At 37.9% G+C, this 57,671-nt stretch carries 59 protein-coding genes, 1 pseudogene, 1 riboswitch and 1 other annotated feature (1 of these 62 running past the window's edge); of the genes and pseudogenes, 17 read left to right on the top strand and 43 right to left on the bottom strand.

Features of this window, described 5'->3' with window-relative positions:
* Window positions 1-180: pseudogene (locus M2139_RS09265) on the bottom strand (TMEM175 family protein) (its annotated part extends 393 nt beyond the left edge of the window); the annotation flags it as partial.
* Window positions 181-474: 294 nt separating this feature from the next.
* Here M2139_RS09265 and M2139_RS09260 point away from each other — a divergent pair.
* The 3 genes from M2139_RS09260 (at window position 475) to thiT (ending at window position 2,521) form a co-directional block, all read left to right on the top strand.
* A complete protein-coding gene (locus M2139_RS09260; protein WP_280738492.1) occupies window positions 475-678 on the top strand; it encodes a hypothetical protein in 204 nt (67 codons plus the stop codon).
* A gap of 287 nt (window positions 679-965) precedes the next feature.
* Window positions 966-1,748, top strand: coding sequence for a hypothetical protein (locus tag M2139_RS09255; RefSeq protein WP_280738493.1), 783 nt, complete (start codon window positions 966-968; stop codon window positions 1,746-1,748).
* Between the two features lie 40 nt (window positions 1,749-1,788).
* A riboswitch (TPP riboswitch) is annotated at window positions 1,789-1,888 on the top strand.
* A 48-nt stretch (window positions 1,889-1,936) separates the two neighbouring features.
* Window positions 1,937-2,521, top strand: a complete 585-nt coding sequence (gene thiT, locus M2139_RS09250; protein ID WP_280738494.1) for an energy-coupled thiamine transporter ThiT — start codon at window positions 1,937-1,939, stop codon at window positions 2,519-2,521.
* A 27-nt stretch (window positions 2,522-2,548) separates the two neighbouring features.
* Here the strand turns inward: thiT and M2139_RS09245 are convergent, their stop codons facing one another.
* From M2139_RS09245 to purR, 4 genes are all read right to left on the bottom strand, one after another.
* Entirely contained in the window at window positions 2,549-3,187 is a 639-nt protein-coding gene (locus M2139_RS09245) for an N-acetyltransferase (protein WP_280738495.1), read from the bottom strand.
* A gap of 143 nt (window positions 3,188-3,330) precedes the next feature.
* Complete coding sequence (locus tag M2139_RS09240; protein WP_280738496.1) at window positions 3,331-4,299, bottom strand: ribose-phosphate diphosphokinase; 969 nt, start codon at window positions 4,297-4,299, stop codon at window positions 3,331-3,333.
* 260 nt (window positions 4,300-4,559) lie between these two features.
* Entirely contained in the window at window positions 4,560-5,936 is a 1,377-nt protein-coding gene (gene glmU, locus M2139_RS09235) for a bifunctional UDP-N-acetylglucosamine diphosphorylase/glucosamine-1-phosphate N-acetyltransferase GlmU (protein ID WP_280738497.1), read from the bottom strand.
* 188 nt (window positions 5,937-6,124) lie between these two features.
* Entirely contained in the window at window positions 6,125-6,946 is an 822-nt protein-coding gene (gene purR / locus M2139_RS09230) for a pur operon repressor (protein WP_280738498.1), read from the bottom strand.
* 270 nt (window positions 6,947-7,216) lie between these two features.
* Between purR and M2139_RS09225 the strand changes: the two genes are divergently transcribed.
* Window positions 7,217-9,067 carry a GHKL domain-containing protein gene (locus tag M2139_RS09225; protein ID WP_280738499.1) on the top strand — a complete coding sequence of 617 codons (1,851 nt, stop codon included), beginning with the start codon at window positions 7,217-7,219 and terminating at the stop codon, window positions 9,065-9,067.
* A 130-nt stretch (window positions 9,068-9,197) separates the two neighbouring features.
* Window positions 9,198-10,106: a type II CAAX endopeptidase family protein gene (locus tag M2139_RS09220; protein WP_280738500.1), complete on the top strand. Its 909-nt coding sequence runs from the start codon at window positions 9,198-9,200 to the stop codon at window positions 10,104-10,106.
* A 68-nt stretch (window positions 10,107-10,174) separates the two neighbouring features.
* Here M2139_RS09220 and M2139_RS09215 read toward each other — a convergent pair whose 3' ends face one another.
* The 8 genes from M2139_RS09215 to M2139_RS09180 all read right to left on the bottom strand — a co-directional run bounded on the left by M2139_RS09215 (window position 10,175) and on the right by M2139_RS09180 (window position 16,880).
* A complete protein-coding gene (locus M2139_RS09215) occupies window positions 10,175-10,570 on the bottom strand; it encodes a DUF4809 family protein (RefSeq protein ID WP_280738501.1) in 396 nt (131 codons plus the stop codon).
* A 209-nt stretch (window positions 10,571-10,779) separates the two neighbouring features.
* Window positions 10,780-11,358, bottom strand: coding sequence for a CDP-diacylglycerol--glycerol-3-phosphate 3-phosphatidyltransferase (gene pgsA, locus M2139_RS09210; protein ID WP_280738502.1), 579 nt, complete (start codon window positions 11,356-11,358; stop codon window positions 10,780-10,782).
* 49 nt (window positions 11,359-11,407) lie between these two features.
* On the bottom strand, window positions 11,408-12,310 hold the full coding sequence (locus tag M2139_RS09205) for a helix-turn-helix domain-containing protein (protein WP_280738503.1): 903 nt from the start codon (window positions 12,308-12,310) through the stop codon (window positions 11,408-11,410).
* A gap of 619 nt (window positions 12,311-12,929) precedes the next feature.
* A complete protein-coding gene (locus M2139_RS09200; protein ID WP_280738504.1) occupies window positions 12,930-13,172 on the bottom strand; it encodes a hypothetical protein in 243 nt (80 codons plus the stop codon).
* Window positions 13,173-13,200: 28 nt separating this feature from the next.
* Window positions 13,201-13,431 carry a hypothetical protein gene (locus M2139_RS09195; protein ID WP_280738505.1) on the bottom strand — a complete coding sequence of 77 codons (231 nt, stop codon included), beginning with the start codon at window positions 13,429-13,431 and terminating at the stop codon, window positions 13,201-13,203.
* A complete protein-coding gene (locus M2139_RS09190) occupies window positions 13,432-14,028 on the bottom strand; it encodes a TetR/AcrR family transcriptional regulator (RefSeq protein ID WP_280738506.1) in 597 nt (198 codons plus the stop codon).
* Window positions 14,029-14,326: 298 nt separating this feature from the next.
* Window positions 14,327-15,619: a pitrilysin family protein gene (locus M2139_RS09185; protein ID WP_280738507.1), complete on the bottom strand. Its 1,293-nt coding sequence runs from the start codon at window positions 15,617-15,619 to the stop codon at window positions 14,327-14,329.
* Window positions 15,612-16,880 carry a pitrilysin family protein gene (locus tag M2139_RS09180; protein ID WP_280738508.1) on the bottom strand — a complete coding sequence of 423 codons (1,269 nt, stop codon included), beginning with the start codon at window positions 16,878-16,880 and terminating at the stop codon, window positions 15,612-15,614. The genes M2139_RS09185 and M2139_RS09180 overlap by 8 nt, the downstream gene beginning before the upstream one ends.
* 280 nt (window positions 16,881-17,160) lie before the next feature.
* Here M2139_RS09180 and mscL point away from each other — a divergent pair, with 280 nt between their 5' ends.
* Window positions 17,161-17,559: a large conductance mechanosensitive channel protein MscL gene (gene mscL / locus M2139_RS09175; RefSeq protein ID WP_280738509.1), complete on the top strand. Its 399-nt coding sequence runs from the start codon at window positions 17,161-17,163 to the stop codon at window positions 17,557-17,559.
* Between the two features lie 39 nt (window positions 17,560-17,598).
* Here the strand turns inward: mscL and M2139_RS09170 are convergent, their stop codons facing one another.
* The 11 genes from M2139_RS09170 to M2139_RS09120 form a co-directional block, all read right to left on the bottom strand.
* Window positions 17,599-18,051 carry a GNAT family N-acetyltransferase gene (locus tag M2139_RS09170; protein WP_280738510.1) on the bottom strand — a complete coding sequence of 151 codons (453 nt, stop codon included), beginning with the start codon at window positions 18,049-18,051 and terminating at the stop codon, window positions 17,599-17,601.
* A gap of 53 nt (window positions 18,052-18,104) precedes the next feature.
* Complete coding sequence (locus tag M2139_RS09165; RefSeq protein WP_280738511.1) at window positions 18,105-18,350, bottom strand: Veg family protein; 246 nt, start codon at window positions 18,348-18,350, stop codon at window positions 18,105-18,107.
* Between the two features lie 186 nt (window positions 18,351-18,536).
* Window positions 18,537-19,067 carry an NYN domain-containing protein gene (locus M2139_RS09160; protein ID WP_280738512.1) on the bottom strand — a complete coding sequence of 177 codons (531 nt, stop codon included), beginning with the start codon at window positions 19,065-19,067 and terminating at the stop codon, window positions 18,537-18,539.
* Window positions 19,064-19,933, bottom strand: coding sequence for a 23S rRNA (guanosine(2251)-2'-O)-methyltransferase RlmB (rlmB, locus tag M2139_RS09155; protein WP_280738513.1), 870 nt, complete (start codon window positions 19,931-19,933; stop codon window positions 19,064-19,066). Before rlmB ends, M2139_RS09160 begins: the two co-directional genes overlap by 4 nt.
* On the bottom strand, window positions 19,920-20,321 hold the full coding sequence (locus tag M2139_RS09150) for a Mini-ribonuclease 3 (protein ID WP_280738514.1): 402 nt from the start codon (window positions 20,319-20,321) through the stop codon (window positions 19,920-19,922). The genes rlmB and M2139_RS09150 overlap by 14 nt, the downstream gene beginning before the upstream one ends.
* Window positions 20,318-21,730, bottom strand: a complete 1,413-nt coding sequence (gene cysS, locus M2139_RS09145) for a cysteine--tRNA ligase (protein ID WP_280738515.1) — start codon at window positions 21,728-21,730, stop codon at window positions 20,318-20,320. The genes M2139_RS09150 and cysS overlap by 4 nt, the downstream gene beginning before the upstream one ends.
* 24 nt (window positions 21,731-21,754) lie before the next feature.
* A complete protein-coding gene (gene epsC, locus M2139_RS09140; protein WP_280738516.1) occupies window positions 21,755-22,267 on the bottom strand; it encodes a serine O-acetyltransferase EpsC in 513 nt (170 codons plus the stop codon).
* Window positions 22,268-22,338: 71 nt separating this feature from the next.
* Window positions 22,339-22,563, bottom strand: a binding site (T-box leader).
* Window positions 22,564-22,571: 8 nt separating this feature from the next.
* Window positions 22,572-24,032 carry a glutamate--tRNA ligase gene (gene gltX, locus M2139_RS09135; RefSeq protein ID WP_280738517.1) on the bottom strand — a complete coding sequence of 487 codons (1,461 nt, stop codon included), beginning with the start codon at window positions 24,030-24,032 and terminating at the stop codon, window positions 22,572-22,574.
* Between the two features lie 174 nt (window positions 24,033-24,206).
* Window positions 24,207-25,343, bottom strand: a complete 1,137-nt coding sequence (locus M2139_RS09130) for a PIN/TRAM domain-containing protein (RefSeq protein WP_280738518.1) — start codon at window positions 25,341-25,343, stop codon at window positions 24,207-24,209.
* A gap of 42 nt (window positions 25,344-25,385) precedes the next feature.
* Window positions 25,386-26,756: a DNA repair protein RadA gene (radA, locus tag M2139_RS09125; RefSeq protein ID WP_280738519.1), complete on the bottom strand. Its 1,371-nt coding sequence runs from the start codon at window positions 26,754-26,756 to the stop codon at window positions 25,386-25,388.
* A 173-nt stretch (window positions 26,757-26,929) separates the two neighbouring features.
* Window positions 26,930-27,463, bottom strand: a complete 534-nt coding sequence (locus tag M2139_RS09120) for a dUTP diphosphatase (RefSeq protein WP_280738520.1) — start codon at window positions 27,461-27,463, stop codon at window positions 26,930-26,932.
* 292 nt (window positions 27,464-27,755) lie between these two features.
* On the opposite strand from M2139_RS09120, the gene M2139_RS09115 reads away from it, so the two are divergent.
* Window positions 27,756-28,211 (top strand): hypothetical protein, encoded by a 456-nt coding sequence (locus M2139_RS09115; protein ID WP_280738521.1) that lies wholly within the window; start codon window positions 27,756-27,758, stop codon window positions 28,209-28,211.
* Window positions 28,212-28,261: 50 nt separating this feature from the next.
* On the opposite strand, the gene M2139_RS09110 is transcribed toward M2139_RS09115, so the two are convergent.
* The 6 genes from M2139_RS09110 to M2139_RS09085 form a co-directional block, all read right to left on the bottom strand.
* Entirely contained in the window at window positions 28,262-29,089 is an 828-nt protein-coding gene (locus M2139_RS09110) for an SDR family NAD(P)-dependent oxidoreductase (protein WP_280738522.1), read from the bottom strand.
* A 727-nt stretch (window positions 29,090-29,816) separates the two neighbouring features.
* A complete protein-coding gene (locus tag M2139_RS09105) occupies window positions 29,817-30,566 on the bottom strand; it encodes a class II aldolase/adducin family protein (protein ID WP_280738523.1) in 750 nt (249 codons plus the stop codon).
* Between the two features lie 14 nt (window positions 30,567-30,580).
* Window positions 30,581-30,835: a hypothetical protein gene (locus M2139_RS09100; RefSeq protein WP_280738524.1), complete on the bottom strand. Its 255-nt coding sequence runs from the start codon at window positions 30,833-30,835 to the stop codon at window positions 30,581-30,583.
* A gap of 64 nt (window positions 30,836-30,899) precedes the next feature.
* Complete coding sequence (locus M2139_RS09095) at window positions 30,900-32,261, bottom strand: PTS transporter subunit IIC (RefSeq protein ID WP_280738525.1); 1,362 nt, start codon at window positions 32,259-32,261, stop codon at window positions 30,900-30,902.
* 101 nt (window positions 32,262-32,362) lie between these two features.
* Window positions 32,363-32,662, bottom strand: coding sequence for a PTS sugar transporter subunit IIB (locus tag M2139_RS09090; protein WP_280738527.1), 300 nt, complete (start codon window positions 32,660-32,662; stop codon window positions 32,363-32,365).
* Between the two features lie 119 nt (window positions 32,663-32,781).
* Window positions 32,782-33,240 carry a PTS sugar transporter subunit IIA gene (locus M2139_RS09085; protein WP_280738528.1) on the bottom strand — a complete coding sequence of 153 codons (459 nt, stop codon included), beginning with the start codon at window positions 33,238-33,240 and terminating at the stop codon, window positions 32,782-32,784.
* A 241-nt stretch (window positions 33,241-33,481) separates the two neighbouring features.
* Between M2139_RS09085 and M2139_RS09080 the strand changes: the two genes are divergently transcribed.
* On the top strand, window positions 33,482-34,243 hold the full coding sequence (locus M2139_RS09080) for a DeoR/GlpR family DNA-binding transcription regulator (protein ID WP_280738529.1): 762 nt from the start codon (window positions 33,482-33,484) through the stop codon (window positions 34,241-34,243).
* Complete coding sequence (locus M2139_RS09075) at window positions 34,240-35,193, top strand: 1-phosphofructokinase family hexose kinase (protein ID WP_280738530.1); 954 nt, start codon at window positions 34,240-34,242, stop codon at window positions 35,191-35,193. The genes M2139_RS09080 and M2139_RS09075 overlap by 4 nt, the downstream gene beginning before the upstream one ends.
* 297 nt (window positions 35,194-35,490) lie before the next feature.
* On the opposite strand, the gene M2139_RS09070 is transcribed toward M2139_RS09075, so the two are convergent.
* From M2139_RS09070 to M2139_RS09055, 4 genes are all read right to left on the bottom strand, one after another.
* On the bottom strand, window positions 35,491-36,279 hold the full coding sequence (locus tag M2139_RS09070; protein WP_280738531.1) for a TraX family protein: 789 nt from the start codon (window positions 36,277-36,279) through the stop codon (window positions 35,491-35,493).
* A 179-nt stretch (window positions 36,280-36,458) separates the two neighbouring features.
* On the bottom strand, window positions 36,459-36,806 hold the full coding sequence (locus M2139_RS09065) for a DUF1801 domain-containing protein (RefSeq protein WP_280738532.1): 348 nt from the start codon (window positions 36,804-36,806) through the stop codon (window positions 36,459-36,461).
* A 38-nt stretch (window positions 36,807-36,844) separates the two neighbouring features.
* Window positions 36,845-37,141 carry a hypothetical protein gene (locus tag M2139_RS09060; RefSeq protein WP_280738533.1) on the bottom strand — a complete coding sequence of 99 codons (297 nt, stop codon included), beginning with the start codon at window positions 37,139-37,141 and terminating at the stop codon, window positions 36,845-36,847.
* A 69-nt stretch (window positions 37,142-37,210) separates the two neighbouring features.
* A complete protein-coding gene (locus M2139_RS09055; protein WP_280738534.1) occupies window positions 37,211-39,298 on the bottom strand; it encodes a UvrD-helicase domain-containing protein in 2,088 nt (695 codons plus the stop codon).
* Window positions 39,299-40,055: 757 nt separating this feature from the next.
* Here M2139_RS09055 and serC point away from each other — a divergent pair.
* The 5 genes from serC (at window position 40,056) to M2139_RS09030 (ending at window position 46,418) form a co-directional block, all read left to right on the top strand.
* Window positions 40,056-41,144: a 3-phosphoserine/phosphohydroxythreonine transaminase gene (gene serC / locus M2139_RS09050; RefSeq protein WP_280738536.1), complete on the top strand. Its 1,089-nt coding sequence runs from the start codon at window positions 40,056-40,058 to the stop codon at window positions 41,142-41,144.
* On the top strand, window positions 41,145-42,329 hold the full coding sequence (locus M2139_RS09045; RefSeq protein WP_280738537.1) for a phosphoglycerate dehydrogenase: 1,185 nt from the start codon (window positions 41,145-41,147) through the stop codon (window positions 42,327-42,329).
* Entirely contained in the window at window positions 42,329-43,561 is a 1,233-nt protein-coding gene (locus tag M2139_RS09040; RefSeq protein WP_280738539.1) for a DUF1015 family protein, read from the top strand. The genes M2139_RS09045 and M2139_RS09040 overlap by 1 nt, the downstream gene beginning before the upstream one ends.
* A 571-nt stretch (window positions 43,562-44,132) precedes the next feature.
* Window positions 44,133-44,942, top strand: a complete 810-nt coding sequence (gene proB, locus M2139_RS09035) for a glutamate 5-kinase (RefSeq protein ID WP_280738541.1) — start codon at window positions 44,133-44,135, stop codon at window positions 44,940-44,942.
* Window positions 44,943-45,167: 225 nt separating this feature from the next.
* Window positions 45,168-46,418, top strand: a complete 1,251-nt coding sequence (locus M2139_RS09030; protein WP_280738542.1) for a glutamate-5-semialdehyde dehydrogenase — start codon at window positions 45,168-45,170, stop codon at window positions 46,416-46,418.
* 257 nt (window positions 46,419-46,675) lie between these two features.
* Here the strand turns inward: M2139_RS09030 and M2139_RS09025 are convergent, their stop codons facing one another.
* The 3 genes from M2139_RS09025 to M2139_RS09015 form a co-directional block, all read right to left on the bottom strand.
* Window positions 46,676-47,464: an alpha/beta hydrolase family protein gene (locus M2139_RS09025; RefSeq protein WP_280738543.1), complete on the bottom strand. Its 789-nt coding sequence runs from the start codon at window positions 47,462-47,464 to the stop codon at window positions 46,676-46,678.
* 386 nt (window positions 47,465-47,850) lie between these two features.
* Complete coding sequence (locus M2139_RS09020) at window positions 47,851-50,595, bottom strand: ABC transporter permease (protein WP_280738544.1); 2,745 nt, start codon at window positions 50,593-50,595, stop codon at window positions 47,851-47,853.
* 8 nt (window positions 50,596-50,603) lie between these two features.
* Window positions 50,604-51,305, bottom strand: coding sequence for an ABC transporter ATP-binding protein (locus tag M2139_RS09015; RefSeq protein WP_280738545.1), 702 nt, complete (start codon window positions 51,303-51,305; stop codon window positions 50,604-50,606).
* A gap of 308 nt (window positions 51,306-51,613) precedes the next feature.
* Here M2139_RS09015 and M2139_RS09010 point away from each other — a divergent pair, with 308 nt between their 5' ends.
* Window positions 51,614-52,204 (top strand): TetR/AcrR family transcriptional regulator, encoded by a 591-nt coding sequence (locus tag M2139_RS09010; RefSeq protein ID WP_280738547.1) that lies wholly within the window; start codon window positions 51,614-51,616, stop codon window positions 52,202-52,204.
* A gap of 203 nt (window positions 52,205-52,407) precedes the next feature.
* Here M2139_RS09010 and M2139_RS09005 read toward each other — a convergent pair whose 3' ends face one another.
* The gene (locus M2139_RS09005) at window positions 52,408-52,932 is read right to left on the bottom strand and encodes a TMEM175 family protein (protein ID WP_280738548.1); all 525 of its coding nucleotides are present in this window, start codon (window positions 52,930-52,932) and stop codon (window positions 52,408-52,410) included.
* Between the two features lie 179 nt (window positions 52,933-53,111).
* Here M2139_RS09005 and M2139_RS09000 point away from each other — a divergent pair, with 179 nt between their 5' ends.
* Entirely contained in the window at window positions 53,112-54,884 is a 1,773-nt protein-coding gene (locus M2139_RS09000) for an oleate hydratase (RefSeq protein ID WP_280738549.1), read from the top strand.
* A gap of 57 nt (window positions 54,885-54,941) precedes the next feature.
* Here M2139_RS09000 and M2139_RS08995 read toward each other — a convergent pair whose 3' ends face one another.
* From M2139_RS08995 to M2139_RS08975, 5 genes are all read right to left on the bottom strand, one after another.
* Entirely contained in the window at window positions 54,942-55,124 is a 183-nt protein-coding gene (locus tag M2139_RS08995; protein WP_280738551.1) for a hypothetical protein, read from the bottom strand.
* Window positions 55,125-55,133: 9 nt separating this feature from the next.
* On the bottom strand, window positions 55,134-55,262 hold the full coding sequence (locus M2139_RS08990) for a hypothetical protein (protein WP_280738552.1): 129 nt from the start codon (window positions 55,260-55,262) through the stop codon (window positions 55,134-55,136).
* Window positions 55,263-55,397: 135 nt separating this feature from the next.
* Window positions 55,398-55,604 (bottom strand): helix-turn-helix transcriptional regulator, encoded by a 207-nt coding sequence (locus M2139_RS08985; RefSeq protein WP_280737954.1) that lies wholly within the window; start codon window positions 55,602-55,604, stop codon window positions 55,398-55,400.
* A gap of 33 nt (window positions 55,605-55,637) precedes the next feature.
* Window positions 55,638-56,159 carry a DUF2975 domain-containing protein gene (locus M2139_RS08980; RefSeq protein WP_280738553.1) on the bottom strand — a complete coding sequence of 174 codons (522 nt, stop codon included), beginning with the start codon at window positions 56,157-56,159 and terminating at the stop codon, window positions 55,638-55,640.
* A 367-nt stretch (window positions 56,160-56,526) separates the two neighbouring features.
* Complete coding sequence (locus M2139_RS08975) at window positions 56,527-56,829, bottom strand: bacteriocin immunity protein (RefSeq protein WP_280738554.1); 303 nt, start codon at window positions 56,827-56,829, stop codon at window positions 56,527-56,529.
* A gap of 150 nt (window positions 56,830-56,979) precedes the next feature.
* Here M2139_RS08975 and M2139_RS08970 point away from each other — a divergent pair, with 150 nt between their 5' ends.
* A complete protein-coding gene (locus tag M2139_RS08970; protein ID WP_280738555.1) occupies window positions 56,980-57,570 on the top strand; it encodes a YcxB family protein in 591 nt (196 codons plus the stop codon).
* Window positions 57,571-57,671: the final 101 nt, after the last annotated feature.

Here is a 57,671-nt window from a genome sequence, read left to right as displayed (position 1 = left end):
ATGATTGTTCCAATAAATCGCCAGAGAAACAAAACTCACTACATAGATTAACAACTTATGTTCCATGCCTAAAAAAGCTTGCCATGTCGGCTTCTGCGGACTCCTTAACTCTAACACTAACAACGTCATCACAATCGCAATAATCGCATCCGTAAAAGCTTCCATTCGATTTTTGGTCATCATTTATCACCTCACAACTTAAGTCTACGTTCTTTTTATAAAAAACTCGAATCATTTGCACTAAAAAAATTATTTTCAAACACTCAACCATAAGTCGAAGAGATAAATCAGCCTTAAGTCTGAAGTCAGTCGTTACTTTTATTGTTATAGTAGTAACATAGAAAACAAGAGATGAACTGGATGTCAGTTCGACTTACTAAGGAAGCAAGCTAGTCGAATGATATACGTAGAGAAAATCAAACTAATTTTTCCCAGAAAAATAAATACCTTAATATGAACGAGGAGGATATAAAAATGAATACAAAATTTACTTTAGGAAATATTTTCAAAATTGCTTTACTGTTAATTGTCGGTGGAATTGTTTTAAGCACGGTGCTAGGAGTCGTTAGCGGTTTGTTATGGCTGGTGATTCGTTTAGCTTTACCACTGGCTATCTTGATTTGGATTGTGCGGATGTTTACAGAACCTCGCAACCGCCGCAATCGTCGTCACTATTAATTCGTTTTTCCAATATTTCCACTCCTAAATATAAAGAAACAGCCAGGACGCCCCCCTATAAGCTTCTGGCTGTTTTGCCGCCGCCAAAAGAAAGCGTTTTATCTAATTTTCTCTAAAAAAGCCACTTGCCCTTGTATTAATAACATCACAGAAATATAACAATTTGTAATCTAATTTTAAAAGAAAAGAAACGAGTCTTTTTCGTCATAAAGGAGTACAATAATTACTAAGAGTAATATTCTAAAAGCAAAAGTTTGCGTTGGAATAATTTTAAGGGGGAAGCATTTTTGGCAGACAAGATTTTTGTCCATATTGACACGACTAGTAATACCGTTTTATCACGCGGTTTATTAATGAATGATTTTGCGAATATGCTACCACAACCCCCTGAAAATTTACTGTTTCTTGACCCTAATTCACCTTATGGGGAACATAATCACCATACTGGGTTGAAATTTTTACGGGGAACCGAAGCGGTGGAAAATTATTTCTTGCAAGCCCCTCGCAGAAAACTATCCCAAGAGATTAAATGGTTAGACTTTGCGGATGCCCACATGTTGAAAGAATTAACGCCGATTGAAATTTCTGAGTTATTATATTTCGGCCATATGCGGACCCATTTGCACTCACCATTTTTCTATAAATTACAAAATAAATTTGTTTACTTTGAATTTAAAGAAGATTACGCACGAGTTTATTATCGCTATTTAGATGCTTTTTACCAATTACTGGCGAAAAAAGTTTCCTCACTCGTTGAAGATAAATTTAACGAAAAACGAACTTTCTTCCAACGTAGTCGTAGTGTTGCTGAAATGGATTTCACAATTTTACGAGCGTTACGGCCACTCTTCCAAGAAGGAATTTATTTACATCAAGCGCAAGCGGTGCTTTCTAACAACGAATATCGCCTGCCGGTTTATGTAGTAGATGACCGCTTTTGGCATCGAGAAGAAACTCATTTAACTGAAGAATTTCATGTAGCTGACATTATTTATCATAATCGTATGAAAACTTGGCGGATTGAATTTAACGATGACGAACTTTTTTTATCCAATAATCAAGCCAATTAATCAGAAATATGTTATACTTTTTCTATAAAAACTTAATATCAATGTTGCAAAGGGGAGCCATTTAGGCTGAGATTGAGTTTACTCTAAACCCTCGTACCTGTTTCGGTTATTCGAGCGTAGGAATTGTATGACATCACACGGCTAATTCTGCCCTCTTCTTTGCACGCAATCAAAGGAGAGGTTTTTTTATGTCTAAAAAAATGGATTTGCACGTTTGGGTTGAAGGTACACTGGTGGCAGCGTTAGCGATGGCTTTATCGTTTATCCCGCTACAGTCGGTAAATGCTAGCTTAGACCTTTCACTAGGGTTAGTTCCTTTAATATTATATTCTTATCGTCGGGGCTTATTACCTGGCTTAACAGCTGGCTTTATTTGGGGCTTGTTAAATATTGTCAGTGGTAGTGCCCTAAAAAATTTCATATCCGTTCCGCAAATTATTTTTGAATATCCTTTCGCTTTTGCTTTTGGTGGCGCGGGCGGTGCTTTTGCTAGCAAAGTTCAGCAAGCTATCACTAAGCAAAATCAGAAAAAATCACTGTTTTATGTAACGCTTGGTTGCATTATCGCAGTCATCGCTCGCTGGTTTTGGCATTATTGGGCCGGGGTTTTTGTTTGGGGTATGTATGCGCCAGCCGGGATGAGCCCTTATTGGTATTCTTTCGTGTTTAACGGCGGTAGTGCTTTAATGAATATTATTTACACAGTGATTGTTTTAGGAATTTTAACCCAGATTGCCCCTCGCTTATTTGTAGTCAATCAAAAAATAAACTAGCGAAGTTACCTTCGCTAGTTTTTCTTTTTATAAAAATTTAGTAACTGTTTCTGCAAATTTTTGTTGCGAAGTGGTAACTTTTCGTTCTTTTTCAGGGAATTGTTGATCAAAAGCTGCTACCGCCGCTTCATCCACTTGGAAAACTTGACTTTCAAAGGCTTTACCACTAATGCCTTTTAACGCTTCAGGATAGACTTCCAACGCCAAATGAGCATAAGGATAATTTCCTTCCGGGTCGCTAATTCCAAATTCTTTTCCGGGGCGGAAACCAAATTGTTGATAATATTCGGGATAACCATAAATGATAATTCCCCGATAGCCTAATTCTCGCGCGGTTGCTTGGGCTTTTTTAATTAAAGCACCACCGATACCTTGCCCTTGATATTCTGGCAAAACCCCCAGCGGACCAAAAGTCAGCATTTCATGGCGTTCACCATTCTCCGCTAACACAAATGATTTACTAAAAAAGATACTCCCTACAATTTTGCCCGCAATTTCTGCCACAAAAGTCAACTCTGGCACAAAATCTGGTGATTCCCGCAACACATGGGCCAAATAATGTTCGTCGCTTCCTTGTTGAAAAACATTCCAAAAAGCCTCGCGGGTCATTTCTTCCACAGCAAAATAATCGGCTGCCACTTCATTTCTGATGGTTAAAGATTCCATAGTTTTCTCCTTCTCTTAATTTTCATAGCTAATAAATTTTAGGTTACAATCTCCAGCTGATTGTAGCCTGAAAGTTTGCAAATAGCAAATATAAAAGCTGCTGTTACTGATGTTTTCACCAGTAATAGCAGCTTTAGTGTCATTTATTTTTGTGTTTCAAAAAGTGGGCTGACTGGTTTGTTTTCGTGAATTCGTTTAATGGCATCGCCGATTAATTCCCCAACACTCACTTCGTCAATTTTTTCGATTTTGCGATCTTCAGGTAAGTTGATTGAATCAGTTACCACTAAGCGTTCAATCGCTGAATCTTCAATTCTTTCCAATGCAGGTCCTGAAAGAACAGGATGCGTACAAGAAGCGTAAACACTCTTCGCACCAGCTTCTTTTAAAGCGTTAGCGGCAAGGGTAATGGTTCCAGCCGTATCAATCATATCGTCAATTAACACACAAATTTTACCTTCAACTTGACCGATAATATTCATAACTTCAGCCACGTTGGCTTTCGGACGACGTTTGTCAATAATCGCAATTGGCGCTTTTAAGTATTCAGCCAATTTACGGGCACGGGTTACACCGCCGTGGTCTGGTGAAACGACAACAACATCATCACCGATAATGCCTTTATCAATAAAATAATTAGCAATTAGTGGAGCACCCATTAAATGATCAACTGGAATATCAAAGAAGCCTTGAATTTGGGCAGCATGTAAATCTAATGTTAACATTCTTGTTGCCCCAGCTTTTTCAATCATGTTAGCGACTAATTTAGCTGTGATTGGCTCGCGCGCACGAGCTTTACGATCTTGTCGGGCATAACCGTAATAAGGCATCACGACATTGATTGTTTTTGCACTGGCACGTTTTAAAGCATCAATCATGATTAACAATTCCATCAAGTTGTCGTTGACAGGGCTGCTTGTTGATTGAACCACATAAACATGAGCACCACGAATACTTTCTTCAATATTAACTTGGATTTCACCATCGCTAAATTGCGCAACTGATGATTTACCTAATTCCACACCTACTGCTGCTGCGATTTTTTCAGCTAGCGGGCGATTAGAATTCAAGGCGAAAATTTTCAACCTTGGATCAAAATAATGTTTCGACATGGGGACCTCCACTTTCTGTTCATAAGGCTTAATTTTTTTGTACATCTAAATACTAGTCATTTTTATACAAGAAATCAAGGGGCTAACCGGAATTAATTCGGATAAATGGGAAAAAATTTAGAATAACGCTTTCTGAAAAAAGGAATTGTTCGGAATTTCGGAAGTTTTGCAGAAAACCGCCCTTCTTCTTCAACGGAAAAAGACTACAAAAAGCAATCAAAGAACTAGTCAAACTAGCCGCTTCGATTGCTTCTTAATGATTAATCTTCAAAATAAGGAATTTTTTTATTGTAGCCCTCTTTATTTACTTGGCGCGCTCGTCCAATTGCCATGGCGTTATCAGGAACGTCTTCGGTAATTGTTGAACCGGCGGCCGTAACGGCTTTTTCACCAATGGTAACTGGTGCAATTAGATTGGTGCCTGAGCCGATAAAGCTGTGGTCGCCAATGACGGTTTGATGTTTATTTTTACCATCATAATTAACAAAAATAGTGCCGCAACCGACATTAATGTCAGTGCCTAAAGTTGCATCGCCAACATAGCTTAAATGCCCCACCTTAGTATTTTCGCCAATCGTTGCTTTTTTAATTTCAACAAAATTGCCAATATGAGCGCCTTCACCAATCGCCGCTTCTGGTCGCAAATGAGTAAAAGGTCCGATATCAGCGCCCTTGCTGATTTTAGCTTCTTCAATAACGGAATGATAAATTTTTACTTGGTCGCCAATTTGGCTGTCGCTAATTTCAGAATGGGTGCCAATTAAGCAGTCTTCGCCAATGACCGTCTGACCTTTTATGTTTACCCCAGCTTCAATAATTGTGTCTGAACCGATTACGACGCCAGCATCAATATAAGTCGTTTGCGGGTCAATCAAAGTTACCCCGTTTAGCATATGGTTTTGGTTGATACGTTGGCGCATAAGTTCGTTGGCTTCGGCTAAAGCGATTCTGTCATTAACCCCTAATGATTCCTGAAAATCAGCCGTTTGATAAGCCGCAATTGCATCGCCCGCATTTTTCAAAATTTCAATAATATCGGTTAAATAATATTCCCCTTGGGCATTATTAGTGCCGATTTTTTCTAAAGCTTCAAAAAGTTTTTGGTTATCAAAGCAATAAGTCCCCGTGTTAATTTCTTGAACGCGGGCTTCTTGTTCCGTCGCATCTTTTTGTTCAACAATCCGTTCAACAATTCCTACTCGGTCACGAATAATTCGGCCGTAACCCGCGGGATTTTCTGCATGCGCCGTTAAAATTGTCGCACTAGCATTTTTTCCTTGATGATATTCAAATAAATTATCTAAGGTTTGCGCGGTTAATAAAGGCGTATCGCCACTAATCACCAACGTCGTCCCTGGTTTTCCTTGTAAAAACTCCGCCGCTTGCATCACAGCATGACCAGTTCCTAATTGTTCCGCCTGCAAAGCGTATTGACTGCGTTCGCCTAATTGCGATTGCACAGCTTCCGCGCCGTGACCGACGATTGTCACGATTTCTGTCGGTTGAATTTCAATCACGCGATTAATAATATGTTCCACCATCGGCTTACCTGCCACTTGATGTAAAACTTTATATAACTTGGACTTCATGCGCGTCCCTTTACCAGCGGCTAAAATAATAGCATAGCGATTTTCCAAAATAGTTCACGCCCCTCTTTAAACTTTTCTCTGTCTGCTTTAGTTTAGCTTAGGGCAAGTAGAATTTCAACCTTTTCATTTATGAAATGGTATAGTTGAAAATTTGCTGATACTTCTTCTGCTAAATATCTAGCTGCGGTGGCTTAGTCTGTACAAAAAAAGCCCCGCTTGCGCGAGGCTTCTGCCAATTATTCTTTATCAAAATAGTTGCCGGGGACAACGGTAATATTTTTGGTAGCGGTATCGACATCTTCTACGAATAATAAAGAAGTATAGTCATCGACAGCCCGCACCCCGTGGAATTTTGATTCAGCGAAAACAGTAATGCCAACTAAAGTTGCTTCAAATTCTTCAATCAAGCTCTTCATACCGTTAACCGTGCCGCCGCCTTTCATGAAGTCATCCACTACTAACACTCGTGACCCCCGCTTCAAGCTACGTTTTGATAGTTCCATCTTTTCAATACGTTCAGAGGAACCGGAAACATAGTTAACGCTAACGGTTGAACCTTCAGTAATTTTTGAATCTCGTCGCACAATTACAAAGGGAACATTTAAATAGTAAGAAACCGCTTGAGCGATTGGTACACCTTTAGTGGCAACAGTCATCACTGCATCGACTTTATCCCCTAAATATTTCGTGGCGATAATGCGACCCACTTGCCGTAACATTTGTGGCTCTCCTAATAAATCTGATAAATAGACATAGCCTCCTGGAAGTAAGCGATCTTGCTCTGACAAACGATCCGCCAAAGAGGTAATATATGCTTTTGCTTCTTCAGCTGAAATTGCTGGGACAAAACAAACCCCACCAGCTGCACCAGGAAAAGTTTCTAAAGTGCCCGTTCCTCGCTTTGCAAAAGTTTTTTTAATAATCGCCAAATCCTCACTAATTGAAGATTTTGCAGATTCATAGCGCTTTGAGAAAAAAGTTAAAGAAATCAATTCATGGGGATGATCCAATAAGTAATGGGTCATATCAATTAAACGTTCACTACGTCTTACTTTCACTACACACTGCTCCTTTTAATTTTATTTAGTACCTATTATAAAGTTTTAAGGAAAAAATATCGAGTATTTTCTGCATTTTTTCGAAAATAGTTCGGCATTTATTTCTGATGTTGCTTAAAATCAGCAAAATTTTTCGTTTTTCTAAGATTTCATTTCAAGTTGAATGTCAAAAAAAGGGAAATTAATGCAATTTAAGCGAAAAATTTTGGGGAAAGCTATGCTACAATGTAGTGGAAGACAATTATTTTGTTGTTGGAGAGGGGGAATTTTATGGCTAATTTATTTGCAAATCCATATTTCTCAACGGCTTTTAATTCATTTGTGATTTCATTGTTTTTTGGTATTTCTTTGATAGGAATTACCGTCAATCTGATTGACAGGAAGATTCATTGGAAACATCTCACGCCAGGTTTTATGCTCTATTTAGTTTTACAAGTAGGCTCTAATTTCTTATATTTTATTCCTAAATTTTATGAGTTTGTCCTGGCTTATCCTTTTTTGTGGGAATGTATTAATTGGCAATTCCAACTTATAATTTTTAGTTTTATTTATTCCTTAGGTAATCATCAATTTTGGAAAACCTTAGCCGCAGCAGGAATTAGCTTGTTTCTTACTACCAATACTTATGCGATTTTAAAAGGGCTTGTTGATACGTTTTTTAATTTTAATGCTGATCCACTTTTTTATTTATTTACTATGTATGCTTGGGTTTTATTTGTTGGATTATTATTAATGAAAATGCTTCGGCTCTTTAATTTTTCTGAGGCCTTTACTATCTTTTTTACAACAAAACGCAGAACTATTATTACTGCGACTATCAGTTTTTTCTTTTGGTTTATTTACAAATGCCTTTTTATATATTTTCCAATTTTCAATATTGACATACTTGCCAGTATCCTAATCGGTTATTTGCTCTCTTTAATTTTGATGATTATCGCCGTAGCAGCCACATTTGCTGAAAATAACCGGCAGCAAATGGAGTTGCAAAACACCTTAGCTAAACAACAAGATTTGCACTTACAAACGATTGATCATTTTCAAAAAGAAGTGCGGATGATTCGTCACGACTTTAAAAATTTAGTCACTAGCTTTTTCTTGAATGCGGAAGATGCGGAAACTGATTCTCTAACCAGCTATTTTGAAAGCTCAGTTGATAAATTAAATCATGTAACTATCGTTGAAAATGCCGTTGCACTCCAAGAAAAATATCACTATCAATCTTTTTTCAGAAATATTTTTAAAAAGGAAAATCGTAAACAGACGTTTTCGCATTTTGCTAAAAACAAGCTGGAACTTTTTATGGCGATTGTAGTGATTGGTCTGTTAGGCGGGGTTGCTTTACTTTACAGCACAGCTGCTGGTGCGGGTTTAAACTTAGTGATTGCGGCTTTCAATCTGCTGTTGCTAATCCTATTTTTATTCACTACCTATATCGTTTTAGCTAGCTCTTATCAAAAAACGCAGATGCAAGAAAACCTGAATTTTTCACAAACTCATTATTTGCAAATGGTAGGAGAAGCCACGACCGCCATTGAAGATTTAAAAGCCAACCAGCTAACTTTATTGAAGGAATTAACCAATAAAGCTCACAACAAGCAACCTGAAGAAATGCAAGATTTTCTGACTGAATTTGAAGCATCTTTCCAATTTAAAATCAATGATAATATGAAAACTTTAACGGACTTACATCAGTTGCAAATACCAGCTGTCAAAAATTTACTGCTAACCAAGTGTAGTCAAATGATGACAGAAGGAATTCAATTTAAGTTGGAGATTCTCAATCCTTTCACCACTTGCGGGATTTCTAGGATTGATTTTGTGCGGGCATTGGGGATTTTAATTGATAATGCTATGGAGGAAGTCAGAAATAAAGCTGATGGCAAAGTAACGATTATCTTATTAGAAGAAAGTAAAGCCATTTATGTTAATATTTGCAATACCTTACATTCCGACACTGTTAATTTAGATGAAATTCAAAAATACGGCGTTTCTAGCAAGGGGGATAATCGCGGCATCGGCCTAGCCAGTTACCGCAAAACCTTAGCGCCTTACAAAAATGTTTTAATGAACACCAAAATTGAAGCAGGTTTATTTACCCAAGAAATTATTATTGAAAAATAAATTTGAAAAGCTCAGGCACATTGCCTTGAGCTTTTCCTTTTTCGCTAAATCATCAAAAAAATTGATAATTCACTATATTTTCGCTACTATAAGAAAAGAAATAACCTATCAAAATAGAGGAGTTGAAAAAATGAACAAAAACAAAGAAGCACATAAAGCCTATAACTTACTAGGTTGGATGTTTGTAGCTTTTACCGTATTAGCCCTTTTATTATTACCACAAATTTTTTATTTAATCTTGAATCAAATTGCGCCAAAAATCGCTAATGATGCATCTTTCGCAATGCTGCTGACCTATGTCAGAATGTATATTTTTGCACTGCCCTTATCCCTATTAATTATCAGAAAACTGCCGGATAAAACATCGTCAGCTAAAGAAACCAGTTTCAGCATCAAACAACTGGTACCACTATATTTAATTGCCGCTGGTATCACTACTTTCTTAAATCTGTTAGCCGTAATCTTTGAAGCCATAATTGGTAAAAATGCTTCAGCAACTACCGCTAGTTTAGCAGAATCAAATGTTCCACAGTGGATTTTTTTCCTTTGCGGTGTCATTATTGCTCCGATTATGGAGGAAGTTCTGTTTCGTTGGATTCCTTATAAAAAGTTATCCGGTTATGGTGAAAAAACTTATATTGTTTGGAGCAGTATCTTTTTCGGCTTATTCCACATGAATCTGGCGCAAAGTTTATATGCAACTGCCCTAGGTTTCATTTTTGCTACCATCACTTGTAGAACTGGCACGATTAAATATAATGTCATTTTGCATATGACGATTAATTTCCTAGGTGGCGTGGGCATTGGCTCCATTATCGTACGCTCAAACAGTCAAATCGCCTTAATCATCTACGGTCTTTTCAATTGGGGTATTGCCATTGCCGGCATTGTTGTATTGATTCTTTTCTTGCGACGCAAAAAAGAAGTTTTTCTAACTAAAGATAGCGGCAACTTTGACCACAAGGCGCTATTTAATATCCCTAGCATTCTTTTTTATGCTTTTACAATCATCATGATTATTTGGAGCTATTTCATCTAAACGACAACTATCAAAAAAGACGATTCCAACTTCATCGCTGGAATCGTCTTTTATTTTTCAAATTAAGCTTACATCTCAAATTCCACCGCTGCAATATCAAACATCGCCGGTAAAATTTGATTGGTGAAAGCAAAAACTTCGGCTTCACTTAAAATTTGTGGAGGTACTACAATTTTTTGACCATTTTTTTCATAAGTGGTTCCTTGAAATTCTTCTTTAACAGTCACTTCGGCACCATCTTTTTGGAAAATCAGATAATCGCCACCTAATAAATCCATTTCCATTTCTTGGCGCCAGCCGTGTTTCAAAGCAATGCCTTGAACAAAAGCGGCAACCGTCATTTCATCAATTAGTAGTTGATAATCGGCAAAATGCAAAGTATAAACGGTGCATTTTGAAATACCGCAAGAATTACAGCCACCTTCTGTTAAATCAACCGTTGTTGAAATCAATACTTTTTCCATCAAATGACACCTCATTTTAAAATTGCGGAGAAACCCGCAGAAATTGCTTTTGTTTTAGCTTGAACGAGCTCGTTCAGCTTTTTCTATGATCTAGCTGCGAGAGTTTGCACCGCTCGGCAAAGTGAAAATAAAATTCGTGGTATAAATCACCGCTATAATTTGATTTTGCACTTTGCTCGGGTGCAGTACAACTCTCTCCGCTTTTCTGTTTACATAGATCCTTTAAAGACATCGCGGTTTTTTATGAAGTAGTCTACGCCTGAATAAATAGTGCAAGCTAGGCAAATGTATAGCATAATTAAATCTAATGGTACGCCGATAGCGCTGAAAGGTACGTTGTTAATGAATAGCAAGATAATCGCTATCATTTGTGTGGCGGTTTTAACTTTACCTGGCCACGCAGCCGCCATGACTTCGCCGCCTTCCACTAACAATAAGCGTAAACCTGTTACGGCTAACTCGCGACAAACGATAATTGCCACTACCCAACCGGGAACTTTTCCTTGTTCTACTAATAAAATAAAAGCGGTCATCACTAACATTTTATCAGCTAACGGATCAGCGAATTTGCCGAAATTAGTTACTAAATTGTTGGCGCGAGCGATTTTTCCATCTAACCAGTCAGTAATGCTGGCTACTGCAAAAACAATTGCTGCGACTAACTGAGTTACGGGTACAGCGGTTCCAGCGATTTCTAGGTTACCCCAACTCCAATTGCCAATCACAATGATAATAAAAAGTGGGATCATACAAATCCGTAAAACCGTTAATTTATTTGGTAAATTCATTCATTTATTCCTGCTTTCTTTATGCTTGCTCTTTTAACTGCAAAATAGCTTATTGATAATTCAATTTCAACACAATTGTCCGTTGAATATCATCAGTTTGATTAGGATTCAAATCTAACTGCGTACCGTTTAACACCAAAGTGCTATTGTTGGAAGCCCCTAAAGTAACGACCACTTCCGCCGTGCCGGCTGGGATTTCAAAATCTTCTTTTTCCCCAGTTGCTAAAGTATGTTGGTAAACATAGGCGTTGTCAATTTGAACGCCTACCCAAGCTTGCGCATTGGTACCCTCAAAAGTTAAAACTGCTGGTTGCGTAACCGTATTTGCCGTCATATTAATCATGCCATCTGTTTCTCCGTCAAAAGAAAGGACCATCTCAGTAGGTGCCGATGATTCTTCGGTAGTAGAAGATTCCACGATTTCCGAGCTGACTGGCTCGCTGCTACTTTCAGCCGTGCTAGAACTTTCAATTAAGCTACTAGAGCTTTCTTTACTAACTAAGGCGGCTGGTGGATCAATAATCGGCTCCGCCCGCCATTCCTCATACATCATAATCCCGACAATAGTTAAAATTCCTAAAGCACCGACACCTAACAAAATAATCGGCAAGCTACGCCAAAAAAATTGTAACGGCGTCTCTTCCTCGGGTTCTTCATGAACTTCTTTTCTAGTAATCGGGTTTAAAGTTGGTGGTGGATCAAATTTAACCGGTTCAGCGTGGCGGCTGTTGAATAAATCAACTAGCTCATCGCCGTCTTCCCCCACCACTTCGGCAATCTGCCGAATAAACGCCCGCACATAAAAAGTGCCCGGCAGCTCATCAAATTTATCCATTTCAATGGCTTCTAAATATCTTTTTTGAATCTTAGTTTGTTGTTGCAAATCATCTATGGTTAATTTTCTATTTAAACGTGCTTGTCGCAGTCGATTTCCTACATTCGTTTTCGCCACAATAATCTTCCTCCGCGTTCATTTTACGGTATTGAATTTTTGCAGAAATTCAGTTTTGTCCTCTCTTATCTGCCCGCTGGCTTACAGGACTGATTTTCTTACAAAAAGTCAGTCTTTTCTTTTGCGATTTTATCTATTTAGTAATTCTTTTTTCTCAAATTAACAGAGAAAAAAATCATCAACGTTTTATTTGTAATTTTCAAGTTTAGATAGTTATTTTCATTCTAATCGATTTTGCTAGTTTAAGCCAACAAAAACCACCCTTCCACAGTTGGGAAAGGCGTGTTTTTGTACTGCAGCTCAACATATTAATTTTTTAGAAGTTACAAATTCTTTCGACCTCTTTAGCATACCACAAAAGCAAGCAACTGGGGATAGCAAATAGCAATCTCTTAAGAGGAATTTTATATTTTTTTACAGATTTTTGGAAAAATGCTAAAAAAGCCAGCCCTCTTGCGTAAAATTTGTGAAAAATACGCAAAAAAAGAAAGCAAACAATTAAGTTTAGATTATCCCTCTCTTAACCTGCTTAGCAAAGACTAGCAGACTCGATTTGCGATAATAAAAGCTGATATTGCTTACTTTCTTGTATTTAATTTGGGTAGCCACCGAAATAATTTCAGTGCCAATCGTCCCCATCTAAATAAGCTTGCATTGCGACAGAGCTCGCTAAGCCAACCACACCTAAAAAGACAAGGGTTTTGCTTGAGATAATAATTCCACCAGCAGTCAAGCCAGCCCCCACAAGACAATTCGTGGCTGCACTAATTTGTAAATCCCGCTTAGTTGGTCGGGGAATCCGAATTTTCACACCCAAATCCTCAGCCAAAGCTTCAACTAACGTTGCAGATTGATTAATCATAAGTTTCCCTCCGATTCATTTTATTTTGTTAAATAAAGCTTAAAATTAATTGAGCACCTGAACTGACAACCATCAGGACACCGAAAACGCCTAAAACCCACTGAAAAGTTTGACGATTAACATTTTTCTCCGCAATAAAACCGATAAAAATGAAAACTAAGCCGACGATTAGCGCCGCTGTCCAGCCGACACGTAAAAAAGGTGCAAAATCTCTTGTTAAACCAGCAATAATGCTGATAATTTCTTGAAAAATATTCATTTAATTTTCCTCCTCAAAAACTGCTTCAATTGTATTTTCTAGTAAAAAATCAAAAATCTCAAAATGATCGTAAACCATATTTTCTGCAAAACTAACCGTATAAAGTAAGCTTCCAAATGCAGCAAAAGCTTTTTCTTTTGAAACCAACAGCTTCATTTGCACGGTCGCTACCGTATATTCTAAAAACTCTAAGGCGCTGTCTTTAAATTCTTCCTGTTTACCTTCAGACACGCGATTCATCAAAGCAATAAAGTCTGGATTAGCAAAATCATAGAGAAATGGCCGCTCGTAATATTCCCGATACAACCAATTCATGGCGTTTTTGAAACCAGCTTTATTTCGCTGACTATCAATCATTTCTTTCCAGCGTTGCCGCAACCGCTCTTGGACTTGAATAAAGGTTTGATAAAACAACTCTTCCTTCGAATCAAAAAGCAAATAAAATGAACCTGTTGCAATCCCAATGTTTTTAGTTAATTCCCCAATTGTCGTTTTGCGATAACCAACTTTTCCCCAGCTTTTTTCACAAGCAACACAAAGCTTTTTCCTTAAACGTTCAATTTCTTCTTCACTAAACCCCTTCGGACCTCTAACCATTTAATCACCTTCTTTTTTATTATGAACAAAGATATCTTTTTGTTCATAATAAAGTTTATATACTTCTTTGTCAAGCCCTTCACAAAAAAAGCCAGCTGCTTAAGCTGACTTTTGTGATTATCTAGTAAGATTTTTGCATTTTGCTCGAGAGTTGAACGAGCTCAACTTCGCTTTTTTGTAATCTAGCTGCGTGACTTTGCACCACTCGGTAAAGTGAAGAAGAAATTCGTGGCAAAAAACGCCACTATAATTTATTCTTGCACTTTACTCGGGTGCAGAACAAGTCACTCCGCTTTTTTTAATCATTAGGTAAAATCGTAAAGCGGCTGAAAACGCCTTGGTCGATAAAGGTTTCAGCGACTTTAAGGATATCGCTAAATTCGATTTCTTGAATAATTGTTGGCATATCAAACAAAGTGATACTGTCAAATAAGTTTTGGGTAAACTGATTGGCGATATACTCTAAAGAATTTAAGGCTTGGAAATATTTCCCTAACATTTTTTTCTTCAATAAATCAAGATTTTCGACGGTTAAACCAGCATCTGTTTGATAGTTTTTGATAATTTTTTCAAGAGCGCTTAGTAATTCTGCGGGTTTATCGGTATCGCTACTGAAATCAGCGAAGTGGAAGCCGCGGTCTAAATTGAACTCAAAACCAAAACTGTCATCAATCAAGCCTTGATTATACAATTCCAAATAATTACTAGAAGTATTTCCTATTAGTAATTGCAATAACAAACTAACAGCTGTTCTATATTTCAATAAAGCTTTTCCTTCTTGCGGTAAAGTATCCAGACCTTTTAAACCAAGAACGGCTTTTGGACGGGTAACAGCTAGCTGCAATTGACTTTCGGCAATCACATCAGCCGCCGTTTCAGTTGGAAATTGGCGCTGAATCGCTGGTGCTTCCGCAAATTCCTTGCTGGCTTGGTTTTCTTTGATTAATGCCATTAGTGCTTCTGGCTCAAAATTACCAACGACAAACAAAGTCATGTTGCTCGGATGATAAAAAGTCCGATAGCAAGTATATAAATCTTCGGCGGTAATTTCGGCAATGCTGTCAATCGTGCCAGCAATATCAATATGCAAAGGATGTTTCGGATACATATTTTGCAAAATCCCGAAAAATAAACGCCAACTAGGATCATCTTCATACATTTGAATTTCTTGACCGATAATGCCTTTTTCTTTTTCCACGGTTTCTTCGGTAAAATACGGACTTTGTACAAAATCCAAAAGCGTGGTTAAATTTTCGGCTAAAAGATCAGTGGTTGAAAATAAATAACTGGTCTTGGTGAAACTAGTAAAGGCATTAGCTGACGCCCCTTGTTGCCCGAACTTTTGAAAAACATCGCCGTCTTCTTTTTCAAACATCTTATGCTCTAAAAAGTGGGCAATTCCGTCTGGCACTTTCACAAAATCTTTTTCCCCTAAAGGCACAAATTGATTGTCGATTGAACCGTAATCGGTACTAAACAAGCCATAAATTTTATGATAGTCATTTTTTGGTAATAAAAAGACTTTTAAGCCATTAGCTAAGGTTTCTTCATATAAAACTTCATTGATTTGTTGATAATATTGTTTACGCATGTCCACCCATCCCATCTAAAAAGAAAATTCCTTGCAAATGAATATTTTTGGCGATTTTTTGAACATCTGCCACGGTCACTTTCTCTAATTCTGCCAACCATTTTTCATCGCTCATGACGGTTTTGGGTAACCAAGCATTGAGATAGGCGGTTTCAATCGCTGATTGGGCATTATCTAAAGAGAGCAAATATTGGTTTCTTAACATCGCTTTGGTTTGCGCCAACTCTAATTCGCTAATTTCCCCATGACGCAGACTTTCTAATTGTTCATCAATTAGTTTCAACACCCGTTGGCGATTTTTACTTTCAATCCCCGTCTGCACGCTTAAATATCCTCTAAAAGTATCGACGCTGCTAGAAGCATAATAGGCTAAACTGGCTTTTTCCCGCACATTCATAAATAATTTTGAATGAGGAAAGCCACCAAATAAACCATTAAAAACCATCAAGGCAAAACGCTGCGCTTCACCATAATAAACCTCGGTACTATAGGCCAAGTTTAATTTCCCTTGCATGACTGGCTCTTGGACTTGCCGTTCTTTTACGATATTGGTAGTTGCTTGATGATAAAAAACTTCTGGTCGTAAAATTTCCCGATTGCTAAAAGGTAAAGTTGCCATTAACTCAGCGATTTCAGCAGTATTTACGTCCCCTACCACAAAAATATCCACTTGATCTTCCGCCAACATTTTTTGATAGTAAGCCGCTAAATCAGCCGCGGTTAAATCAACTAAGTCTTCAATCCGTCCGACGCTAGGAATTTTTTGATTTTCATCTTCTGAAAAATAAAGTTCTTGCAACGCCAAAGAAGCATAGGTTTGTTTATCTTCTTTTAAGCTTTCCAAATAACTCTTTAAATTTTCTTTTTCCAAATCAAAAGTTTGCTGCTCCCAACTGCCGGCTTGCAAATTAGGATAAAAAAGAATTTCTTTCAAAAAAGCAACAGCTTCTGGTAAAAGCTGGGGATCGTTGACATATTTACTGTTAACTAAGTGTAAATTAGCATTGACCCAATGCCAATTGCCTTTGCGACCCACACCTAAGCCGAAATTAGCTCCATATAATTCTGCTAACTGACTGCTTAATTTTTTTTGATCGGGATAGTGTAAACTGTTGGTTTCCATCAAGCTGGTTAGCAACGCTCGTTTGGTAATTGTCGCCTTATCTAAGCGATTCGTAAAGCGGATAAAAAAACGAATCGTTTTATATTTTTGCGTTTCGATAACATGGAGGTTCACTCCCTGTGCCAATTGTATACTCATTAAAATCTGCCTCACATTCTCAGTGTTTTAGATAACCGTTCTTTTTTTCTCCAAGTTCATTCAGCCACTACAACTGGCTTTTCTCCTTAAAATAGAACATCTTTGATTAATTATAGCACAGGCTTCAGGATTTGCGACGACTCTTGCTACGAAAACTATTTTTCTGAAAAAATTAGTGATTTTTACAGAAATATCAACATTTAAAAGGAACAAATCACTTCATTTTTTTGATTATCTCCGTTATACTAGGTATTTAGATAACAAGTTGGAGGGATTTATTATGATGAAAGAATTTAAAGAGTTTATTATGAAAGGCGACGTTCTTGATTTAGCCGTTGGGGTTGTCATTGGTGGTGCCTTTACAGCAATTGTTGGGAAAATTGTAGATGGTTTGATTACACCGTTAATCGGTTTGATTGTTTCGCTAATTACTGGGGCAAAAGATTTAGAAAGTAGTTTAGGCGTTTTGGATTTCACTACGAATGGCGTTACTTTTAAATTTGGTGATGTGATTGGTGCGATTATTACCTTTATCATTACTGGTTTTGTCTTATTTATCGTTGTTAAAGCTGCTAACAAAGCCCGTAACACAAACAAAAAGCCGGTTGAAGAAGTCGTTGCTGAACCAACTGCTGAAGAATATTTAAAAGAAATTCGCGATTTATTAAAAGAAAAATAAACTTTACTACAAAAAAATCCTACCAAAGACTATCCATAACTAGTCTTTGATAGGATTTTTTACCAACTGCATTTTAATATGGGGAATATCATCTTCTAAAAAAACTTCTGAAATTGCCACAAAACCTAATTTTTCATAAAAAGCTTGCAAATAAACTTGGCCGTTTAACAATACCGCTTCATCAGGAAATTTCGCGGCGGCGATTGCTAGCGTTTCTTCCATTAGCTGTTCCGCTAAACCTTGGCGGCGATATTTTTCGGCAACTAACACTCGCCCGATATAAATGCCATCAGCGCCTTGATACAGGCGATTATAAGCCATGATTTCACCATTTTCGTCTTGATAATAATGATGGTACGCACGCAAATCAATTTCATCCACTTCTTGATAAGGACAATTTTGCTCCACCACAAAAACTGCGATTCGCTCTTTAACAATCTGATACCATTCCACCGTGGTCATCTCTAAAAAACTTTTGAGAACTTTTTCCATTTGGCACCTCCTAATTTATTTTACAAAAAAAGAACAGGTTTCCCTGTTCTTGCTTATACTGCTTCAGTTAGAAACTCAATCTCTACTGTGCGAGTTAGAATATCAGAATAACTGTAAGAAACTCTTTCGAAAGAATTTTCTTCAGGATCTAAATCTACTACAAAAACAGAAGGATAAGTTTCTGTTAAAATACCTTTACGTTCTGTTTGACGTTTTCTACCGGTCTGCGCCACTAACATAATTTGGCTGCCGATACGAGACTCTAAATCTTCTTTAATTGTAGCTAAAGTTGTTGGCATTTACTTCACCTCATTCAACATTATAGCACATTTTTAGAAAAAATTATACATTCTATCATAAAGTTTTCCAAAAAACAATTTATTTTCATTGGAAATAATCAAAAAGTTTTCAAGCATTAACCTTTTTATTGATTTAGCAATGCTGATAACTCAAAAAAGTGAGTTATCTCTATCAAATCAACCCCACTATTCCTTCTCATCCATCATCGCTTGCAATTTATCAGCTAATTTACTTAACTGTTGTTCATCCCAAGGGGAATTGCGGCGATAATTGTCAAAGTGGCGGTCTGTTACATCTTTTTGAATATAATCTTCAGTCTTTAAAATCGCTTTGTATAGCTCATTAGCAGAAGTCCGCAAAGCGCCTTTAGAGAAAACCACCCACTGTTCCGCTAAATCGCTAGTGGCAACGGTAACTTGCGTGGTTAAGCTGTTGTATTCCCCGGTAATTCGCTCAATATAACTATCGGCCGTTTCATCTTCTTTGGTAAAAACCACTGACAGCTGATATTTCCGATAGTTTTGCTGAATCCCTGGGACTAATTGAGCGTCAAAAACTACGATAATTTCCAGCCCTTCGTATTTGGCATAATTGGATAAACGATGCAATAAGGCATCACGGGCATCTTCTAACAGCTCTTTTTTCTTTAACTGCACCAGCTCTGGCCAAGCGCCAATCATATTATAGCCGTCCACAATCAGCAGTTGCTTTTTCATGAAGAATCGCCACCTCGTTGATAAAAGGCTTCATACATTAACAAACTAGCCGCCACGCTGGCGTTTAAACTTTGCACATGGCCAGTCATGGGAATTGTTAGCATTTCATCAACTTCTTTTTTCAGACCTTGGCTCATGCCTTTGCCTTCATTACCGATAATTAAAGCAATCGGCCCTTGTGCGTTCCATTTACGATAATCGGTACCTTGCATATCGGTGCCAAAAATCCAAAAACCGGCACTTTTCAATTCCGTTACCGCTTGATTTAAATTCGTAACGCGGGCAATCGGCACGTATTCCACCGCCCCGGTTGAAGCTTTCGTAACTACCGGCGTAATGCCCACCGCCCGATGTTTCGGAATAATTACCCCCGCCACGCCACTGGCATCGGCGGTTCGTAAAATCGAACCAAAGTTATGGGGGTCTTCTAAACTGTCTAAAATCAAGAAGAACGGTGGTTTTTCAGCATTTTGGGTTTGCTCTAACAGCTCCGCTAATTCTAAATAGCGATAAGGTGTCGTGGCTAAAACTACTCCTTGGTGAACCCCTTGATTGCTCCACTGCTCTAATTTAGCTTTAGGCACCCATTTTACCGGCACCGCTTGTTCTTTCGCTAATTGTTTTAAAAGCTCAACTTTATCCCCGTGCAAATCTTCTTGAATAAACAGTTTGTTACCTTTACCTTGTTTTAAAGCTTCAATTGTTGCGTGATGACCAAAAGCAAAATTTTCCGCTAAGAAAGCTTCTTCTTCCGGTGTTACCACTTTACTTTTTTCTTTTCTGGCAAATTTTTGATTGGTTGGCTTATCATTTTTTTGATAAGGGCGTTTCTTTTTTTGTTGAAACTGCTTTTTATTGTCTGCCATTGGCATTCCCTACTTTCTCAATACACCATTCAACTAACTCTTCTAAACGCTGGTCTTGCTTGGTTAAGTGTAAAAATCCCATTAAAGCTTCAAAGCCAGTTGCAATCCGATAAGTCGTTACGTCGGCATTTTTAGCAGTCGTATGGCTTTTGGCATTGCGGCCCCGTTTATAAAACAAGGCTTCTTCTTCGGTTAACAGTTCTTCGGCTAATAAGTCCTGCATCAAAGCCGCTTGCGCTTTGGCGGAAACATAGTGAGTGGCTTGTTTGTGCAAGCGATTCGGCTGAGTATAACCTTCTGACACCAAATAATCACGAATATAAATTTCGTAAATGGCATCTCCTACATAGGCTAATGCTAAGCCATTTAATTGTCGATAATCTCTCATGCTTCTCTTCTCCACCGCACCCCTTGAGGTGTATCTTCTAAAATAATCCCTTGCGCTTTCAATTCATCACGAATTTCATCACTGCGGGCAAAATTTTTGTCTTTACGGGCTTGATTACGTTCTTCAATCAAGCCTTCGATATCTGCATCTAACAATTCGGCTTCTTTAAAATAAATACCGAATACTTCTAACAACGTCGCTAACAACTCTCTACCAGCGGTTAAAACTGCCACTGACGCTTCCGCGGTTTCTCCGTAAGTATTCAACCATTTCGCTAACTCATAAACTACAGTGATACCGTTAGCAGTATTAAAATCATCATCCATTTCTTTTTCAAAACGGGCTTTTAAGGCAGCTAAAGTTTGCAAATGCTCTTGGTCGCCAGGATTTTCTGCTACCGCACTAGTCATGCGGAAATTGGCATTTTCATAAGCCGTTTGCAGTTTTTGTAAATTAACAACCGCTTCTTGCAAAGTTGTTTCGCTATAACGAATTGGCCGACGATATTGGGTAGTCGCCATAAAGAAACGCAAAACTTGCGGGTTCACTTTTTGAATCATTTCATGAGCGGTTACGAAATTCCCTAGAGATTTACTCATTTTTTCATCTTGTTCCCCAATCGTTACATAACCGTTGTGCATCCAATAATTGGCAAAAGGATGCCCGGTTTTCGCTTCGCTTTGGGCGATTTCATTTTCATGGTGGGGAAACTCTAAATCTTGCCCACCCCCATGAATATCAATGGTATCGCCTAATAATTTCGTCGCCATTACTGAACACTCAATATGCCAACCTGGACGTCCGGCGCCCCACGGTGAATCCCATGAAATTTCATCGCCTTTAGCCGCTTTCCACAAAGCAAAATCTAAAGGGTCTTTCTTTAATTGTTGCTCCTCACCAGTTCGTTGACTGGCGCCCACTTCCAATTCATCAATGGATTGGTCGCTTAATTTACCATAATCCTTAAACTTGCGGGTTTGATAATAAACGTCGCCACCGGAAGCATAGGCAAAACCTTTTTCAATTAAAACTTGAATGAACGCAATGATATCGGGAATATGCTCCATTACACGGGGATTAGCCGTCGCTGGTTTTACCGCCAGCGCTTGCGTATCTTCTTTAAAAGCCGCGATAAAACGCTCCGCTACTTCTGGTGCGGTCATTCCTAGCTCTTTGGCAGCCCGAATAATTTTATCATCCACATCAGTGAAATTGGAAACATAATCCACTTGATAGCCGCGATACTCAAAATAGCGACGAATCGTATCAAAAGCCACGGTACTTCTGGCGTTACCGATATGAATATAATTGTAAACGGTGGGACCACAAACATAGATTTTCACTTTGCCGGCTTCAAGGGGTTGAAAAACTTCTTTACTGCGGGTTAAGGTATTATAAATTTGAATCATACTTGCTTGCTCCTTTTCCTTCTCTTAAATATGATTAACAATTTTTGCGGGGATGCCGACTACGGTTACGCCAGGGGGAACGTCTTTTAAAACGACGGCGCTGGCACCAACTTTTGCCCGTTCACCAATTGTAATTGGCCCTAAAATTTGAGCGTGGGCTGAAATTAAAGCCCCTCTTTTTACTGTCGGGTGGCGTTTCCCGCAATCTTTTCCTGTGCCTCCAAGGGTAACACCGTGAAAAATCACAACGCCGGTTTCAATTTCGGCGGTTTCTCCAATCACAATGCCACTGCCATGATCAATAAAAACTCCCGGATCAATTTTTGCACCTGGATGAATTTCGATGCCCGTTAAAAAACGCCAAAACTGAGCGTGAATTTTTGCTAATAAAAATAAATGATGGCGATATAAAAAATGTGAAATCCGGTGAAAAAATAAAGCATGCAAACCTGGATAAGTTAAAATAATCTCCAGTGAACTGCGGGCAGCAGGATCATTTTTTTTCGTAACTTCGATGCTCTGCTTTAACCACCCCATAATGCTTCCTCCCTTTTTATTACTCTTACTTTACTAAAAACCACAAAAAACACGTCCTTTAGAGCATTTCTCTAAAAGACGTGTCAAGAACGTGGTTCCACTTTTATTTATAGCTTATCTAAAAAAGATAAACTACCTTAACTGGATAACGGCCATGTTCCGTTTTCGACTACCAAATAAACTTTCGTCGAAACCATTCAGGGATGCATTTCATCAAAGCTACGTTATCTGTTTACAGCAACCACAGACTCTCTAAAAACGGCGCTTCAATTACTTCTTCCCGTCGAAATGTTTAGTTATTTTGTTAAGCAAGCGCACTTTCTAGGTGTGCAACCACTTTTTCTTTGCCTAATAATTCAATTGTGTCAGCTAATTCTGGGCCGTGCATTTGGCCAGAAACGGCTACGCGGATTGGCATGAATAGGTTTTTGCCTTTTACGCCAGTTTCTTTTTGAACAGCTTTGATAGCGGCTTTGATTTCAACCCCTTCTAAAACTGCCATGTTTTCAATTTGGGCTTTAAAGGCTGCTAAAACAGTTGGGACAGTTTCGCCAGCTAAAACTTCTTTAGACGCTTCATCTAACGTTAAGCTATCGTTGAAGAATAACTCTGAAACTTCCGTAATTTCGGCAGCGTAGCTCATTTGTGGTTGATATAAGCTGACCACTTTTTGCAACCAAGCCATTTTTTCAGTAGAAATTGGTTCGCTAACTTTACCAGCGGCCACTAAATAAGGCACGCACATTTTAGTTAACGCATCTAAGTCCATTTCTTTCATATAATGGTTGTTCACCCACTCTAGCTTTTTGCTATCAAAAGCAGCTGGTGATTTGCTTAAACGATTTGGGTCGAAAATCTTAACTAACTCTGCTTGTGAGAAGATTTCGTCTTCCCCACCTGGCGACCAACCAAGTAAAGCGATAAAGTTAAACATCGCTTCTGGTAAGTAACCAAGCTCACGATATTGTTCGATAAATTGTAAAATTGATTCATCCCGTTTACTTAATTTTTTACCAGTTTCAGAATTAATAATTAAAGTCATATGGCCAAAAGTTGGTGGTGTCCAACCAAAAGCTTCGTAAATCATTAATTGTTTTGGGGTATTGGCGATATGGTCATCTCCCCGTAAAACGTGGGTGATTTTCATCATATGGTCATCCACCGCTACCGCAAAGTTATAAGTTGGCATACCATCGCGTTTTTGAATGACGAAATCGCCACCGATATTATCTGATTCAAAAACGATTTCCCCTTTAACCATATCTTCAAAAGTATAAGAAGTGTTGCGAGGAACGCGGAAACGAATCACTGGGGTAATGCCAGCTGCTTCTTTTTCAGCTTGTTCTTCAGGGGTTAAGTTGGCACAAGTGCCGCCGTAATGTGGCATTTCGCCACGGGCACGTTGCGCTTCTCTTTCTGCTTCTAATTCTTCTTCGGTACAATAGCATTTATAAGCGCGGTTGCTCATTAATAATTGGTCAATCAGTGGTTGGTAAATTTCGCCACGTTCTGATTGACGGTAAGGACCGTAAGCGCCTGGATTAGCAGGTGATTCATCCCATTCAATACCTAACCAAGCTAAGTTTTCTAACTGACTTTTTTCCCCGTCAGCGATATTGCGTTTTTGGTCAGTATCTTCAATCCGAATAATAAATTCCCCATCATTATGACGAGCAAATAAATAGTTAAATAAAGCGGTCCGAGCATTTCCGATATGCAAGTGGCCTGTTGGACTAGGTGCGTAACGCACGCGAACTTTTGTCATTTTTCATCCTCTTTTCTCTGATTAAAACTGGTTAAAGGCATATTCTTGCTAAAATAACCAGTTGTAGTAATTTTCATAAGTTATCTTAATAATTATACTATATTAAGCCGCTAATTTATATGGCTAGCTGCTAAATAGTCGCTCCCCATGAAAAGATTATCATTTTATCAAGGCTTACTGCTCATGGGAATCATTTTTTTCATTGATCCCCCGACCAGAATGGGCTGGTTTCGCAAAAATCATCCGGCCAGCTGCGGTTTGCAAGGCACTGGTTACCACGACTTGAATATGTTCGTTCATATAATGTTGCCCGTCTTCCACAACCACCATTGTGCCATCATCCAGATAAGCTACCCCTTGTTGTCGCTCAGTGCCGGCTTTCACTAGTAAAACATTCATGGTTTCACCAGGGATTACCACTGGTTTCACGGCATTGGCTAAGGCATTAATATTTAAAACTGGCACATTTTGAAACTCGGAAACTTTATTTAAGTTGTAGTCGTTAGTTACTACCACGCCATCAAGTAATTTGGCTAACTTGATTAATTTGCTATCGACTTCATTAATATCTTCAAAATCACCGTCATACATTTCCACGGTAATGCCTTCTTCTTTTTGCAAGGCGTTTAAAATATCTAAACCGCGGCGACCCCGGACCCGTTTTAAACTATCGCCAGAATCAGCAATATATTGCAATTCATATAAAACGAAGTTAGGGATTAGCAGCACCCCTTCTAAAAAGCCCGTTTTCGCAATATCATAAACCCGACCATCAATAATTACGCTAGTATCTAAAATTTTATATTTGCGGAAAGTATCTTCGGCTTTACGCTCTAACATTTGGCTTTCCACCGCAGACTCTTGTTCGACTTTTTTCGGTCTTGGGGCAAAAATCTTGCGCCATTCATCAATTCGCGTCGTTCCCACCCGGAAACCTAAATAACCTAAAATCGCCATCAAAGCAATCGGCAAAGCACTATTAATCACCGGAATTTCAATCCGATATAAAGGTGTTGAAATAATCACCCCTAGCGTCAAGCCTAAAATCGCCCCAACTACTCCAAAAAGTAAGTAGGTTAAGCTCATTTCGCTCATTTGTTTTTCAACTTTTTTAATAATTGTCACAATATATTTGGCTAACACTAAAGATAATAAAAAGAAAATAATTGCTCCAATCACGCTGTTAGACAAATAATTGTTCAATAAAGTATTGTCGGCTACTTTTAATAGCTCCCATAAATATGGCAAGTAGGAAAATCCTAAACTTGCGCCGATGATAATCATCACCATCGAAATTACACGTTTTTGCATATGGCTTGCTCTCCTATTCATAGTGTCTTTCATTAGCTCCCACTAATGAAAGACCCGTTTTAACGTTTCACCGATGGTTGTTACCCCGATAGCTTCAATGCCTTTCGGAATTTCCCAACCACCTAAATTATTTTTAGGTAAATAAACTTTCGTAAAGCCTAATTTTTGAACTTCTCGCACCCGCTGTTCTATGTTGCTGACGCTGCGGATTTCGCCTGTTAAGCCAATTTCACCAATAAAACATTCTGTTGGCAAAGTGCCTTTTTCTTTATAACTGGAAGCAATACTGACCGCTAACGCCAAATCAATCGCTGGTTCGTTTAATCTCACGCCACCTGCGGCTTTTAAATAAGCATCTTGATTTTGTAAAAGTAAGCCGGCTCTTTTTTCTAAAACTGCCATAATTAAAGATACGCGATTAAAATCCAATCCCGCGGTGGTTCGCTTGGCATTACCGAACATTGTCGGCGTAACCAAAGCTTGAATCTCCACTAGTAAAGGTCGCGTGCCTTCCATCGTTACCACAATCGCCGAACCGGTCGCATCCGCCAAACGCTCTTCCAAAAAGACTTGTGAAGGATTGGTAACTTCGGTTAATCCGTGATTGCGCATTTCAAAAATGCCGATTTCATTGGTGGAACCAAACCGATTTTTCACCGCCCGTAAAATCCGGAAACTATGATGCTTGTCCCCTTCAAAATACAGCACCGTATCCACCATATGCTCTAACATCCGCGGACCAGCAATCGCCCCTTCTTTAGTTACATGTCCCACAATAAAAATCGCAATATTGTTGGTTTTCGCTAACTTCAAAAGCTCCGCTGTGGTTTCTCTGACTTGGCTGACACTTCCGGCAACGCTGGTAACATCCGGTTGGGTCATGGTTTGAATGGAATCAATAATCACATAATCAGGGGTTAAATTTTCAATCGCCCGACTGACTTCTCGCATATCAGTTTCGGCGTACAAATAAAATTCACTATCAATCTTACCTAAACGCTCCGCTCGCATTTTAATCTGTTGGGCACTTTCTTCCCCTGAAACATACAGGACTTTACCGCCTAAATCCGCTAACTGTTGAGAAACTTGCAGCAGCAAGGTGGATTTCCCAATACCCGGATCGCCGCCAATTAAAACTAAGGAACCAGGCACTACGCCGCCACCTAAAACGCGATTTAATTCGCTTAACTTCGTGGCTACTCGCGGTGTTTTTTTCGAAACGACTTCATTAAGCTTTAGCGGTTTACTTTTTTCCCCCGTCAAGCTGGTGCGCACCCGTCGGTCTGTTGCATCTTGAACCACTTCTTCAATTAAAGTGTTCCACTGACTACAGCCAGGACAACGCCCTAAATATTTAGGAGAAATATAACCACAAGCATGGCAAATATATTGGGTTTTTGCTTTTTTAGCCAAACTAGTTTTCCTCCTTGTTTGTTTTAAAGTATTAATTTTTCAAAGAAAAATTAATTTGATTCTCACGCCGTATATCATTCCGCTAATGTACTTGAACAAGCGGAACTGACATCCCTTATTCATTTTAGTTTACGCTAGTAATATGAATTCTCTTTTAACAAATGTTTTTTTATTTAATTTCCTGATGAACCAAAGCCGCCAGTCCGTTCTGTTTCTACTTGGTCTTGATCAGCTTTTAAAAATGGCAAGAAAATTCCTTGGCCGATGCGTTCGCCTTTTTTAATCAAAACATCTCGCAAGCCGAAATTGGTAAATTGAAACATGATATGGCCTTCATTATCAGGATTGTTGTAATAATCGCTGTCAATCACCCCGATACCGTTGCTTAAAGTTAATAAACGTTTTAAAGGATTGCTAGAACGGTTCGCTAATTGCAAAAATTCTTCCTGTCCCATGTAAGCTTTAATCCCCGTTGGCACTAAAACTGGTTTCAAAGCTTTTTCCTCAGCTAAAGCTGCTTCTGGTTGGCGCACTACATTTAATAAAGCTTTGGCACCGGCACTTAAACCAGTCTTCCAAATACTAGGAATCACAATATCAGCGGCTGCTTCAAAATCATAGCCGGCTGCCTGTTTGGTCGCCCGCTGTGGTAAATTTATATTTTCATTACTAAAGGTACTCACTACTTCAAATCCACGTATTTTCATAATCGCTCCTACTTGTCAATGACTTTTTGGTTATATATAGCCATTTTAACATACCCTTTTATAAATTAGCGGAATTTAGCTAAATATTCAGAAAGAATTTACAACTTTTTTAGAGATTCTTGTTAAATATTAAGAAATGTAGTTTTCGCTTTCACGAAAAGAACATGATAATTTTCTGAATTTCAACTTATTTTCTGTAAATTTTTCTATACTTTTCGAAAACAGTCCTTTATCATAAATATTGGATTAATTTTTAATTCATTATTTATCACAAAAAACAAGGAGGATTCAAATGAAAAACTATAAAACAATCGCTACATTATCGTTGGTAAATGCTATTATCGGAACAATTTTATCTATTCCTGGACTTTCTGCTATGTTTAGTTTCGGCGGAGCGACTACTTTAGCAACACTGATTATCGCTATTGTCATTTTGGTAATGGGCAAGGGCGATCAAAAAGTCCGCAAAACAAGCTCAATTTTAATGATTGTTGCTAGCGTGATTGCCGGAATTATCATTCTTGCTTCTGTAACAGTTTTATTAGGTAGCTTAGGCGTTTCAGCTTCTTCATTCGACAGCCTGAATTCTGCATCTTATATTGAAGATGTACTATCTACTACAGGCGTTGGCGGCATGGTATCTGGTGCAATCGGCATCGTTATCGCTGGTGTTGTTAGCTGGATTATTCGTGTTGTTGCAACAATTTTCTACTATATTGATTACAGTAAATTATCTAAATTAGATTAGTATAACGTAGCAAACAACGCCTTTCCGCAAAATGGAAAGGCGTTTTTTTATTAAAGCTTTTCACTCAGTTCCCACCATGCTTGTGCCATGGCCAACGTATATTTTGACGAGAGTGGAACTATTGCTCTTTTTTCATTAAAAAACTTACCACTAATCGAAGCTAAATCTTTAGCAGTAGCTAGTTCTGCACCAATTGATGCGTCTATTTTTGAAAAACGCCCCATAATTTTACCGAAAATTTGCATCAATCCGCCTGTATCCGCACCATAACTAGAATCAGGCACATAACCAGGTTGAAAAATATTTACTGTAATCGGACTGTCTTTTAACATTTCACTTAATTTTAGAACTAATAAAGTTTTGCCAACAGTCGCCTCTCCTACAACCGGCATCTGACTATATTTATTCGATTTGGTTTGCAAAGTTGGCAGCTTCACTTTTGCATGGTTAATTGCAAAGGGCATAGCACCAACAAGTAATATTCTTCCTTGCGCGGATTTTTTTAATAAAGGTAGCAATTGATTAATCAACCAAAAATGTGTTAAATAATTTAATACGAAATTTTGATCGTAACCATCCGCCGTTAAATGTAGTTCCGGCAACATCACTCCAACCGTACTGACTAGCACATCAATTTGATTCAAATCGGCTTTTAATCGTGTTGCCACACCTGCTTTAGTGCTTAAATCAGCAGCATAAAAAGCAATCGCAGAATTTTGTGTTTTCTCTTGCAACTCACGCTTGATTTCCTCGCCTTTTTTCTTATTTCGTCCAATCAAAATAATTTCAAAATCTCGCTCAGCTAAATCAATTGCGGTTCTTTTCCCCACACCTGAAGTTCCACCGGCAATTAAAGCAATCGTTTTTTTCGCCATCATATCCACTTCCTATTCTTTTATGGTATAACCCTATACTACAGAGTAAACTCTATAGCAAGGAGAAAATTAGGTTATGACTATAAAAAATTTTACACCACCGAAGAAACGGTTCAAGAAACAGAATTATCAAAAGACAACCTGCGCTATTACGAAAAACTTGGCATTATTGGCCCCATTAAACGAGACTCCAGAAATTATCGTCAATATTCTCAAGACGATTTATCGTGGATCGAGCTCATCAAACTTTTAAGAGCCATGGCTATTCCCGTCAACGATTTACAAAATATCCAAAGCACAACATATAAAGAAAGACGACACTATCTCGAGAAATATCGACAAGAAGTTCAGCAAAAAATACAGAAACCGTCCGAAACTGATCAACTTCTGAAAGAAAAAATTTTATATTTAAAAGAAATTGAGTGAAACCTTACCAGATTCCGTTACTATTATGCTAAAATTATTCCTATTGAAAATGTGAAAACAAGCGCTGACAGTGCAATCTTTAAAGTTTCGCCACCACCTTTTGAAAAAAGCACGCAAAGCTATTTAGAAACTTACGAAGTAAAACCCATATTAGTGATTTTTCATTGGGCGAATTATTTAGGGGAAGTGTAGTGATTTAAATTTCTTACAAATTAGTAAACGACCGCTAAACTAAAAAGTTTAGCGGTCGTTTATTTTTTATTTACTTATTTGTCCGATTCCATTTTGAGTCTGATTAGCTACCCTAATCTCCACCGGCCGCAATTTCAGCTTTATTGTAAATTGCTTGATTAGCTTTCAAATCATCTAAATCGGCAATATCATCCCCTTTAGAATGATAATTATCCATAATGCCTAACGCTTGGAAGATTGTTTGTTTATAAGCAATCTCCGCATTCCATTCAACTGTATCTAAAATCGCTAAGGCCTTATGAATAGCTGTCATACCCGTATCACCTGTAGCATTAATCAATACGCCATGGCTATCTAGTAATAGCATATGAGGTACTGGTAAATTATTTTCTTTAATATAGCTACTTGTGATATCAGCTAACTCTTCAGAGCAATTTGGCGCAAAACTCATGACTGGTACAGGACCAACTTTTTGAGTTGCTTCAGTTAAATTCGGCATTGGTAACCCACTTGTCGCCCAAAACATCGCATTAGGGGCATGAGCATGTAAAACGGCTTTAATTTTAGGATTCGCTTGATAGCAGGCTTGATGCATATTGATTTCTCTAGTTAAATTTCCTACGCCACTGACTACTTCCCGCGTTTCTAAATCAACTACTAAAACTTGCGCAGCTGATAAATCACCTAAATAAGCTTCTGACATCATAGTTGGCGTCATAATAATATATTGTTTACCTTCTTTTTTTGCAAGGAAAGAAAAATTCCCCCCTGCAACATTCGTTAATTTTCTCGTAAAGATTAAACGAACAATATTCGCCATATCTTTACGTTCTCTTTCAAATAACATACGTCCATCCGACATTATAAATTCCTCCATCATTTCTTCAAAAGTTTTCCTGAGCGTAACACTTCATTAGCAGCTTCTCTAATTTTTCGAGATTCAGCTAATTGCTTTTGCTTTCTAGCATTGTATTCTTTAAACAAAACGGGACTACCATATTGATAAATAATAATTGCTAGTACAATGATTCCGATATTAATTAACATATTTCCGATAAATAAATTAATTGAAAACAAACCGATTGCAATAAACAAAAACAGATACCATTGTAGCTGACTTCCTTTTTTCATCAGAAAAACTCCTATTCATATTAAAGTATTAATTTCCTCACAAAAATTAACCTAAGTTTCACTTTTACCCTTCTTCAACTTCATAACGTTGACTTGGTACTTTTTGCTTATTCATATAACGATTTAAGAAAAAGAATAAAACTAAGAAAACAACAACACCGATAATGCCATAAATATTTTTATTAAAAGCTTCTGCAAAAGCAATCCTAAATTCCGGTCCCTCAATAGAAGACCAACTGATTAATTGACCTTCTTTAAAACCTTCGACAGCTCCTGTTTTTTCAGCTAAACCACTCAAAATTGGTGCTAAATAAGTAGCTGCATATAAATAAATCGGCAAACTGATTATTCCTAAAACAAGCATCCGCATTAAATTACCACCAGTTAGCAGCAAACCACCTACAGCAATTGAATAATTAATAATTCCTGCTAATGGTAAAACGGTATTTCCTGGTAACAAAATGGCGTAGCCAATGAAAAATGGAACTAATAAAATAGCGGTTACCCAAATTTCAGGACGACCTGCTAAAACAGGCCAATCTAAGCCAATGTAAACTTCGCGATCTTTGAATTTTCTTTTCATAAACTCAGACATCGCATCAGCTAATGGAGATAACGACTGCATAAACATTTTTGAAATCATCGGGAACAAAGCCATAGCTGTTGCTACTTGAATCGCTAAGTTCAATGAGCCAGAAACACCGTAAGAAGCCGCAAATCCTAAAGCTAAGCCAATGATAAAACCCATTACTGAGTTTTCAGAAAAAATCCCTAGTTTCGCTTTTAAAGAATTAGCATCAGCTCTTTTATTAAAGAAAGGAATTTTATCCATCAACATATTAAATGGTAATAGAAAAACTGCCGCTGAAAGCATAAAATGCGTAACGGTTACTAATGGAATCCCTGTTAAATCTTGAATGTGTCGTTGGAACATATCTCCAAGTTTCAATTCTAAAATAACTTGAATAACCGCTGTAATCACACCTGCCACTAAACTACCTGAAACATAATAAACCAAATAAGCGGTTAACGCCTTACCCCAAACATTCCACATATCAACATTTAAAGTTTTGGTTAAATTCAATATTAACATGATGAAATTAACCCCTAACGTAACTGCAAAAAAGACAAAGGCGTATGACCAAGACCAAGTAATACTAGCAGCGCCTGTCCAACCTAAATCAAGTGCTGGTAAATGAATACCGGTATTTTTAGCTAATGCTTCTGAAGCTGGACTTACGGCGTTAGACATAAAACCAATCACCATTGACATCCCTGTAAATGCAATCCCTAAAGTAATAGCCGACATAAATGCTTTTTTCACTTTCATGCCAGCCAACAAACCTAATAGCATAATAATTAATGGAACAAAGATTGCCGAGCCAAGACCTAAAATATAATTAATAATATCCTGAAAAATTGCCATAGTAGTGCCTCCTTATTTATTTCATGTTACTAAGTTCGTTCAATTTTCACGCCTGATACCAGCTGCACTTAGTAAATAGCCTTGATATCAGGCATTTTTCTTTATCTAACTAAATCACAAATATCTTGATAAATTTCATCTGCACCCATACCTGTTAAAAATGGAATCCCCGGAAAAACTCTAATATCCAGTTCTTCTGCTTTAGCTAACACTTCCGCATCAGGTTGTGCTACATAAACATAAATTCCAGCAGCTGGTAATTCATTGAAAATAGATTTATAATCCACTGCTTCTACCGGAAAATCAATGCCATCATCTTCAAATTTGCTAGCAATTTTACTGGCAATTGTTTGACTCGTTGCAACACCACTACCACAAGCGACAATCAGTTTTCTTTTCATTTCTTTTTCCTCCTTATTATTTATAAATTATTTTTCAAATATTTCAGCTTATCTATTGAAATACAAACTTCACTACACCTTTTTATTCTTTACTTACAAATTAGATGAACAATTTTTCCCTAGATATTTTCCATAAACAAGCGATACATTTCTTCTGATGAAGAAACTGCTTGATATTTACGAACAAAATCTTCTTGCATAAATAAATCCATAAAAGCTTGCAAAAGTCCGACTTGATTTTTACCATCTTTAATTCCTAAAAAGAATAAATCTCTTGCTACTAATTCTTGATTATCCCCCATTTGTCGGCAAATAATGCCTTTATTAAGACGACAAACAAATACAAATGGTTGGTTAATGTACTCAGGGTCTGAGTGTGGTAATGCAATATTCAAGTGTTGCGTAATAAGTCCAGTCGGAAACTCTGCTTCCCTTTTAGTAATACCTTCTAAATAATAATTATTTACCATCCCCTTCGCTTGCAATTTAGCAGCTACAATCTCAAATGCTTCCAATTCTGTTGAAGCTTCTACCGCCAAGTCGATTAATTCTGAACTAAACATCGATTTATAGTCCATCTTCAAAACCTCCTCACCTTATGTAAAACAATGTTCTATCGTGATAATTTTTGTTCAACTTTGTTTTACAATGAAATGATATACTAAATTTCAGCTTTTGTCAACGCTTAATTTAACAAAGTCGAACAAAAGTTTTCTGGATATCTCTTGAAAATTTACTGCAAACCCGATATAATTAAGTCGAACATCGATTTAGCACAAAGATTAACAATGTCCAACAAATTTACAGGAGGTTCTGTTTATGCTTAAACAAGAACGACAACAAGAAATCCTTAACCTTATCCAAAAATATACTTACCTAGCAATTTCAGAAATCGCTACTCGGCTAGAAGTATCAGAAATGACAATTCGTCGTGATGTCACAGAACTTGCACAACAAAAAAAATTAACCAAATTATATGGCGGTGCACAAAAAATAGAGCTTTTAGATAAAGAATTATCTACAGATGAGAAAATACAAACAAATGTCGAACAAAAAAAATATATTGGAAAAATAATGAATGCTTTAATTCAAGATCATTCCACTCTTTTTATCGGCGCTGGAACAACTAACTTTTATGCCTTATCAGAACTTAATAAAAAAGGGCTGTTCATTATAACTAACAGTTTAATCGCTTTTAACTATCTCAAGGAGAATACTGATTATCGAATCTTATTAACAGGTGGCGAACTTTCTGCTACTACTGAAGAATTTATTGGTGAAGTCGCTATTCGTTCATTTGATAACTTAAATATCGATATTGCTTTTGCTGCAACCAATGGAATCATTGATAATAATGTAACTACCGCACAATTTGAAGAAGGCGCCGTTCAAAATGCAGCCTTCGAAAAATCAAAAATCACTTGTGTTGTAGCTGATAGCTCAAAAATGGGCGTTTCCGATATTTATACTTTCAGACCATTAAGCGAGTTCGACTACTTAATTACTGATAATCAGATTTCTCAAGAGGTACTCAAACATTACAGCCAGTACACAACTGTGCTCAAGGAGGAACCTGAATGATAATCACAATTACCATGAACCCGTCTATCGATTTATCTTATACAATCGAACATTTCCAATTAGGTAAAACTAATCGCTTTGTAAATCCCGTGCAATCAGTGGGAGGGAAGGGGATTAACGCTGGTAGAACTGCGGCGTTATCTGGAAATCAAGTCGTATTAACAGGCTTTTTAGGCGGTGATCAAGGGGAGTTAGTTTATCGTCATCTTGTCAAAGAAAAACTTTTTAAAATTGATATGTTAGAAACTTCAGGGAAAACACGAAATGCAATCTCAATTATGCATGATAATGATACCCACACAGAAATCATTGAAGAAGGTCCTCAAATTTCTGCTGAGGAAATTGACACCCTACTAAGAAAAATAGAACTAATTTGTCGCAAAGAGCAAGTTGATTTAATTTGCATCTCTGGTTCAGTTAATTCTAAAAATCAGCAACTGTATTTAGAAATGTTAAACTATATTCGAAAACACATTAGTTCAACCATGCCCGTCTTCATGGATGTATCAGGCCAACAATTATTAACTTTATTAGCAAATGAAAATCATAAACCAAGCTTTATTAAACCTAATATTCCTGAACTCGCTGAACTTTTAGAAATTGATATAGTTACCAAAGAAGAAGCCCTTTCGCAATTAGACGCTACTTTATTTGAAGGAATTGACTATATTTTAGTTTCTTGTGGTAGCGAAGGCGGTATTTGTAAATTTGAAAATCATTACTATGATATTAAAATTCCGAAAATTCCGATTAGAAACGCTACTGGTTCAGGGGATGCTAGTGTTGGCGGCTTCATTCACGGAGTTGTTAATCATTTTCCTATTGAAGAAACTTTACGCTATTCAATGGCTTGTGGTATGTCAAATGCCCAACACGGTGAAGTAGGCATCATTAATCAAAATAAAGTGAAAGAATTTTGCCAACAGATACAAGTTACAAAGTTAACTTAAATAAAAAATAGACCTGCCAATTACGGCGGTCTATTTTTTCCGGAAATTTATTTTCTTTTTATTTTTTTATCAAATCATAATCCGTGATTTTTCATCTAAATACACGCCATCACCTTTTTTAATATCGTAAGTTTTGTAGAACTCGTCAAATAATTGAAGGTTTGTGTTTGTTCTGAATGGGCTAGGCGCATAAACATCAGTCATTAATATCGAATGTTCATATTGCGAAGTTGTTTTTGTCCACCAAATCGTTCCCCATAAAGTGAAAACATGCAAAGAAATGATAGCGTTTTGTACTCAGCGACTAGCAACAAAAGCCGAAAGTAAATATAAAAGCCAAATATGCAGTGAATAAAAAAAATAGAAAAAAGTTTTCATGCTACGACCTTTTTCTCCATTAAATAATAAGATTAATGGCACAGAACGTATCATCAACCACTGCGTTTGATTTTGCGTAAAGAAAAAAGCTGCTACCAAAGCGATAAATAAGCATTGTAACCAGCGATAATTTCTAGCTAAATACATGAACGGAATCAGCAACACCATGAAACTATTTTCAGTAAACATTAAAGCTGGCACAACTTTCACTGCATAAGCTGCAATTATCACGGTTTTAGGAATCATAAGCAACATAGTCAAAATAACACTGGTGATTATCGGAAAAAAAATCAATAAGCTACCAAACAAGACAGCCCCTACTCTTTTTTCGGAAAAGCCAACAGCTATTTTATCAATCCCATACATCATCAACCCACCAACTAATAAATCACGAAAAATATTATTCATTAGTTGAACATCGGTATAGCTAACAAATCGCTGCAACAGATCGCTACCCAGAGTCATCAACAACATGCCAATGTATAGCTGTAACAAGTATTTTTTTTTACTCCGTGTATAACTGAAACCAATTACGCTTAAAAAGAAAAATAAAATAGCCACTGGTCTACCAAACCAATCCAACCAATCAGGCGCCCCCATATGAGCAAACATTTCATAGATATGATCAATGAACATTAAGATAATCCCGATTACCTTTAAGTTAAAAGTAGTTAGACCTTTCACCTTGTTTGCTGCTAAATGTTTCATGAACTCACTCCTTCATTCAATATTACTAAGTAGTATAATAAATATATTTTGCCATTGCTATAGTTTCTCAAAACTAGAAAATTTTCTTTCTAAAATAGAAAATCCAACACTCTATTGTCTAGTCTATACCAACAAAAAAGAACAACCATTAGCATTTCTACTAACGGTTGTTCTCTTCTTTATTCAACTACTGACTGCTCTTTCACTCGATAAGTAACTATTTCACGGATTAACGCTTCAGGCAATGGCTGATTTAACGGAAATTGAATCGCGCCTTTGGTTGTTTTATAAGCTGTTAATTTTTCTTTAAAAGCCACAATTCCCGCTGGCTGTGGATAAAAACCAATATGCTTTGAAAATCCAGCATAATGAACTAGCCATTTGCCATGCAAATCAAAAGTCGGAATGCCCATACAGATTCTTTCAGTTGCTTGCGGGGCAAGTTCTTTAACAATTTTCCGAATAGTTGTAAGCTTAGTTTGCGTTTCAAGGGGAAATTGAGCGATATACGTATCTACTTCATTCATAAATGCTTCTCCAATACTTCAAAATAAATTAAATCCAACTAATATTTCAAGGGAACCGCTGAGTTAAGCGTGGCGTAAATTATAAAAACCGCAACTCCGATAGCTGCGACCAACATTAAAAGGCTGACAAAACGCCCCCACGCTGCCCCTAAATCAATGGCTAAAAAAGAATATTCATGCTTAACACCAACTTGCCAACTTGAATATCCTAAAGCAACAGCCAGTAATCCCAGCGCCAACAGTACCAAAACTCTCGTTTGAGAAAAATGAGCAGCACCTAAAATAAATAAACACATCAACATAAGTAAAGCAATTTTATTACGAGCAGTTAGCATGATTGATTCTCTCCTTTTTGTTTAGCTACCTAGATAATAGCACTGCCTAACTGGTTAAGCCAAGCGCTTTTATTTTTTCATAGCCAAACACAACGTCTCTGTCCCTCTTGAAATTGCCGTATAAAGTTGCGGACACTCCTTGGTCGACACATTTTTCGGCATTCCATAAAGCAGAACATTGGTAAACTCCAACCCTTTCGCTTGACTAACCGCTAAAACTTGCAACGCTGGATTTTCATGTTTGGTTAATAAAGGCTGCTCTGCTAGCGTAATAATCGTTAGGCTAATCAACTTATTTTTTTGAAAATAGACTTCACATTTCTGCCAAAAATCCACCTCATTTGAATAGTCAAATGTAGTAATTACCTTGCCCTTTTTTCTAATCGGCATAATCTCGATTTCCTTTTGAGACTTAGCGTATTGGCTAAATTTTCGCGTAATATTTTCGCTTGAGCGATAGCTTTTCCGCAAGTGATAACTGGTAGTTGTGTAGCTTTTAAAAATTTCTTGAATCTCTGAAAACGAACTGTTGCTATTAAAAATCGTCTGATTTTCATCTCCCACCAAAGTAAAACGACTTTGCTTAAAAACATCAGCTATAAAAAATAACTGAGCAGCGGTATAATCTTGCACTTCATCTACTAAAACGATTTTAAAAAGCGGTAAATCCAAAGGTTCAATTAAAACGTGTCGCAAGTAAAGTTTTGCTAGCTGTTCATCTAAGCTCACAGGCGTTGTTGCTACAAAAACTTCACCCGTATACTGCTGAAAAATATCGGCAAACAATTGAGCTTCATCCAACCATTTGCAAGACTCAATTTGTTGTAAGACTCGCTGATACTTTTTTTGTAAAATTTGCAGCCCATAGCAGCTTAAGGCAGTCGCAGATTCGTCAGTAATTACGCTCCCTAAATATTGAATTTGCTGTTCTTCTGTTAAATTTAAGACTTGCTGATGTATGCTTTCTTTGCGGCTTTGCCGGTGCAGACGAGCTTGCCATGCTTGACTTAAACGATTTTTCATCGCTGAAAGGCGCTTGGCTAACGACAGCGCTGGTGTTTGTTGATAAACGGATTGCAATTGCTCTTTTGAAATAAGCACTTGCTTTTTAAACTTAATATCTAAAAACGTCGGTAAAACCTGCAATTCTGATTGTAAATAAGTCAAAAACTCACTAGAACGTAAAATTTTCTCTTTTTTTGAAACTTGCTTTTGGCTAATTCGCTGAAAATAAGCTTCTTCTGTTTCCAGCTCATCTGTCGTTAGGGAACGAACCAATTCAAGTAAAGTATAGGTCGCTGGATTTTCTTCCCCTAAAGTCGGTAAAACCTTTGAAATATATTTACCAAAAGCCTGATTTGGCGAAAGAATTAAAATATTATCCGCTTGATATTTTTCGCGATAAGTGTACATTATATAAGCAATTCTCTGCATAATCACCGAAGTCTTGCCACTACCAGCAACGCCATTTACTAAAACCAGTTCGGCAGAGGTTTCGCGGATAATCTGGTTCTGCTCTTCTTGAATCGTAGTTGTAATATCTTTCATTTCCTCTGAGCTATCTTTTTCAAGGGATTGTAGCAACAAATCATCTTGAATTGCCGTTTTCGTATCGAAACAATTAATTAATTCGCCACCACGAGTTATCAACTGACGCCGATTAGTTAAGTTAACATTGGTATTAGCCCCTTGAGGAAAACGATATTGTGTCAGTCCTAAACTATTATTATAAAAAAGTTCGGCGATCGGCGCCCGCCAGTCAAAAATTAAATCTTCCTTATTTTCATCAGTAAAGCCATTAATGCCGATGTAAAAATCCAGCGCAGGTTCCTGTTCAAGAAAATCAACGGTAATTTTTCCAAAATAGGGAGTAGGCAGCAGGCGTTCAACCTTAGCCAGTTGTTTTTCAACTGAAGCTAATTTTAAATTGTATTGATCAATTTCCCGGTTAAACATTTCAATGTTGGAAAAAGTATCGACTTTATCTGTTAAACTATCGAGATTTAAGCTAATTTCACCAGACATTTCTTTAATGGCTGCTAGATTATCTTCTTTAGCTAGCGCGACAAATTGCGAAAGCGTCATTTGATTCCCCAGTAATTTCTGATAAACCACTTTTAAGTGTGCTGCCTCTAACAATTGTTCTTGTTTTTCCATCACCAACCACTCCCTCAGATTATTAAATAGAAGTAAATTTTATGTCCCTTTTAGTGAAAATACAAGTCTATTAATTTTGGTTGGAAGTGGTATAATTAAAGTAGAGGGAGAGCAATTTTTTGATTATTCAAAACCACCTAAAAATGCCTGACTCGTCACTTTTCTGCGGTGAAATGCTCTTCTAAAGGTTGCATTTTCCTTCTATTAATTATCACTATATTGAAATAGCTGCTAGTTCCTGTCTGCACGGCTCTTAGGATGATAACTATTCTTTTAATGCACAATCGTCAAAACATATTGAAAAAGCCGGACTGATTTTAACCATCGTCGCCATCATTTTGCAATTTTGGAGTTTCCTTGGTTATGATTTAGTTGCTAATAATTTTTTGAAGTCCCCTTTCCTTGAATTTTTTCCTGTCTCAACGGTTACACTGTTGCTTTTACGGAAATGTTGAAGTTGCCATTGATAAAAATGAATAAATGAGAAAAATCCTGATACTGAGGTTACCTTTCCTTAGCATCAGGATTTTTTATTTTCAAAAAAAGTGATTGAATAAGACTAACCTTTACCAGCTAAAAAGCTTTATTTTTCGCCATTTTTAGAGATTCCCAGTAATTCAGACACTGATTTCTGAAAATAAATCGAAATTTTCTAAAAATTAGACTTTTTTCATTTAAAGTTATCTGTTATAATGATTTTCACATCAAACTATAAACAAAAAAATTAAGCAACTGCTTAAAAGAAGGAGAGTTTTTTATGACAACTGTTTACAATTTTTCAGCTGGTCCTGCCGTTTTACCGAAACCTGTATTGGAGAAAGCCCAATCTGAGCTTTTAAACTACCAAGGCAGCGGAATGTCGGTTATGGAATTGAGTCATCGCTCCTCCTTGTTTGATGCCATTATTAAAGATGCCGAAGTACTTTTACGGGAATTAATGGCAATTCCTGATAATTATAAAGTTTTATTTTTACAAGGCGGCGCTAGTCTGCAATTTACAATGGTGCCAATGAATTTAGCTCAAAATAAAAAAGCCTTATATGTTAACACTGGCTCATGGGCGAAAAAAGCGATTGCCGAAGCGAAAAAATTAGGCAACGTGGAAATTGAAGTAATTGCTTCTAGCGAAGATCAAAACTTCAGTTATATTCCGGAAATTCCCGAAGCGGCTATTGATCAAGAGGCGGCTTACTTACACATTACCACTAATAATACAATCGAAGGTACTGCTTATCAAAAAATTCCTAAGGCTGGCAAAGTGCCGATTGTGGCGGATATGTCTTCAAATATTTTAGCCAACGATTATAATGTCGCTAATTTCGGCATTATTTATGCCGGTGCTCAAAAAAATATCGGTCCTGCTGGTTTAACTGTCGTGATTATTCGCGAAGATTTATTAGGCCTATGCCCCACCGTCAGTTCTATGCTGGATTATAAAATTCAAGCTGACAACGATTCTTTATATAATACGCCACCAACTTTTGGGATTTACATGGCGAAGTTAGTTTTTGAATGGGTCAAAGAAAATGGCGGCATTCCTGGCATGATTGCGGCTGATCAAGCCAAAGCCAATTTACTTTATCAAGCAATTGCTAAATCAAACTTATTTACCAGTCCAATTGCTGAAGATAGCCGCTCAATTACCAATATTCCTTTTGTAACTGGCGATGCCGATTTAGACAAGAAATTTAATCAAGAAGCACTAGCTGCTGGTTTTGAAAACTTGAAAGGTCACCGCTCCGTTGGTGGCATGCGGGCCAGTCTATATAACGCTTTTCCAATGGCTGGCGTTGAAGCCCTAGTCGCTTTCATGGAAAAATTCGAAAAAGAAAACGGAGGAAACTAAATGTTTGATATAAAAACTTTCAACGCCATCGCCCCAGAAGGCTTAGCGCGTTTTGATCAAGAAAATTTCACCATCGACCAAACAGAAACACCAGCGGGTATCGTTTTACGCAGCCAAAAATTACATGATTATGCTTTTCCCGAAACAGTTTTAGGAGTAGCCAGAGCCGGTGCCGGCACTAACAACGTTCCCGTTAAAGCATGTGCGGAAAAAGGCATCGTGGTCTTTAATACACCTGGAGCCAACGCGAATGCCGTGAAGGAATTAGTTTTAGCCAGTTTATTAGTTTCTGTCCGCCCATTAATTCAAGGAGCTAGCTGGGTGCAAACTTTAACCGGTGCCAATGTTGAAGAACAAGTGGAAGGCAATAAAAAAGCCTTCGCTGGTTCAGAATTAGAAGGCAAGCGTCTAGGGGTCATCGGCCTTGGAGCAATCGGCGCCATGGTGGCTAACGATGCTTATCGCTTAGGAATGGAAGTTACGGGTTACGACCCGTTTGTTTCTGTCGATACCGCTTGGAGCATCTCTCGCCGCGTGAAAAGAGCCAACAATTTAGATGAAATTTTCGCAAATTGTGATTTCATTACGATTCATGTGCCTTTAACCGAAGAAACCAAACATATGATTAGCACCCCACAATTACAAAAAATGAAAGAAACCGCTATCCTGTTAAACTTTTCTCGAGGAGAATTAGTCGATAGTGCCGCAATTTTAACAGCTTTAGCTCAAGGAGAAATCGCTGGTTATGTGACTGATTTCGCTGAAGAAAGCTTACTTCATCAAGAAAAAGTTTTAGTTTTACCCCACTTAGGTGCGTCAACGGAAGAAGCCGAAGTTAATTGTGCCAAAATGGCGGCTCGCACTTTAAAAAACTTTTTATTAACTGGGGAAATCAAGCGTTCTGTCAATTTCCCGACCGTGGAAATGGCCTTTCAATCGCCTTATCGCTTTACGATTATTCATAAAAATGTTCCTAATATGCTTAGTCAAATTTCTTCAGAAATTGCCGATTTAGGGATTAATATTGATACGATGATTAATAAAAGTCGTGATGAATATGCCTATACTTTAGTGGACGTGGCAGAAACTTCACCAGAAAAAATTCAAGAAGTTGCCGCTAAAATTCAAACGGGCGAACATATCATTCGTGTGCGGACGATTCAAAACACAGGAGGCGCTTGCTAATGGTGGTTATTCAACCCTTTAAGGGAATTCGCCCGCAAGCAGCCTTAGCGCAGCAAGTTGCTACCTTACCCTATGACGTTTTAAATTCACAGGAAGCTTATGAATTAGCCAAGGAAAATCCTTATTCCTATTTACACATTGATAAGGCGGAAATTAATTTACCCAAAGAGCTTTCCCCTTATGATCCACAAGTTTATCAAAAAGCCGCTGCCGAATTAGCAGAATTTTTACAAAAAGACTGGTTAATCAAAGATAGTGCACCTTGCTTGTACTTGTATCAGCTGACTATGGCCGGTCGTAGCCAGACAGGACTGGTAACTTGTACGGCAATTCATGATTATCAAACCGGAAAAATCAAAAAACATGAATATACCCGACTAGAAAAAGAATTAGATCGCATCAATCACAGTGATGCTTGCAACGCTAACACTAGCCCGATTTTCTTAACTTATCGTCGAGAAAATCAGGTGCAAACCATTATGGATCAGTGGCAAGCCAAGCATCAACCCGTTTATGATTTTGATAGCTTCCATGAAGTTCATCATCGCGTTTGGGTGATTGACGAAACAGCCGTCATTGAAGAATTAGTACAGCTATTTGCAGAAAATGTGCCAGCTTTATATATCGCTGACGGTCATCATCGCACCGAATCAGCCGTTAAAGTCGGTTTGAAACGCCAAGCAGCTCAGCCAGATGCGCCAGCTGATGCGGAATTCAACTTTTTCTTATCAGTGATTTTCCCAAAAGAAGAATTAGCCATTTGGGATTACAACCGCGTGGTCAACGTACCACTGACGGCTGATTTTTTGACAGAAATCAGTGAAATCTTTGAGATTGAAAAATTTGCTGATGGGAAACCCACCCAAGCGAAACAATTTGGGATGTACTTTAAGCAACAGTGGTATCACTTAACGATTAAAGAAAACTTGATTCCAAGTGACCCAGTGGAAAAATTAGATGTCGCTTTATTGCAACGCTATATTTTTAATGAAAAATTTGGCATCACTGATATTCGCACCGATAAACGGATTGATTTCGTGGGTGGTATTCGAGGCATGGCAGAACTAGAAAAATTAGTCGATAGCGGCGCATGGCAAGTCGCTTTCGCCCTTTATCCAACCACAATGGACGACCTTTTAGCCGTGGCGGATGCTGATAAAATCATGCCACCTAAATCAACTTGGTTCGAACCAAAATTATTAAGCGGGCTCTTCTTACACGACCTAGCTTAAACCTACCTTTTTGTTTCCTCCAGTAGGAAAGAAAAGGCCTCCCCCTCTGAACACAAACTTTTCTTTCCGTTTAAGATACAATCCCTTTGCAAAAGCAAAGGGATTTCGTTATTATTAAATGAAAAGCTTTAGAAGCTCGTTCAGCTCTCGAGCAAAATACAGAATTAAATTATAGTGGCGTTTTTTGCCACGAATTTCATTCTCATTTTGCCGAAGAGAGCTAGCTCCTAAAGCTAGACAAGTTGAAAAGCGGAGGACGTTTGCTCAACTCCCGAGTAAAGTGCATAAACAAATATAGTGGTGTTCTTTACCACGGATTTGTTTATCACTTTATCGAGCGGAGTTAACGCCCGCAGCTAGACATCTAGAAAAGCGGAGAGACTTGGTCTGCATCCGAGCAAAGTGCAAAATCAAATTATAGCGGTATTCTCTACCGCGAATTTTATTTTCACTTTGCCGAGTGGTGCAAAGCCTCGCAGCTGGATCACAAGAAAAGCTTTAGGAGCTCGTTCAGCTCTTCCCCAACGACATACATAATACATATTTTTACTTATATAAGGAGTTATCTTTTATGCGGAAACATTTAGCGCAAGCACAGCGAATTGTCATTAAAGTGGGCACCAGTTCGTTGATTTATCCGAATGGCAATATTAATTTAAGCTCAATCGACCAACTGGCTTTTGTGCTTACCGATTTAAATAATCGCGGCAAAGAAGTTATTCTGGTTTCTTCCGGAGCAATTGGTGTGGGTTTAAATAAACTAAACTTGCAACAACGACCAAAATCAATTCCTGCCCAACAAGCCGTGGCTGCTGTCGGTCAAGCGGAATTAATGAACATTTACAATCAGCGTTTTTTAGCTTATAGCCAACAAACCGGCCAAGTGTTAATGACGCGGGACGTGATTGAATTTCCCGAAAGCCGCCGCAATGTTACTAACACTCTTGAAGAATTGCTGAAAATGTCGGTGATTCCGATTATTAATGAAAATGATACCGTCTCAGTTGATGAACTGGACCATTTAACAAAATTCGGTGATAACGACCAACTCTCTGCCATCGTAACCCAGCTGACTAACGCCGATTTATTGATTATGCTTTCTGATATTGACGGCTTTTATTCTGACAATCCGACAATTAATAAAGAAGCAAAACTCTATTCCCACATTCAAGCAATTGATGAAAATTTGCAAGCTCAAGCTGGCGACAAAGGCAGTTCTTTCGGTACCGGTGGCATGCGCAGTAAACTAAAAGCCGCCGAACGCGTCTTAGAAAACCACAGCGCCATGGTCTTAGCCAACGGCCAAAATCCAAATATCATCTTCGACATCCTAGCTGGTAAAAACATCGGCACCTTGTTTTATACAGATAAAGCGGAGTGAGCTCGATCAGCTCTCGAGCAAAATGCATAAACATATATAGCGGTGTTTTTCTGCCACGAATTTTATTTTCATTTTGCCGAAGAGAGCTAGCTCACGCAGCTAGATTACACAAAAAGCGGAGGACGTTCGCTCAACTCCCGAGTAAAATGCATAAACATATATAGCGGTGTTCTCTACCGCGAATTTCTAAAAAACAAAATCTCTCTTTAGAAAGGAATGATTTTTATGACTGATTTAATTCAATTAGGCAAACAAGCACAAGCTAGCGGCCACACCCTAAGCTTATTAGCTACAGAAGAAAAAAATCGCCTACTTTTAGCGATGGCGGCAGCCTTGGAAAAAGAAACGGCAAACATTTTAGTTGAAAATAATTTGGATTTAGCGCAAGCTAGCGCCAACGGAATTAGCGAAACAATGCAAGATCGTTTGCGTTTAACACCAGAACGAATTAGCGAAATGGCTGACGGTATGCGACAAGTAGCGGCTTTACCTGATCCGATTGGTGAAGTGGATAAAATGTGGAAAAATGCTGACGGCTTACTAATTGGCAAACAGCGGGTTCCTTTAGGGGTAATCGGGATTATTTATGAATCCCGGCCAAATGTAACGACTGATGCCGCTAGTCTTTGCTTTAAAACCGGCAATGCGGTCATTTTACGTGGGGGCAAAGAAGCTTTTCACTCTAATAAATGTCTAGTTAATATTTTACAAAATACTTTACAATCACAAGGATTTTCCCCTTATGCCATTCAATTTGTCGACGATACTAGTCGGGAAACGGCGGCAGCCTTAATGAAATTAAATGACTATTTAGACGTCTTGATTCCGCGGGGTGGTGCAGGCTTAATTCGCCAAGTGAAAGCTACAGCAACCGTGCCTGTGATTGAAACCGGCACCGGCAATAATCATATTTACATTGATGAAGCGGCAGATTTAGCAATGGCGGTGAAAATTGTGATTAACGCCAAAGTCCAGCGCCCCTCGGTCTGCAATGCCATTGAAACTATTTTAGTCCATGAAAAAGTGGCGGCGGAATTTTTACCTCTGCTGGAAAAAGAATTACAAACAGGCATTCCCGTTGAATTGCGGGGAGATAACGTGGCTTTACAATACTTGCAAAATGCTGAATTGGCTACCGAAGCCGATTGGCAAACTGAATTTTTAGATTATATCTTAGCGATTAAAGTGGTGGATTCAGTGGATGCCGCAATCGCCCACATTAACCACTACAACACTAAACATTCAGAAGCGATTATTACCGAAAGCTATAGCACCTCCCAAAAATTTTTAGCTCAAGTTGATGCGGCGGCGGTTTACGTGAACGCTTCTACCCGCTTCACTGACGGCTTCATCTTTGGTTTTGGTGCAGAAATCGGCATCAGCACACAAAAACTCCATGCTCGCGGACCGATGGGCTTGCAGGAGTTGACTTCGATTAAATATATTATTTATGGAAATGGCCAAATTCGCGAGTAGCGATTGCAACGATAGATTTTGACTGAAAATACAAATGTGAAGAGGACGTAGTGAGATACGCCCTCTGATAGTACCGTTTAAGACGATAGCGTCAGTTTAGATCACCAAAATAGACCTATCCACTTGGCTAAAAGTTAGGACGATCTATTTTTTGTCGTTTTTAAGCAAATTAACAACTAGCGCAATGGTAAAGACAAAAACACTCGCTTATAAATTTGACTATTTTTCACCAATAATTACGCTTTACAAAGTCCTGTCTATTTCTCCGCAAACATCCACGCCAGCCCCCGCTGGATCCATTCATCCCAAAATTGCCAATTATGGTCGCCGGGGCCTTCTTCAAAAGTATGAGCTACTTTTAATTTTTCCATCGCTTGATGCATACCTTGATTAGCGCCGTATAAGAAATCTTCTGTACCGCAAGCTAAATAGATCCGCGGAATTTCTTTACCGCTAGCGACTAATTCTTCCAATAAATGCAGTGGAGCATTTTCAGAAGTTGCCACTTGATCTAAAGGGCCAAAAATCCCTTCCCAATAAGCTTTTCCACGAATTTCAAATAAACGTTCCATCTCCAATCCCATCAATACAGCACCCGATAAAGAAACAATCGCCGCATAATTTTCAGGTTTACGCAAAGCCAATTTTAAGGCACCATAGCCTCCCATTGATAAACCAGCTGCATAAGTATTTTCCCGTTTTTGTGAAATTTGCGGAAATAGCTCATGACAGATTTTTGGTAATTCTTCAGAGACATAAGTCCAATATTTCATATCGTAAGTTGTATCTGTATACCAACCTAAATCGGTGGAAGGCATAATCACCGCAATCCCATAATCCGCCACATAGCGTTCGATTGACGTGCGGCGCTCCCAACAACTGTGATTGCCGCCCATGCCATGTAGTAAATAGAGCACGGGAATTTCATCACTGGCACCAGCTGAACTGGTACCCACGATTTTCTCTGTCTGTTGGGGTAAAATAATTTGTAAATCAACTTCTCTTTCTAAAACATTTGAATAAACACTAGCTTGAATAAATGCCATGAAAAAACCTCCTTGATGACTAACAGCGAAACGCGGTTCAAACTCGGTAAAGCTGAACAAGCCCTTTTTGCTTTTTTTCTGATCTAGCTGCGAGCATTAACTCCACTCGATAAAGTGATAAACAAATCCGTGGTACAAAACACCACTATATTTGCTTATGCACTTTACTCGGGAGTTGAGCGAACGCTCTCCGCTTTTCTTATAGTCTAGCTTTAGGAGCTAGCTTTCTTCGATAAAGTGAAAAATAAATTCGCGGTAGAAAACACCGCTATAATTTATTTTTGCACTTTACTTGAGAGCTGAACGAGCTCCTAAAGCTTTTCTTATAGTCTATCATTTTTTTCAAATTCGTGAAGTTTTTTATGGTATTTTACTAAAGTTTTTGGTTAGTCCACAGATTTTAGGGCTTCTAGCATGTCGATGTTTTTTAGGCGGTGGTTGACGACGAATCCTAAAATAACAGTGACTAGAGAAATAATTAGTAGCGGAATCCCGAAGCTAGTTGTTGCAAGGGCAGGATTGAACATGACATCGTTTGGTGGAACAACAGCGATAATATAACGATGTAAGGCTTCTCCGACACCGAATCCGACTAAAATACCAATCAGTGACAGCAAAATAGTTTCGCGATAAATATACAATGTTACTTCCCGGTCGAAAAATCCTAAAACTTTAATCGTTGAAAGTTCGCGTAAACGCTCAGAAACATTGATATTGGTTAAGTTGTACAAAATGACAATCGCCAATAAAGCTGCCACGATAATCAAAATCCCCATAATTTTATCAAGGGAATGAACAATTGTGTGAATTTGGCTGGTAATGGTGGTGTTTTGAACCACGCCTTGTATGCCATTTAGCTGCATAAATTCTGTGGCTTGATTGCGGACATTTTTAGCGCTATGATTTTTCAAAATCACCAAATTCCCGTTGGTAGCAAAATCTTTTCCGAAAATTTCTTGATACGTTTCTTTATCCATAAAGACGAAGTGATTCATGTACATCTCAGCAATCCCGGCAATCTCCATTTCATAAGACTGATTATCTTGATCCTTCAAAGTTATGCTATCGCCAACTTCAACTTCTAATAATTTGGCTAGTCTTTCAGAAATAATGACACCTTCTTGATTTAAAGGTAAAGCTTTTTGCGTTTGGCGATTAGCTAAATGAACATAGTCATCAAAAGTTGCTTGGTCATCAGGCACTATGACTTTAATTGCTTGTTCATCTTGTTCTTTACCGGCAACTTTTGTTAACTCTTCAAAGCGGACAGGACTAGCTTTTTCCACGGTATCGCTAGCTAATAAATCTTCAATTTCTCGACTTTCTTCAGCTTTCGGCTGGTCTTTTTCAGCGACAATTAAATCATATTTAATGATTTCACTAAATTGACGATCACTAATGCCAGAAACGGAATGTTGCACACTAAATCCGGCAAATAACAGCGCCACCGACCCGCAAACGCCAAAAATCGTCATTAACATCCGCTTTTTATAACGGAAAATATTTCTGGCCGTTACTTTGTGAGTGAAACTTAGGCGATTCCAAATCGGCGTAATTCTTTCTAACAAAATTTTCGCCCCAGCAGTTGGTGGTTTTGGTAAAAGCAGTGTGGCTGGGCGTTTCCGCAATTCGTTGGTAGCGACGATAAAAGCTGGCACTACCGCACTTAAAATTGCTAAAAATAACGCCAACAGTGTGATGCCCCCGTAAAAATGCAGCTGAATCTCTGGCAAAGTGAAATTCGGTGAATAGGCACTGTGAACAATTAGTGGTAGCAACGTATGGCCTAAAACAATCCCGATAACCGAACCAATAAAGCTGGAAATAAAACCATAAACGACGAATTTCTTACGAATATCACGGTCTTCATAACCTAAAGCTTTCAGCGTTCCTGAATTGGTTCGCTCTTCATCGACAAAGCGAGTCATAGTAGTGAAGGTCACTAAGGCCGCCACAAAATATAGAAACCAAGGGAAAACTTTCGCTAAAGAGTCAATGATATTACCGACATTGCTATAAATTAAATAACCTTCTGAACCCGGTGTTTCCCGCCGATTATTGACTGAATAAACTGGTTCTTGCAAGCCATCTAAAGTTTCTTGGGCATCGTTTAATTTAGTCGTATTTTCGGCGATTTTTTCCTCCGCTTCAGCTTTTTTCTGATTAAACGTGGTTAGCTCCGCTTGATATTGTGCTTCTTGTTGTTGAATTTCAGGCGTTTCTCCAAAATAGGCTTTTGCTTGCGTAATCGCTTGTTGGGCTTCATTTAATTTTTGTTGACCATCAGCTAATTGTTGTTGGCTATCAGCTAATTGTTGTTGGCTATCAGCAATTTTTGCTTGACCGTCGTCAATTTCTTTTTGATATTCAGCTTGAATGCTGGCCAATCGAGCAGCCGGCAAATCAGTTAAGGTGTCATCCAAATCCGCTTTATGTTTTTGAACTAATTGATTGTAGTCATCAGAATACGGATCCACCCTTTGAGTATCTTTAAAGGTCATACGAGCGACTAAGTAGTAATCTACATCAAAAACGTCTTCAGTTACCACGCCATAGCCATCTAGCGAGCCAGAACCAGCGGTAGATGGGCCTAAATTGACGTTGGAAATAATTTCGCTAGATTTGACGAAACCGACAATTTTAAATTGATGACGTTTCAGTATTTTTTCACCAGTAACGTCAGCTTTTTCAGTAAATTCAATTTCATCACCAATTTTATATTTTTCTTGATATTCGGCATCAAGGGCGATTTCTTCGGCTTTTTTCGGCAAATGACCTTTCACCACTTGATAATTAGAGACTTCATCAACTTCTGAAAAAATCCGAAAACTCGTCTGACTATCTTTAAGCACTACGTCTTTCAGATAACCGTATTCGATTTTTTCAAGGCCATGGGTTTGATCTAACCCACTTTGATCATGGGCATCAATCCCCAAACTACCGATGACCGTTAAATCGGCTAAATGATTTTCTTCAAAAAAGTCGGCACCCGTTGCCCGCATATCCGGACCCGTTACATTTAAACCGACTAAGGCAAAGGATCCTAACGCCATCAAACAGACGATAGAAAAAAAACGTCCCCATGAATTTGTAAATGATTTTCTGATATCTTTCCATAATTTTTTCTTCATACTTTTCCCTACCATTCTATTTCAGCAATTGCTTTAGGATTTGCATTAACGTCAATTTTTTTCACTTGGCCATCATGCATCTGAATTACTCGGTCAGCGATTTGTGCTAGCGCAGCATTGTGAGTGACAATCACCACGGTAGAACCTTTTTCCCGACTCATATCTTGTAAAATCTGCAGCACTTGTTTTCCTGTTTTATAATCAAGTGCTCCAGTCGGTTCGTCGCACAATAGCAACTTAGGATTTTTAGCAACCGCCCGTGCAATCGCTACCCGCTGCTGCTCCCCACCAGATAATTGGGCTGGGAAATTATTGATTCGATTGGCTAAATTAACTTCTCGTAAAACTTCCTCAGAATCCGCAGCATTTTTAACAATTTCCGAAGCCAGCTCAACATTTTCTTTAGCGGTTAAATTAGGCACTAAATTGTAAAATTGAAAAACAAAACCAACTTCTTCCCGGCGGTACTTGGTCAACTGTTTCGTAGAGTAATTGGCAATATCGCGGCCATCAATCAAAACACTCCCTTGATCATTGGTATCCATCCCACCAAGAATATTCAAAACCGTCGACTTACCAGCTCCAGAAGCCCCTAAAATGATGACTAACTCACCTTTTTCAATCGCAAAATTAATATCATCATTAGCAACAATCTCAGTTTCTCCCATTTGGTATTTTTTATAACTATGAATCATTTCAATATAACTCATCTTATTTTCTCCTCCAAAAACGAACAACATGTTGATTTAAACGAAAAAGGCGGAAAGGGCTCGTTCAGCTCTCGAGCAAAATGCAGAATTAAATTATAGTGGCGTTTTCTGCCACGAATTTCATTCTCATTTTGCCGAAGAGAGCTAGCCCTTATAGCTAGATTACATAAAAAAGCGGAAAGGCTTGTTCCGCACCCGAGTAAAATGCACAAAAAATATTAGCAGTGTTCTCTATCACGAATGTCATTCTTACTTTATCGAAGAAAGTTATCTTACATAAAAACCCAAAAACAAAGGAGGAAAATCAGATGGTTCAACAAAGAAAAACGCAAACAAAAAAAGTTATCAAACAAGTTTTCAGCCAATTGCTAAAAGAAAAAGGCTTTGATGCCTTGACGGTTAGTGATATTGCTCGGCGTTCCGAAATTAATCGAGGGACTTTTTATTTACATTACATAGATAAATATGATCTTTTGAAGAAACTAGAAGCGGAAACGGTAGCGGATTTATCGAAGATTTTATTGGAAGATGACGAAAACGACAGTATTGATGATCCTTTGGAAATCATTCCATACCGCTCAATTTTGCAGGCGCTCTTTTATGTGCAAAAGGAATTTGATTTTATTCAAGCGCTAGTTAGTCCTTGTGGCGATCCCCAGTTTGCTGATAAATTTAAAAAGATTTTGGAACAACTTTTGCAGAAAAAAGTCGGCGAGTCCCATAGTTTAACTTTTTCTTTGCAAAATGTGCCAGCGGATTACGCAACGGAAATTTTACTTTCCAGCACGATTTCAATTATTTTACTCTGGATAAAAAAAGGTGCCTCTGAAAGTCCGAAAGAAATTGCCGAAATGATTACCAAAGCTCGTGAATTGCCACCTTATAAATTATTATTTTAGCCAAGAAAAAAAGAGTCTGAATCGCTAAATTCAGGCTCTTTTTCTTGGTCTGCCTTTGTTTTCTCGGCGATTTTCTTCTCCAGAAAAAACAAAAGATAGGATTGGTAAAGCGGTATACAAAATCATAGAAACACTAGGCATTTTAAAAGCTAATAAAATAAGCGAAAGGTTTAAAATGATAATTCCCCAGATTCTAACCATGGTTACGCGATTGGAGTGACGGAAAAAAGATTGCTTTGGCTAAAATAATCTTGAAAAGCGTAATTATACATCACTAATCTGACAAAATTAATGATAAAATAGGCCACCCCATAATTAATAACCGCCAAACTGGAAGGATTCTGCATGATCCATTTTGTCAGTAAAGGAATCAGCGATAAGGTAAAGAGAAAAATAAAGTTGATAATCAGAATTTTTCGGGTAGCTTTCTTCAATAAACTATAAATTTGATGTAAATCATACCAAAAATTAGCGACAATAAAAAAGCTAATTAGAAAAACTAACACTGACTGTAAAAAGGTATAATAGCTGGCGATATTTTCATTGGGCAACGGAACTTCCAGAACCATCACGGTAATAATAATCGCAATCACCGCATCATTAAAAACTTCCAAATGTTTCTTCAACAACGCCGGCTCTTTTTCTTTCAATTTCCGAATTTCACTGTTCATCTCTTCAAAAGCTGCTTGATTGACTGGGGGAGTTGTATCGGCTTTTCTCGCTTGCATTGTGCCACCTCAATTTATTTCATATTTAATCATATTATGACTGTTTTCGGGCTTTGTCAAACGAATTACCCTTAGCTAAAAAAATAGTGCGTTTCTTTTTTTATTCCCGATTCTCTGTGCTAGAATGCAGGTATTAACAGGAAAATAATGCTTTCATAGCAACGAGGAGGAAAAATAAGATGCGTTATACCAATGGAAACTACGAAGCCTTTGCTACACCAAGAAAACCCGCCAATGTCGATCAAAAGAGTGCCTATATCGTCGGCGCTGGCTTGGCTGGCTTAGCTGCTGCCGTTTTTTTGATTCGTGATGGTCAAATGAAAGGAAAAAATATTCATATTTTTGAAGAACTTTCTCTTTCTGGTGGCTCGCTAGACGGAAAATTTATTCCTCATGATGGTTTTGTGACTCGCGGTGGGCGGGAAATGGAAAATCACTTTGAATGTTTGTGGGATTTATTCCGTTCGGTGCCTTCCTTAGAGGTGGAAAATGCTTCGGTTTTAGATGAATTTTATTGGTTAGATCATGATGACCCCAATTCCTCCAACTGCCGAATTATCCATAATCGCGGAGAACGAGCGGCTGATGATGGCGATTTTACTTTATCTAAAAAGGCCCAAAAAGAATTGGTTGAACTTTTTATGACTAGCGAAGATCAATTGATTGGCAAAAAAATCGAAGATGTCTTTAGTGAAGAATTTTTTGCTTCTAATTTTTGGCTTTATTGGTGCTCTATGTTTGCTTTTGAAAAATGGCATTCTGCCATTGAAATGCGCCGCTATGTGATGCGTTTCATCCATCATATTAAAGGTTTACCTGATTTTACCGCCCTAAAATTTACCCGCTATAATCAATACGAATCCTTGGTGAAACCACTGTTAGCTTATTTAACTGAGCAAGGCGTTGATTTTCAATATGAAACAAAAATTATGGATATTAAAGTCGAAATCACGGAAAAAACGAAAGTGGCCAAAAGTATTTTATTAATGCAAGCTGGCCACGCTAAAGAAATCCCTTTAACTGAAAATGACTTGGTTTTTGTAACAAATGGCTCGATTACGGAAAGCTCTACTGAAGGCGACCACCACACACCAGCCCCTGTCACTCACGAATTAGGTGGCAGCTGGAATTTATGGAAAAACTTAGCGAAACAATCGCCAAAATTTGGTCATCCAGAAGTTTTTTATGACAATTTGCCTAATGAAAGCTGGTTTGTTTCCGCAACTGCCACTTGGGAAAATTTTGATATCGAACCTTATTTAACACGCTTAACCAAACGAAAATTGCGTACAGGAAAAATCGTGACTGGCGGGATTATCACGATTAAAGATTCTAATTGGTTAATGAGTTTCGCTACTCATCGCCAACCTCATTTTAAAGAACAAAACGACCAACAAACCGTCACTTGGGTCTATGGTTTATTATCAAATACCCCAGGAAACTATATTAAAAAGCCGATTGAACAGTGTACTGGTCAAGAAATTGCACAAGAATTACTGTATCATTTAGGCGTGCCAGAAGCCGATATTCAAAAAATTTCTGAAGAATCTTGCACCGCTATCCCAGTTTATATGCCATTCATCACATCTTACTTTATGTTGCGGCAACCTGGAGATCGCCCATTAGTTATTCCTAATGGTTCAAAAAACCTAGCCTTTATCGGTAACTTCGCGGAAACCCAACGCGATACTGTTTTCACCACCGAATATTCCGTCCGCACCGCTATGGAAGCTGTCTATCAACTGTTGGAAGTTGAGCGGGGCGTGCCAGAAGTCTATGCTTCTGCTTATGATGTCCGGTCATTAGCCAATGCCGTCTATTATTTAAGCGACCGCAAAAAATTAACCGAGATGGATTTACCTTTTATCGAAAAGAAAATCGTCGCCGGTTTTGTTAAAAAAGTTGAAAATACTTATATCGGTGATGTTTTGAAAGATAATCATTTGGTGTAAAAGAAAACGGAGTGGAAAAACCACTCCGTTTTTTTGTGTGAATTTTTTATTAACCTCTCAGCTACCAATTAGCCCATACAAAATCAGCTGATACAGCCCCGCCGCTTTTTCTTGATATTCTTTTTGCGTTTCCCAAGTGGACTGCACTTCGGCGGCAATGTTCAAATATTGCAAGACGGTAGCTGTAGCAATATTTTCGGCAATGGCGCCTTCTGCTTTGCCCGATTCGATAAATTGCAACAGAATTTGTTAGCGAATTTCGTTGACGCCTTCGTTAAACAAATCAATAAAGACTTGGTCTGCCAAAGCTGTTTTGGAAAAATAAGTTTCTAAAAGTTCATGAGGTTTTTCCGCGCAAAGAGAAACAACCTGTACCACTTTCTCCTTAAAACTCAATTCATCAGCCAGCAACTACTGCGAATCGGGATTTCTCTGTTGCTTATTTTCCTAATTTTTAAAGTCAATAAACCGGCAAAAAGCGAGTAGCTTTTGCCAGCTACTCGCTTCAATCTTTTATTCATCTTCTAAATACTCTAAAATATCCCCCGGTTGACACTCCAGCACTTTACAAATTTCATTTAAGGTGGAAAAGCGGACCGCTTTGGCTCGACCTGTTTTCAAAATCGAGATATTGGCGCTAGTTAAACCGACTTGCTTGGCTAATTCTCCTGATTGCATTTTTCTCTTAGCTAACATTACATCTAAATTTACTTGAATCATAAGTTTTTCTCTCCTCATTCTCTCGTCTTTTACTTAAATTGTCATTTCATTTTCTTCAGCAATTTGGTTGGCTTTTTCTAAAATTTTTGATAATGCCCACACGATTGCGGCTACCACAACATAAGTCACATCAAGAAATGAGCTGTCGCCGATTAATTGGCTAGCGTGAGCAACTGTATCTGGTAAAGTTGAAGCAACAGCTAAAACTAACATTAACGCTGCGATTTTTTTCGCTGTTTTAACATTTTCTGCTACAAAGATTTCTTCGTTTTCTAAGTTTTTGAAAAACTTACGGGCGAAGTAACAAACCGCGCCATACAATGCAAAGTTAGCTACTAAAGATAAGACCAACACCGGTGAACTAATTATTTTCAAAGTGTTCGCTCCAAAAGGTAACTCACTAATATCGGCACTGGCAATCGCTTTTGTAAAGACTGGCAATTTCGTCAACAGCCAAACTAAAAGCGCCGCTACTGATACAGTTCCCATTACCGCTGTCATAAAACCAAATACCCATTTCAAACCTTTATATAAATTCTTTTCTGTTTTCATCATTTTTTTCATGCTCCCTCAATTTTCAATATTATTTTTTTCGTACCCTTCTTTTTACTTATCTTCTTGGCCAAAAGAATAAAGCAGAAGTGGTCGTTTTTTCCGTATTTTTTTGTTTTTATTTTTTCCAGTAATTACTTTCTGAATTAACTATAACTTATCAAAAAACGAAAGTCAACAACTTTTTATCGAAAAACAATAAAAAGTTGTCGTTTTATATGTTTTAGTATCCGCTTTTCAATATCTAATTATCGAAAAACGTTGATACAATCTCATTTATAAGAGTTTCGACTCTTCTCAAAAAAACTGAAAATTTTTTATAAAAAAATAGCAAAGCTGCAAAAATTAGCAGGTTTGCTATAAAAATATTTTAATCAAACTGACTCTTATCGCCATAATCTGCGCGATACACACCGTTAAGTCCGGCTTTACCACCGATTTGCGCTAATTGTTTAATTAATTGATTTTGTTCAGCTGAAAATTGCAGCTGGTTGGTGTAGCTAATAAAATAAATGTAGTTAACCAAGCGATTAATTAGCGGAACTTCATCTGTTATGTCCGCCAGCTTATGAAAAACTTTTAACAGCACTTCTTTAATATCCGCCATTTCTTCGCCATTATTTTTAGCTAAATCATTATAAAGCAGATGGACAATTTCCTTACTAACAGCCATTTCAATCACCTTTCTTTGTAACAAAACCGCAATTATAATTATATGCCTAATTGTACTTTCTGCCCACTATTTTATAAATAGACATCACTAACCTAATTTGTTAACCTTATATATGAAAAGCAATACATTCCTAAACTAAGGAGATATTTTATGAAGATTGAATTTAAAATGGCCCTGACAAAAGCAGATTGGATTGATTTTAATCAAGCTTATTTGAAATTTACCAATAAAAGAAGACGACGAATTGCGGCGGTATTAATCGGCTTACTACTGATTACAGCGGTGATTTCCTTGTTTTCGCTAGTGAGCTATATTATTGAATATCATGAATATTTTGCGCTTCATGATTACTCAGAAATTTTCAAATATAATTCTGACGGCGTCTTTTTACCGCTAGTTTATTTATTAGTTTCAGCCTTTGCCTTTTATCGTTTTTTCATCGCACCTAAAAAAGCCGTCAACAAAATGGTAAATCATCCAGAAAATCAGCAGATGTTTGATAAAAAACGCTTGGTACTTGATTCAGAAAAAATTTTGTCGGAATCAGAATTAACCACGCAAGTTTACGACTGGCAAATGGTGGTTAAAGTAATCGAATCACCGGATTTTATCGCCTTATTTCTCAGCCACAGTGCTTGCCTACTTTTTCCAAAATATCAGTTGGAATTGCAACAATTAACCGGTCTTGAAACCTTGATTGCGGATAATTTTAAAGATGAAATTATTTATATTGAAAAATGATTATACAAAAGGGGCTGTGACATAAGTAAATTATGTTCGTAGTTTCAAAAAAAAGAAATTCTATGAAAACCATTATGGTTTTGTGGGATTTCTGTTTTTTT

Origin of the sequence: Enterococcus sp. PF1-24 (assembly GCF_029893325.1) — a bacterium.
GTDB lineage: Bacteria > Bacillota > Bacilli > Lactobacillales > Enterococcaceae > HY326.
This window is presented reverse-complemented; position numbering and strand designations above follow the sequence as displayed.

Excerpts from the sequence above, each read along its gene's own strand:
- M2139_RS09260 (WP_280738492.1), top strand. The coding sequence starts at position 475 with ATGAATACAAAATTTACTTTAGGAAATATTTTCAAAATTGCTTTACTG.
- thiT (WP_280738494.1), top strand. The coding sequence starts at position 1,937 with ATGTCTAAAAAAATGGATTTGCACGTTTGGGTTGAAGGTACACTGGTG.
- M2139_RS09245 (WP_280738495.1), bottom strand. The coding sequence starts at position 3,187 with ATGGAATCTTTAACCATCAGAAATGAAGTGGCAGCCGATTATTTTGCT.
- M2139_RS09240 (WP_280738496.1), bottom strand. The coding sequence starts at position 4,299 with ATGTCGAAACATTATTTTGATCCAAGGTTGAAAATTTTCGCCTTGAAT.
- M2139_RS09225 (WP_280738499.1), top strand. The coding sequence starts at position 7,217 with ATGGCTAATTTATTTGCAAATCCATATTTCTCAACGGCTTTTAATTCA.
- M2139_RS09220 (WP_280738500.1), top strand. The coding sequence starts at position 9,198 with ATGAACAAAAACAAAGAAGCACATAAAGCCTATAACTTACTAGGTTGG.
- M2139_RS09215 (WP_280738501.1), bottom strand. The coding sequence starts at position 10,570 with ATGGAAAAAGTATTGATTTCAACAACGGTTGATTTAACAGAAGGTGGC.
- pgsA (WP_280738502.1), bottom strand. The coding sequence starts at position 11,358 with ATGAATTTACCAAATAAATTAACGGTTTTACGGATTTGTATGATCCCA.
- M2139_RS09200 (WP_280738504.1), bottom strand. The coding sequence starts at position 13,172 with ATGATTAATCAATCTGCAACGTTAGTTGAAGCTTTGGCTGAGGATTTG.
- M2139_RS09195 (WP_280738505.1), bottom strand. The coding sequence starts at position 13,431 with ATGAATATTTTTCAAGAAATTATCAGCATTATTGCTGGTTTAACAAGA.
- M2139_RS09190 (WP_280738506.1), bottom strand. The coding sequence starts at position 14,028 with ATGGTTAGAGGTCCGAAGGGGTTTAGTGAAGAAGAAATTGAACGTTTA.
- M2139_RS09185 (WP_280738507.1), bottom strand. The coding sequence starts at position 15,619 with ATGCGTAAACAATATTATCAACAAATCAATGAAGTTTTATATGAAGAA.
- M2139_RS09180 (WP_280738508.1), bottom strand. The coding sequence starts at position 16,880 with ATGAGTATACAATTGGCACAGGGAGTGAACCTCCATGTTATCGAAACG.
- mscL (WP_280738509.1), top strand. The coding sequence starts at position 17,161 with ATGATGAAAGAATTTAAAGAGTTTATTATGAAAGGCGACGTTCTTGAT.
- M2139_RS09170 (WP_280738510.1), bottom strand. The coding sequence starts at position 18,051 with ATGGAAAAAGTTCTCAAAAGTTTTTTAGAGATGACCACGGTGGAATGG.
- M2139_RS09165 (WP_280738511.1), bottom strand. The coding sequence starts at position 18,350 with ATGCCAACAACTTTAGCTACAATTAAAGAAGATTTAGAGTCTCGTATC.
- M2139_RS09160 (WP_280738512.1), bottom strand. The coding sequence starts at position 19,067 with ATGAAAAAGCAACTGCTGATTGTGGACGGCTATAATATGATTGGCGCT.
- rlmB (WP_280738513.1), bottom strand. The coding sequence starts at position 19,933 with ATGGCAGACAATAAAAAGCAGTTTCAACAAAAAAAGAAACGCCCTTAT.
- M2139_RS09150 (WP_280738514.1), bottom strand. The coding sequence starts at position 20,321 with ATGAGAGATTATCGACAATTAAATGGCTTAGCATTAGCCTATGTAGGA.
- cysS (WP_280738515.1), bottom strand. The coding sequence starts at position 21,730 with ATGATTCAAATTTATAATACCTTAACCCGCAGTAAAGAAGTTTTTCAA.
- epsC (WP_280738516.1), bottom strand. The coding sequence starts at position 22,267 with ATGGGGTGGTTAAAGCAGAGCATCGAAGTTACGAAAAAAAATGATCCT.
- gltX (WP_280738517.1), bottom strand. The coding sequence starts at position 24,032 with ATGACAAAAGTTCGCGTGCGTTACGCACCTAGTCCAACAGGCCACTTG.
- M2139_RS09130 (WP_280738518.1), bottom strand. The coding sequence starts at position 25,343 with ATGCAAAAACGTGTAATTTCGATGGTGATGATTATCATCGGCGCAAGT.
- M2139_RS09120 (WP_280738520.1), bottom strand. The coding sequence starts at position 27,463 with ATGAAAATACGTGGATTTGAAGTAGTGAGTACCTTTAGTAATGAAAAT.
- M2139_RS09115 (WP_280738521.1), top strand. The coding sequence starts at position 27,756 with ATGAAAAACTATAAAACAATCGCTACATTATCGTTGGTAAATGCTATT.
- M2139_RS09110 (WP_280738522.1), bottom strand. The coding sequence starts at position 29,089 with ATGATGGCGAAAAAAACGATTGCTTTAATTGCCGGTGGAACTTCAGGT.
- M2139_RS09105 (WP_280738523.1), bottom strand. The coding sequence starts at position 30,566 with ATGTCGGATGGACGTATGTTATTTGAAAGAGAACGTAAAGATATGGCG.
- M2139_RS09100 (WP_280738524.1), bottom strand. The coding sequence starts at position 30,835 with ATGAAAAAAGGAAGTCAGCTACAATGGTATCTGTTTTTGTTTATTGCA.
- M2139_RS09095 (WP_280738525.1), bottom strand. The coding sequence starts at position 32,261 with ATGGCAATTTTTCAGGATATTATTAATTATATTTTAGGTCTTGGCTCG.
- M2139_RS09090 (WP_280738527.1), bottom strand. The coding sequence starts at position 32,662 with ATGAAAAGAAAACTGATTGTCGCTTGTGGTAGTGGTGTTGCAACGAGT.
- M2139_RS09085 (WP_280738528.1), bottom strand. The coding sequence starts at position 33,240 with ATGGACTATAAATCGATGTTTAGTTCAGAATTAATCGACTTGGCGGTA.
- M2139_RS09080 (WP_280738529.1), top strand. The coding sequence starts at position 33,482 with ATGCTTAAACAAGAACGACAACAAGAAATCCTTAACCTTATCCAAAAA.
- M2139_RS09075 (WP_280738530.1), top strand. The coding sequence starts at position 34,240 with ATGATAATCACAATTACCATGAACCCGTCTATCGATTTATCTTATACA.
- M2139_RS09070 (WP_280738531.1), bottom strand. The coding sequence starts at position 36,279 with ATGAAACATTTAGCAGCAAACAAGGTGAAAGGTCTAACTACTTTTAAC.
- M2139_RS09065 (WP_280738532.1), bottom strand. The coding sequence starts at position 36,806 with ATGAATGAAGTAGATACGTATATCGCTCAATTTCCCCTTGAAACGCAA.
- M2139_RS09060 (WP_280738533.1), bottom strand. The coding sequence starts at position 37,141 with ATGCTAACTGCTCGTAATAAAATTGCTTTACTTATGTTGATGTGTTTA.
- M2139_RS09055 (WP_280738534.1), bottom strand. The coding sequence starts at position 39,298 with ATGGAAAAACAAGAACAATTGTTAGAGGCAGCACACTTAAAAGTGGTT.
- serC (WP_280738536.1), top strand. The coding sequence starts at position 40,056 with ATGACAACTGTTTACAATTTTTCAGCTGGTCCTGCCGTTTTACCGAAA.
- M2139_RS09045 (WP_280738537.1), top strand. The coding sequence starts at position 41,145 with ATGTTTGATATAAAAACTTTCAACGCCATCGCCCCAGAAGGCTTAGCG.
- M2139_RS09040 (WP_280738539.1), top strand. The coding sequence starts at position 42,329 with ATGGTGGTTATTCAACCCTTTAAGGGAATTCGCCCGCAAGCAGCCTTA.
- proB (WP_280738541.1), top strand. The coding sequence starts at position 44,133 with ATGCGGAAACATTTAGCGCAAGCACAGCGAATTGTCATTAAAGTGGGC.
- M2139_RS09030 (WP_280738542.1), top strand. The coding sequence starts at position 45,168 with ATGACTGATTTAATTCAATTAGGCAAACAAGCACAAGCTAGCGGCCAC.
- M2139_RS09025 (WP_280738543.1), bottom strand. The coding sequence starts at position 47,464 with ATGGCATTTATTCAAGCTAGTGTTTATTCAAATGTTTTAGAAAGAGAA.
- M2139_RS09020 (WP_280738544.1), bottom strand. The coding sequence starts at position 50,595 with ATGAAGAAAAAATTATGGAAAGATATCAGAAAATCATTTACAAATTCA.
- M2139_RS09015 (WP_280738545.1), bottom strand. The coding sequence starts at position 51,305 with ATGAGTTATATTGAAATGATTCATAGTTATAAAAAATACCAAATGGGA.
- M2139_RS09010 (WP_280738547.1), top strand. The coding sequence starts at position 51,614 with ATGGTTCAACAAAGAAAAACGCAAACAAAAAAAGTTATCAAACAAGTT.
- M2139_RS09005 (WP_280738548.1), bottom strand. The coding sequence starts at position 52,932 with ATGCAAGCGAGAAAAGCCGATACAACTCCCCCAGTCAATCAAGCAGCT.
- M2139_RS09000 (WP_280738549.1), top strand. The coding sequence starts at position 53,112 with ATGCGTTATACCAATGGAAACTACGAAGCCTTTGCTACACCAAGAAAA.
- M2139_RS08985 (WP_280737954.1), bottom strand. The coding sequence starts at position 55,604 with ATGATTCAAGTAAATTTAGATGTAATGTTAGCTAAGAGAAAAATGCAA.
- M2139_RS08980 (WP_280738553.1), bottom strand. The coding sequence starts at position 56,159 with ATGATGAAAACAGAAAAGAATTTATATAAAGGTTTGAAATGGGTATTT.
- M2139_RS08975 (WP_280738554.1), bottom strand. The coding sequence starts at position 56,829 with ATGGCTGTTAGTAAGGAAATTGTCCATCTGCTTTATAATGATTTAGCT.
- M2139_RS08970 (WP_280738555.1), top strand. The coding sequence starts at position 56,980 with ATGAAGATTGAATTTAAAATGGCCCTGACAAAAGCAGATTGGATTGAT.